Below are 55,182 nucleotides of genomic sequence, written 5' to 3'. Positions count from 1 at the left end.
GCCCGCAGCGCTCGGCGAACAGCACCCGGAACTGTTCCTCCAGCTCGCGCATCTGCCGGGTCTGACCATCCCGGACCTCGGGGAAGGCGTGCATGTACCGGACCCGCCGCGCGATGCGGCGTTCGGAATCCGGGGTGAGCAGTACACCGACCATCACCGGAACCAGCGGGCGCGCCACCGCGAGAAGCTCAGCGGGATCGAGGGTTTCGCCGTCGCCGGCCGTGCGCATCACCTCGAGGAGCTGCGGGTCCGCCTCGTCGTAGAGGACGAGCATTTCCTTGGTACCGAAGTAGCGGTAGACCGAGCTCGGCGACACCCCTGCCGCGGCGGCCACCCGCTCGACGGTCACCTCGCGATACCCGTGCGCGTCGAACAGATCCAGCGCCACCCGCTGGATCCGGCTCATCGCCTCGATCCTCCTGCGCTCCCAGACGGTGGCGGGAAGCCTGCGGTGCGTCGCCGTCACAAGCCCACCGCTCGCACCAGATCGAGCATCTCGATGTGGAAAAGTTTTGCCGGGTCCTGCGATTGGGGGCGCAGGTGGCCGTACACCTCCAGCGCGATCGGGCCGTGCATGCGACCCCACATGCGCAACGCCAAGGCCAGTGCGGCGGGCGGCAGGTCGGGGAAGTCGGCGCGCACGTGCTCGACCAGCGCCGGATCGAAGTCCGACCACGTCGAATCCCCGAGGGACTGCGTGGCGGCGGCGCGGGGCCACGCGGCGGCGGCGAGACCGACGAGTCCGTCGCAGGCGCGCAATTCCGCCTCGCGGGCCGGGCCCTCCGGCGGGGGCTGGTAACCGAGCACCGGGTCACCGTAGATCAGCCGGAATCCTTCGGGATTTCCGACGGCCCACTCGCGGACGGCTTCACCCCAGGCGACGATGCGTCCGCCGGGATCGTCCTCGGGCACGGCGTCTCTGGCGGCCTCCACCCGGTCGATCAGTTCGGTGTACACGTCGGAGATGAGGGTGGTGATCAGCTCGTCGCGGGTGGCGAAATAGCCGTACAGCGCGCCCGCGGTCATGCCCATCTCGCGCGCGATGGCGCGCAGCGAGATGGCGTCCGGACCGCCATCGGCGAGCAGGCGCAAAGCGATGGCTTTGATCTCTTCCGTCGCCTCCCGGCGCAATCGTTCCCGACGGCTCTTCACCTCGACCACGGTTGACACTCTACAGCGTTTGGCTACTATCAGCCGTGTCGTTACTAAACGGCGTGTAGTAATCGAACGGCGTATAGAGGTGGGCATCGTGAAGATCGGAATTTTCGGCGCGAGCGGCGTCATCGGCGGCCGGGTGGTCGAAGAGGCGCGGCGGCGCGGGCACGACGTCACCGCGTTCGCGCGGGACTCCGCTCGCTTCCCCGCCGACCGGGGTGAGGTGCGCTGGGTGGTGGCGGACTGGCTCGACGCCGACAGCATCGCCGCGGCCATCGCGGGGCTGGACGTGGTGATCAGCGCGGTGAACGCCGGGCACGGCATCGCCGACACCATCGCCAACGCGGACGCCTTCGTCACCGGAGCGCACGCCATGGTGGGCGCGCTGGAACGACACACGGACATCCGGCTGCTCGCGGTCGGCGGCGCGGGCAGCCTGGAAGTCGCGCCGGGACGCCAACTCGTCGACACCGGAACGGAATTCACGCGCATCCTCACCGAGAACCTCGGCGTGCCCGCGGAATACCGGGACGTGGTGGTGGCGCTGCGGGACGCGTTGAACGTCTACCGCGTCTCCAACCGCAACTGGACCTACCTCAGCCCGTCGTCGGGCCTTATCCAGCCCGGCGCCCGCACCGGCCGCTATCGCGTCGGCGGCGACCAGCTGTTGATCGCAGACACCGACATCTCGGCCGAGGACTTGGCCGTCGCCCTTCTCGACGAAACCGAGAACCCCCGCTTCGTGCAGCGCCGATTCACCGTCGCCGCGGCGGCCTGAGCGCAATCGGTTTCAGCACCGAGCGGCGCGGTGGAGAACCATTCCCGCAATAGGTCGGCCGCGGTCCAGCCGCCGCGGCCGAACCCGGAAAAGGACGAAGGCCCCGGTCCGTGGGGACCGGGGCCTTCGCATGTGCTCTACCCGAATCAGGCGTTGCCGGAGAGCTTCTCCCGCAGGGCCGCGAGCTGGGCGTCGCTGGCCAGCGAACCGCCGGCGGGCTCGGCCTGGCTGGACGAGGACTGCGAACCGCTCTCGGAGGAGTAGTTCGACGCGCCGCCGCCGTTCGCGGCCTCGGCCGCGGCGTCGGCCGCCATCTTCTCCATCTGCGCGGTGTGCATCTTGTGGCGACGCTCCGCCTCGGCGTAGCGGCCTTCCCACTCCTCGCGCTGCTTGTCGAAGCCCTCGAGCCATTCGTTGGTCTCGGGGTCGAAGCCCTCGGGGAAGATGTAGTTGCCCTGCTCGTCGTAGCTGTCGGCCATGCCGTACTTCGACGGGTCGAACTCGGCGTGGTAGTCCTCGTTCGCCTGCTTCAGCGACAGCGAGATCCGGCGACGCTCCAGGTCGATGTCGATGACCTTGACCATCGCGTCGTCGCCGACCGCGACGACCTGGTCCGGGACCTCGACGTGGCGCTCGGCCAGCTCGGAGATGTGCACCAGGCCCTCGATGCCCTCTTCGACGCGCACGAACGCACCGAACGGAACCAGCTTGGTGACCTTGCCCGGCACGATCTGGCCGATCGCGTGGGTGCGGGCGAACTGACGCCACGGGTCTTCCTGAGTCGCCTTGAGCGACAGCGAAACACGCTCGCGGTCCAGATCGACGTCGAGAACCTCGACGGTGACCTCGTTGCCGACCTCGACGACCTCGGACGGGTGGTCGATGTGCTTCCAGGACAGCTCGGAGACGTGCACCAGACCGTCCACGCCGCCCAGGTCCACGAAGGCGCCGAAGTTGACGATCGAGGAGACCACACCCTTGCGGACCTGGCCCTTCTGCAGCTGGTGCAGGAACTCGGAGCGCACCTCGGACTGGGTCTGCTCCAGCCAAGCGCGGCGGGAAAGGACCACGTTGTTGCGGTTCTTGTCCAGCTCGATGATCTTGGCCTCGATCTCCTTGCCGACGTACGGCTGGAGGTCGCGGACGCGACGCATCTCGACGAGCGAGGCGGGCAGGAAGCCGCGCAGGCCGATGTCGAGGATCAGGCCGCCCTTGACGACCTCGATGACGGTGCCCTTGACGGCCTCGTCCTTCTCCTTGAGCTCCTCGATGGTGCCCCACGCACGCTCGTACTGCGCCCGCTTCTTCGACAGGATCAGGCGGCCTTCCTTGTCCTCCTTGGTGAGAACGAGGGCCTCGACCTCATCGCCCACGGAAACGACCTCGTTCGGGTCGACATCGTGCTTGATGGAGAGTTCGCGGGAGGGGATGACGCCTTCGGTCTTGTAACCGATGTCGAGCAGAACCTCGTCGCGATCGACCTTGACGATGGTTCCTTCGACGATGTCGCCGTCGTTGAAGTACTTGATCGTGGCGTCGATGGCGGCGAGGAAGTCCTCGGCGGAGCCGATGTCGTTGACGGCTACCTGCGGCGAGGTGACGGTGGTGGGCATGTGTCGGTTTGCTCCGGACGGATTGTGGTCGGTTGCGGACATTGGAACTTTCGGTACGCTGCGAAATCACCGCGACGATGCGACGACGGACACAGAGGAACGTACCGCACTCATCCACTTGTGAAACTCAGCACGGGCGCTCTGTTATTTCAGTACGCTGATACGTCGGTAGATCGTTACTTCGGTACACCGGTACGTCGGTACAGCAGACACTCGCGCGTTCAGCGTACGCGACCTTGGTCCGCACGGGCAAACCGGTCTACACGCCACGCCGGAGCGCCTCCGGCGCGCCGCGATCGTTAAGCTCACGCGCGTGTCGGAAGATCGTCATGCCCAAGCGAACGCCCTGCTCGGAACCGCCGGAACGGCGCGAACCCGGCTGAGTTCGGCCGACAGCGAACGCGCCAGCAGGCGCTGGTGGGACGCCGACGCCGATCAGTATCACCAGACCCACGCCGATTTCCTCGGCGTCGACTCCCCCGGCGGCGAGTTCGTGTGGTGCCCGGAGGGATTGCACGAGGGCGATATGCACTTTCTCGGCGAGGACCTCGCGGGCAAGCGCGTGCTGGAGATCGGTTGCGGGTCGGCCCCGTGCGCACGCTGGCTGGCCGGACAGGGCGCGCTGCCGGTCGGTCTCGATCTCTCGATGGGCATGCTGAAGCGGGGACTGGCCGCGATGGCGCGCGGCGGGCCGCGGGTTCCGCTGGTGCAGGCCGGCGCCGAAGCGCTGCCGTTCGCCGACGCGTCCTTCGATCTGGCCTGCTCGGCGTTCGGCGCGGTGCCCTTCGTCGCCGACTCCGCGCTGGTGATGCGCGAGGTGGCCAGGGTGCTGCGGCCCGGCGGACGCTGGGTCTTCTCGGTGAATCATCCGATGCGCTGGATCTTCCCCGACGACCCCGGCCCCGCGGGGCTCACCGCGTCCATTCCTTATTTCGATCGCACGCCCTATGTGGAGGTGGACGCCGACGGCGCGGCGACCTACGTCGAGCACCACCGCACCATCGGCGACCGGGTCCGCGAGATCGTCGCCGCGGGACTGGTGCTGCGCGACATCGTCGAACCCGACTGGCCGGAGTGGCTGGACCGGGAATGGGGTCAGTGGAGCCCGCTGCGCGGCGAGCTCTTTCCCGGCACCGCCATCTTCGTCACGGAGAAGCCCGCCGAGGTCGGAAGCGCGAACTGAGATCCCGGCTCGCCGACTCGGCCCGGAGCCAGGGGATTTCGCCCTAGACTTGGCCGGTGCCAAGTGCGCGAGAGCTGCTCGATCGCGTCGAACGCCACTGCCGAGCCGATCACACGGCGACGCGGCTGCGCCAGATGGTGCTCGCCGACCTCCACGCGGCCGTCCCGTTCGACGGGCACGTCTTCACGCTCACCGACCCGGTCACCAGGATCGGGACCTCGCCGGTGGCCGATCTGCTCGGGATGCGCTTGGCTCGGCTGCCGGAGCTGATCCGCCTGCGCTACCTCACCGTGGCCACCCGCTGGAGCGATCTGCTCGATCGGGGCATTGCGGCGACTTCGCTGCGCGTCGACACCGGCGGCGATCCCGCGCGTTCTCGGGTGTGGCGCGAGGTGCTGCGCGAGCTCGACGTCTTCGACACCGCCACCGTCGTGTTCGGCGACCGCTACGGATGCTGGGGATTCCTCGAACTGTTGCGCAAGTCCCCGCGCGCCTTCGACCCCACTCAGCTCACCACCCTGGCGGCGCTGGCGGCGCCGATCACGCGGGGGCTGCGGACCGCTCTCGGTCGCACCTTCGTCGCGGAGGAGGGCGAACCCGCGCCTGCCGGTCCGGCGGCAGTCGTCCTCGGACCCGACCTGAGGATGCGCGGCCAGACCCCGGCCGCCGCGGCGGCGCTGCTCCGGCTCAACCCACCGCAGGAGGCCATGCCGCCGATCCCGAACTCGGTCTACAACGCGGGCGCCGCGCTGCTGGCCGCCGAGCACGGCGCCCCGGTGGGACCGCCGTGGTCGCGCGTCCACCTGGGCGGAGCCCGCTGGCTCACCGTGCGCGCCGACCGGCTCGGAACCGAGGACATCGCGGTCTCGCTCGCTCCGAGCACGCTGGCCGAGCGGCTGGATCTGTTCGGGCGGGCGCACACGCTGTCCACCCGCGAGGCCCAAGTGCTCGGCCTGCTCGCCGCCGGCCTCGAATCACCGCACATGGCAACCGATTTGGGTATCCCCGAGCACACGGCCGACGATCATGTGAAGGCGATACTGGCCAAGTCGGGTGTGCGCACCCGCGAGGAGCTGCTGTCACGAGCGCTGGGGATCGTCTGACCCCGCGGGGCGCTACGTGGTGGTGGCCGCCGATGCGCCTGCCACGGGCCGCGGAGCGCTACCCGGCATCGAGACCGCACTGCGCGGCGCGCAGATCACCTCCGCCTGGCGCCTACTCCCCGATCAGCAGATCGGCGTCCTCTCCCTAGCCGATCACCGGGAAGCGACGGCGCTCGAGGCACTGCGGAAACACCGCGCTCGCGCCGGCATGAGCCCGCCCTACGACGCGCTCACCGAGACACCGCAGGCACTGCATTTCGCGCGCCTCGCGCTGGCCGGGCTGGGGGAACGCCGGTTCGGCGTCGCACGGTTCGACGACAACCCCCTCGCCATGCTCGTGGCGGCCGCCCCCGCCGAAGCCGAGCGAATGGTCCGCGTGCGGCTCGGCCCGTTGCTGTACCTGCCGTACGAGGAACGCACCAGGCTCCTGGAAACCCTCGAAACCTGGTTCGGCGCGGGCGGTTCCGCTGCGGCCACCGGCGCGCGGCTGTACCTGCACGCGAACTCGATCCGCTACCGGTTGCGGCGCATCGAGGAACTCACCGGACGATCGCTGGCGGATCCGGCGGCCGTGCGCGACCTCGGTGCCGCGCTCGAAGCGTTACCGGTCTCACGCCTCGGCCGCACGGTCGGAGCATCGCGGGGAAACGCGCGTCGAAGCTACAACGACGGGTGAAGAAGACGTAGCTCGTTGCTCGATCGCCTTGGGCGGCACCGAGATCGGCGGAACAACGGAGGCACGGGTCAGCGACCCGCGGCGCCTAGCTCGGCGACCAACGCGGTCCTCGCCGCCGTGACGTGGTCGGCGAGCTCGCCGCCGGTGCGCAACCAGATCTCGAAGCCCGCGAAGAAGCAGGCCATGCCGACCTTCGCCCACAGCAGGGGCCGCACGTCTTCCGCCGGGTCGACACCCATCTGCTTGGCGAGGTGCCCGGCGAGGAGCGCTTCGACGGCGCCGCGCTTGGCGAGGTCGCGGGCTTGCAGGGCGGGGTTCGCGGCGATCAGCGCGTCGCGGATGCGCAAGTCGTCGAGCCGGTCGGCGAAATGCCCCACCATCGGACCGATCACGGCCGCCAGCGTCTCCTCGGGGGTCTCCCCTTGCGGCCGCTCGGCGAGCAGGCGGGACAGTTCGGCGCGGTGCTCGTCGTCCTCGGCGAAGAGCAGTTCGTCCTTGCCGCTGTAGTACCGGTGCAGGGTCCGGGTGCCCACCTCGGCCGCGGCGGCGATATCGGCGATGGTCACCGCCTCGAACCCGCGCTCGGCGAACAACCGCAGCGCGGCCTCGGCGATCGCGCGCCGGGTGCGCTCCTTCTTCCGATCACGCAATGACATGGAAGCATTGTCACGTATCGCAAAAAATGGCATTCTATGCCATATGACAATTAGTGACAGAACCGTGGTGATCACCGGCGGCACAAGCGGACTCGGCCGCGAATGCGCGAGGGCGCTGGCCGCGGATCCGCACTGGACCGTGGTCGTGACCGGCCGGGACGCGGCGCGCGCCGAGCGGGAAGCCGCCGAGATCGGCGCCGAAGGTATGGCCTTGGACCTCGGCTCGCTCGCCTCGGTGCGAGACTTCGCGACGGCACTGCGCGGCGCGGGGTTGCCGCCACTGCGCGGACTGGTCTGCAACGCCGGGCTGCAATTCACCCGCCGCGCGTACACGGCCGACGGCGTCGAGGCGACGTTCGGCGTCAACCATCTCGGCCACCTTGCGCTCGTGCGTGAGCTGCGCGCCGATCTGGTCGCGCCGGCGCGGATCGTGTTCGTCACCTCGGGGACGCACGACCCGAGCCGCTTCACCGGCATGCCGCACCCACTGACCGCCTCCGCGCGCGAACTCGCCCACCCGCCCGCCGCGACGGAACCGGCGCACCGCGACGGCCGCCGCCGCTACAGCACCTCGAAGCTGGCCAACCTACAGACCGCCTACGAGCTGGCGCGCAGGCTCGCCGAGGACGGCGTCACGGTGAACGCCTTCGACCCCGGACTGATGCCGGGCACCGGGTTGGCAAGGGACGCAAGTCGATTCGCGCAGGCACTGTGGGGCTCGGTGGCCAAAGCCCTGGTGCTGCTACCCGGCGTCAACACCCCTGCGCGGTCCGGCGCGGATCTGGCCCGCTTGATCACCGACCCATCCCTCGCCGCGACCACCGGCCGCCACTTCGCCGGCCGCGCCGAGCGCCCGTCCTCGGCGGCCTCCTACGATCTCGCGGCCCAGCGGGCGCTCTACGACGACAGCGTGCGCCTCATCGCCGAGCTCGCCCATTGACACCGGCGCACACCGAAAGCAGCGCCTCCCAACGGAAGGCGCTGCGTCCCAGGCGCTTCGATCTCACTTGGACTTCGGTTTGCGGCCCGCCTGTTCGAGCGCAAGGCGCAGTGCGTACTCGATCTGAGCGTTGATGCTGCGCAGGTCGTCGGCCGCCCATTTGGCCAAAGCCTCGTGAACGGCCGGGTCCAACCGCAGCAGTAGCTTCTTGCGTTCGACCATGAGCCCGGCTCAGCTGTACAGCGTTCCGGCGTTGACCACGGGCTGGGTCGCGCGATCGCCGCACAGCACAACGAGCAGGTTGGACACCATCGCGGCCCGGCGTTCCTCGTCGAGTTCGACGACGCCCTGCTGGGTCAGGCGATCCAGCGCGAGGCCGACCATGCCGACCGCGCCCTCCACGATGTGCGTGCGCGCGGCCACCACCTGCGCGGCCTGCTGGCGAACCAGCATGGCCTGGGCGATCTCCGGCGCGTAGGCGAGGTGGGTGATCCTGGCCTCGAGCACCTCGATGCCCGCCATCTCGGTGCGGTCCCGCAGTTCGACGGTCAGCTCCTCGGCGACCTCGGCGCCGTCGCGCAGGCTGGTGCGCCCGGCGTCGTGCGCGTCGTAGGGGTGCGTGGTGGCCAGGTGCCGCACCGCGGCCTCGGACTGGGTCTCCACGTACTCCTCGTAATCGTCGACGGAGAACGCGGCCTTGAAGCTGTCGACCACCCGGTAGACGACCACCGCCGCGATCTCCACCGGATTGCCGTCGGCGTCGTTGACCTTCAGCTTCTGCGTCTCGAAGTTGCGCACCCGCAGCGAGATGCTCTTGCGGTCGGTCAGCGGCACCACCGAGAAGAAGCCCGGCTCGCTCACCGAACCGATGTAGCGGCCGAAGAACTGCACCACCTTCGCCTCGTTCGGGTCGACGATCACCAATCCGGTGGCCGACAGCGCGAGCGCCACCACGACCACGGTCGCCGCGATCGCCGCGATCAGCGCGGGCGTGTTCCCGTCCTTGGCCGCCGCGACGTACCCCACGGCGGCCGCGCCGCCGAAGACGAGGGTCAGCACCAACCAGGCCAACAGCACCAGAAAGCCGTTGACGTGGAATGCGGGCCTGAGCTTCATGACATCCTCCCGGTATCAGAGTGATATCACCAAGATAGCACGCGAGCGCCCGGCGGCCAATCACCGACGGGCGCGCCGCACGCTCAGGCCGCGGGACGGATGTTGCGGTTGAAGCGAAACATGTTGTGCGGGTCGTACTTCGACTTCAGCGCCGCGAGCCGCGCGTAGGTGTCCGGCGCGTATCCCGCGCGGGTCTGCGCGTCGTCCGCCCCGTCGCCCGCGCCGTAGAGGAAGGCCAGACTGTGCCCGATCGTCCACGGCGCCAACACCTCCCGTACCGCGCCGTGCTCCGCCGGTACCCCGGCACCCGCGGCCGGCGCGGGCATGGTGATGACGCGCACGACGTAGGCGGCGTCCCGCCGATCGACCGAGACCCCGGCCTGACTGGGCCTGCCGAGCGCGCCGCCGAGGTGACGGATATCGACCACGGCCGGAATCGACCCGACCGGACCGGTGGCGGCGGCCAACGCGGCCAACGCGTCACCGGTGAGTTCGCCGAGAACAGCATTGGTCGCGGCGTAGGCGTGCGGGTGGTCGGGATCGCTGTGGATGGTGTGCGATTCGGTGTAGGGCATGTCGCGCAGATCGTCGCGCAGCCGGGCGCCGACCGCGCGCAGCGGCGCGACCAGCCGCTCACCCTCCTCGGCAGACCCATCGAACGCGACGCGGATCGAGGCGACGTACCGGCCGCGCAGCGCCTCCGGCACCTGCGGGATGTCGGGGTAGGTCAGCGTGGTGACGGTCGAGGTCAGCTGCTCGGGCACCGTCGCGGTCCACTGCCGCCAAGCCTCCAGCGCCGGTCCCGCCAGCGGCTCGTCGAACACCAGTTGCCCGCCGTAGACCGTCCGAACCGGAACCAGGCCGAGCTCGAGCGCCGTCACCACGCCGAAATTGCCGCCGCTGCCGAGCACCGCGCCGAACAGCTCGTCGCCCGGGCGCAGCGTGCGCATCCTGCCGTCCGCGGTGACCAGTTCGATCGTCCGCACGTGATCGGCCGCGTAGCCGAATTCCCTTGCCAGCAGGCCGAGTCCGCCGCCGAGCGTGTAGCCGACCACGCCGACCGACGGCGAGGAGCCGTTCAGCGGCGCCAGCCCGAACCGCGCGGCCGCCTCGACCAGCGCGCCCGCGCGCACCCCCGCGCCGACCCGCGCGGTGCGCGTGCCGGAATCGATCCGAATGTCGGTCATACGCGCGGTGCTGATCAGCACCCCGCCCTCCGCCGCCACCGAAAGCCCGTGCCCGGTCGCCTGCACGGCCACCGGAAGTCCGTGGCGCGCGGCGTATTCCACCGCGGCGCGGACATCCTCGGCGTGCGCCGCGCCGACCACCAGCGCGGGCCGGTGGGTGTAGGCGGTCTGGAACCCGGCGATCTCCGCCTCGTATCCGGGTTCGCCCGGCCGGAAGACCGGGCCGGTGAAGACCGCGAAATCGGTTGTCTGCGTTGCGTTGTCTGCCATGCCATCGACGATGCCCGGCGACGAATGATAAGTACAACAGATAGTTTCTATCGATATTAGAATCAGCAGTTATGGAACTGCGCCACCTGCGCTACTTCGTCGCCGTGGCGGAGGAAGCGAACTTCACCCGCGCCGCCGCCCGTTTGCACCTCGCCCAGCCCGGTCTGAGCGCGCAGATCCGGCAATTCGAACGAGAACTCGGGCAACCGCTGTTCGATCGCGGCGGCCGGACCGTGACGCTCACCGACGTCGGCGCTGCCGTGCTGCCACACGCCGAAGCGGCCTTGGCCGCGGCTCAGCGGATCGCCGACACGGTGGACGAGTTCACCGGCCTGCTGCGCGGCCACGTGCGCGTCGGACTGATCTCCGGCGCTGCCACCGAGGAATTCGACGTCGCCGCGGTGCTCGCCGATTTCCACGCCGACCACCCAGGGGTCGGCATCAGCCTGACCGAGGACACCTCCGAACGCATGCTCGCCGCGCTCTGTGGCGGCGAACTCGACATCGCCCTGGTCGGCCTGACCGGCGCCGAGCTCGATCCGGGACTGGGCAGCCACGTGGTACTGGACACTCCGGTGGTCGCCGCGGTCGCCGCCGACGACCACACCCACGGCGCGACCATCCCGCTCGCCGCGCTGCGCGACCATCCGCTGATCTGCCTGCCGACGGGCACCGGACTGCGCGGGGTATTCGAACGCGCCTGCGCCGCCGCGGGTTTCGAACCGCGCGTCGCCTTCGAAGCCGCCGCGCCGCCCCTGCTGCTACGACTCGCGGCCCACGGCCTCGGCGTCGCCGTGGTCCCCGCGCTGACCGAGGAGGAGGCCGCCGCGCACGGCGTGCGCGCCTTGCCGATCGTCGAGCCCGATCTGCGCGGACAGCTGGCCATCGTCTGGCGCGCCGATCACCCAGCGCCGCCCGCCACCAAGGTGCTGCTCGGCCAGCTTCGCATCGCGTTCGGCAGTCGCCGATAATCGCCGTTCCGGTGATCGGTCACCCGAAAGTCAGTCCCGACAAGACGGGCCGGGCGCCCATCGGATACCCGGCCCACCGTCGTCGCCGCTCAGAGCAACCGCGACAGAAATGCCTTGGTGCGTTCGTGTTTCGGGTTCGCGAGCACCTCGCGCGGCACACCCGCCTCCACCACCACGCCGCCGTCCATGAACGCCAGCTGGTCGGCGACCTCGCGGGCGAAGCCCATCTCGTGCGTCACCACCACCATGGTCATGCCGCTCTCGGCGAGCTCGCGCATCACCTGAAGCACCTCGCCGACCAGTTCCGGATCCAGCGCCGAGGTCGGCTCGTCGAACAGCATCAGCTTCGGATCCATGGCCAGCGCCCTGGCGATCGCGACGCGCTGCTGCTGACCGCCGGACAGCTGAGCCGGGTAGGCGTTGGCCTTGTCCGCCATGCCGACTCGATCGAGCAGTTCGTGCGCTCGGGCCACCGCGTCGGCCTTGCGCACCTTCTTCACCTGCGTCGGCGCCTCGATGATGTTCTCCAGCGCCGTGCGGTGCGGGAACAGGTTGAAGTGCTGGAACACCATGCCGATATCGCGGCGCTGCCTGGCCGCGTCGCGCGGATGCAGTTCGTAGAGCTTGTCACCCTTCTGGCGGTATCCGACGAGCTCGCCGTCCACGTACAGCCTGCCCGCGTTCACCTGCTCGAGGTGGTTGATGCAGCGCAGGAAGGTGGATTTGCCGGAGCCGGACGGGCCGATCAGACACAGCACCTCACCCCGCGACACCTCCAGCGAAATGCCCTTGAGCACTTGCAGCGCGCCGAAGTTCTTGCACACCCGGTCGGCGACGATCATCCGCGGCGCGGCCTGCTCGTCCTTGTCCTTGGAAACCGTCATTTCGCCTTCACCACGCTCTGTGCGTCGGCCAGTTCCTGTAGCTGCTTGGCGGTCAGCTGCCGGGACGCGCCGCGCGAGTAGTACCGCTCCAGGTAGAACTGGCCGACCATCAGCACGCTGGTGATGGCCAGGTACCAGGTCGCGGTGACCAGCAGCAGCGGGATCGGCTGGAAGTTCACGCCGTAGATGTCGCGGGCCCGGCCGAACAGGTCGGTGCTCAACGGGATCGCGGTGACCAGCGAGGTGGTCTTCAGCATGCCGATGAGTTCGTTGCCGGTGGGCGGGATGATCACCCGCATCGCCTGCGGGAGCACGGTGCGCCGCATGGTCTGGGTCCAGGACATGCCGAGCGCGATCGACGCCTCGCGCTGCCCCTCGCCAACGGAATTGATTCCCGCGCGGACGATTTCGGCCATGTAGGCGGCCTCGTTGAGGCCGAGGCCGATGACGGCGAAGGTGAACGCCGCCTGCAGATGCTGCACGTCGAGCTCGAAGAACTGCGGCCCGAACGGCACTCCGAGATGAATCTGCTGGTACAGCGAGGGCACCAGACCCCAGAACACCAACTGCACGAAAATCGGTGTGCCGCGGAAGATCCAGAGATACACCCAGGCGGCGGAGCGCAGCACCGGGTTCGGCGAAAGGCGCATCACCGCGAGCACGGTGCCGAGCACGATGGCGATCGCCATCGCCAGCACGGTCAGCTCGAGGGTGACGACCGCACCTGCCACGATGCGGCTGTCGAACAGGTACTTCCCGTAGGTGCCCCACTGGTAGGCGTCATTGGTGGCGGCGCCGTAGACGAACAGGCCGAGCAGCACGAGGATGACGGCCGCGGCGATCCATCGGCCCGGCCTGCGCAGCGGAACCGCTTTGATCGGCTCCGGCTCGGCAGGCGCGGGGACGCCGCCGGGCCCGGGATCGCCGGGCACGACGGTGGTGTCGGTGTCGGACATGGATCAGCTCACGGCGCCGTTGACGACCGACTGGGTGATCGCGCCTTCCTGCACGCCCCAGTTCTCGGTGATCTGCTTGTACTGGCCGTTCTGGATCAGGTGGTTGACCGCGGCCTGCAGGACCTTGGCCAGCGGCGAGCCCTTCGGCACCGCCCAGCCGTAGGGCGCGGAGTCGAACACCGGGCCCGCGGTCTCGATCTTGCCGCTGCTCTGCTTGATCGCGTAGGCGGTCACCGGCGAATCGGCCGACATCGCGTCGACCTGGCCGAGCACGAGCGCGTTGGTCGCGGCGCTCTGCTCGTCGAACGGCTTGATGTCGATGGCGGGCTTGCCCTCCGCGACGCACTTGGCGCTCTTGGCGGGCACCTCGTCGGTGTGCTCGACGGTGGTCGCCTGCACGGCGACCTTCTTGCCGCAAGCGTTGCTCGGGTCGACCGGCTTGCCGGTCTGCTGGGCCCACTGGATGCCCGCGTTGAAGTAGGTGGTGAAGTCGACCTGCTGCTCGCGTTCCTTCGAGTCGGTGATCGAGGACATGCCGACGTCGTAGGTGCCCGCCTGGATCGCCGGAATGATCTTCTCGAAGGCCGACTCCACGTACTCGGCCTCGAGGCCGAGCACGGAGGCGACCGCGTCCATCACATCCACGTCGAAGCCGACGATCTTGCCGCTCGCGTCCTTGTACTCGTTGGGCTGGTACGGCACGTTCACGCCGATGACCAGCTTGCCCGCCTGCTTGACCTTGTCGGGCAATTGATCGGCGATCGCGGTCACCTTGTCCACCTGCACCTTGGAGACCGTCGGTCCGGTTTCCTCGGTGTTGGTGGTACAGCCCGCCAGCACGAGTGCCGCGCCGGTGAGCGCGCACATCGCCCGCAGGGCCCGCCTGCCAGGCTTCGATCGATCAGACACAGCAGCCCTCCACATTTCGGTTACAAGAAACCCGGGTGTCACCACCCGTTTGGCAATCTAAGCGACCGAGACGTTTCGTGCTGGACAGTAATGGAATTCCACATCGGCTCGTTGCGGACTCCATCCCGGTACAGGCTGCCGGTGCGCCGACCGGACACCATACCCTCGGGTCCGATAGCCGCACGCTGCGGGTTGCCACCCAATTGCCGACCGGTCCCGCATGTCGCGATCGACACGTCGCCCCGTCCGCGAACGGTAGCGGTGCGACGCCCGAACCAGCGTCGAAGCAGAGATGCGAGCCGCCCCCACCGGACGCCGCGATCCACTTTCGCTGGAAGCGGCCAACGCAAGGCATCGCTGAAAATTAGCTATTCGAGGAACGTCACCGTAGCTCTTCCGCCGTACGGAGTCCGACGCGCACACACCCCGCTCGGCGGGCCGCGGATCCGAGTACATCCTCGAGATGCCGCGCGAAAAAGGCCATAGCACAGGGATATTCGCACATCTCGTCCGGGCGGCTCAGCTCGAGCCGCCCACAGAGGTGCCGAGTTCGACGGCGAACGCCGCGGGACCGCCGGTGGTTGCCGCCACGGAGGCGTCGAGCGGGGCGGACGCGGTCGTCGTCGGCGCGGGGGCCGGATCCGTGCCCGGAGCCACCCGCCGCAGGTTCGCGGCCGCGGTCTTGAAGAGCGGCTGTTTGGACACCGGATCCCAGTCGGTCGGGGTCAGCTCGTTCGCGGCCCGGTCGTGCGCAGCGTCGCCGCGATCCCAGTAGCCATAGTGGAACGGCAGGAAGAGCACGCCGGGGCGGATCCGGCCGACTCTGGCGCGGGCCCGCACCGACCCGCGCCGCGTCGAGACCTCGACCAAGTCGCCCTCGCCGATCTCCGCGCGGTCGGCGTCGGCGCGCGAGATCTCGATCCAGACCTCCGGCGCGGCCGCGTCCAGCTGCGGTACCCGCGCGGTCTTGGTCCTGGTGTGGAACTGGTACAGCGTTCGCCCGGTGACCAGCGCGAACGGATGCTCGGCGACGGGCGCCTCGCGCGGGTGGACGTAGTCGGCCGATTTGATGATCGCCTTGCCCTGCGGGTTCAGCGCGCGGTACTCGGCGGGCTCGACCGGTTTTCCGGAGATCAGGTCCTTGCCGTAGGACTCGCAGTCCTCGGGTGCGCTCCAGAAGCGCCCGTCGCTGTACAGGCGCTCGGTACCGTCCGGATGCGCGCTGTCGCAAGGCCATTGGATGCCCGAGCCGGCGCGCAGCTTCGCATAGGTCAGGCCGCTGTAGTCGCACGGTCGTCCGGCCGAACACGCCTTCCACGCATCGAACGCCGACTCCGGATCGTGCCAGTGGATCAGCGGGCCGCCGTCCCGGTCACGAAAATCCATGCGGCGGGCGTAGTCGAGGAAGATGTCGAGGTCGGACCGCGCCTCGCCGGGCGGGTCGACGGCCCGCTCCGAGAGGTGCACGGTGCGATCGGCGTTGGTGAACGCGCCGGACTTCTCGCCCCACGCCGCGGCGGGCAGCACGACATCGGCCATGGCCGCGGTCTCGGTCGGGAAGATGTCCTGCACCACGAGGAACAGGTCGTCGCGCGCGAGGATCGATCGGACGCGCGCAAGTTCCGGCAACGACACCGCGGGGTTGGTCGCGCTCACCCACAGCATCCGGATGTCGCCCTGCTCGGCGAACTGGATCATCTTCATGACGTGGGTCGGCGGCCCCGAGTGCGGGATCCGGTCCGGATCGACCCGCCACCGCTCGGCCAGCTCGGCGACGTGCGCGTCGTTGGCCCAGTTGCGGAAGCCGGCCATGTCGCCGTCGGCGCCGCATTCGCGGGTGTTCTGCGCCGTCGGCTGCCCGTTCATCTGCAACACCCCGCAGCCGGGGCGGCCGAGCATTCCGCGGATGAGGTGGACGTTGTTGACCTGGACCGCGGCCGCGGTCGCCTGATGGGACTGGTAGAAGCCCTGTAGCACCGTCGACAGCAGCCGGGTCGCGGTGCCGAGCAGCCTGGCCGCCCTGCGGATCTCCTCGGCGTCGACGTCGCAGATCCGCGCCGCCCGCTCGGGGGTGCATTCGCTTACCCGAGACCGCAATTCGTCGAAGCCGACGGTGTGCTCGTGAACGTAATCCAGATCCACCCAGCCGTTGGCGACGATCTCGTGCAGCAGCGCGTTCATCAGCGCGACATTGGTGCCGGGCAGCGGCGTGAGGTGGACGGTCGCGTGCGCGGCGACCGGGGTGTGGCGCGGGTCGACGCACAGGAGCGCGGGCGGGTTCGGTCCGGCCAGACGGTCCAGGATCCGCGTCCACAGCACCGACTGCGTCTCGGCCACGTTGTGCCCGAACAGCGCGATGACATCGGCGTGGTCGACGTCGGTGTACGAGCCCGGCTGACCGTCGCAGCCGAAGGACTCCTTCAGCGCTTCGGCGGCCGTCGCCGTGCACAGCCGGGTGTTCCCGTCGACGTGATTGGTGCCGATCCCGGCGTGGGTCAGCACGCCCAGCGTGTAGTACTCCTCCAGGAACAGCTGGCCCGAGGTATAGAACCCGATCGACTCGGGACCGTGCCGCTCGAGCAGCGCCTTGCTGTGCCGCACCACGCGGTCCATGGCCGTGTCCCAATCCGTCTCGACGAGCTCGCCGTCGCGCCGGACGAGCGGGCGCGTCAGGCGGTCGGGGGACGCGTTGGCCTGCCAGCCGAACAGGTCCTTCGGGCCGAGTCTGCCTCGGTTCACCCGGTCGACGGCGCGGCCGCGGACACCGACCATCCTGCCGTCGACGACGGCGATGTCGAACGCGTCGCCGTTGGAGCTCAATACCGAGGCGGACGGCACCCACCGCTGCACGTCCTCGGGCTCGACGCCGTCCACCAGATACATGTCGACCCGCTCGGGCCACTGCTGCCCCGCGTCGTACGGGAGGCGGTGCCCCCACGGTTCCGCTATCCGATCTCGCTTGTCCATACCGGCCGCGTACCCGTCGACCTACCCGGCAACCCGGGACAGGGCGGCGGTTTGATCCGGCGGTCCCGTGGTACGGCCGACGTACCGACAGTGAGGAGTTGCTCATGCGCGTGGTCGTAGTCGGTGCCACCGGCAATATCGGCACCTCTGTCGTTTCCGCGTTGGCAGGCGAACCGGCGGTCACTTCGGTGCTCGGAGTCGCGCGGCGCGGCCCGTCGACGCTGCCGCCCGGGGTGGAGTTCGCCGGCGCGGACGTGCGCGGGGACGATCTCGCTCCCCTCTTCCGCAATGCCGACGCGGTCGTGCACTTGGCGTGGCTGTTCCAGCCGACGCACCGGCCGGAGGTCACTTGGCGCGCCAATGTCATCGGGACCCAACGGGTCCTCACCGCGGTGGCGGCCGCGGCAGTGCCCGCCGTGGTGTGCGCGTCGTCGATCGGCGCGTATTCACCCGCTCGCGACGATCGCCCGGTCGACGAGTCGTGGCCCACCGACGGATGGCCGCTGGCCGCTTACACGCGGGAGAAGGCTTACGTCGAGCGGGTTCTCGACGCGTTCGCCACCGAACATCCGGAGATCCGGGTGGTGCGCATGCGCCCGTCGTTCGTCTTCCAGCGCGCCTCGGCCAGCGAGCAGCGGCGGCTGTTCGCCGGACCGCTGGTGCCGCATCCGCTCGTCCGGCCCGGTGTCGTCCCGGTCCTTCCGCTGCCCCGCGGCTTGCGCATGCAGGCGCTGCACAGCCACGACGCGGGCCGCGCCTTCGCCCGCGCGGTCGTCTCCGAGGTCGACGGCGCGTTCAATATCGCGGCGGACCCGGTGCTCGACCGGGAACGCCTCGGCGAGATCTTCGCCGCCAGAACCGTCGAAGTCCCGCCGAGCGCGGTCCGCGCGGCTCTCACGACGGCGTGGCGGCTGCGCTTGGCGCCGACGCCGCCGGGACTGTTCGACGCGCTGCTGCGACTGCCGATCATGGACACCAGCCGAGCGCGGACCGAGCTCGACTGGACTCCGCGCCACACCGCCACCGACACGCTGCGCGAGATGCTCGACGGGTTCAAGGCCAACGCGGGCGGCGACACTCCCCCACTGGCGCCGGACGCGGGCGGCCGGTGGCGCATCAGGGAATTCGCCTCCGGTGTGGGCGGCCGCGATCCCGTCGACCAGTGGGGCGCCGCGGCGCACTAGTCGATCCGACGCCCGCGCCCGCCAGATCTCCGCGCCGCATGCGGTCCGCACCGGGCCCGAGGCGGTGCCCGCCAGATCCCGGCGCCGCATGCCGGTCCTGCCGGACCTGCGGCGTCCAGCACACTCTCAGGCGCGGGGCGGGTCGATGCGGAGCAGTGCGCCGCAGACGATCCTGGCGGCCGCGTCGATACCCGCCGACGCGCGCAGATGCGGTGTCGCCGCGATGTCGTTGACGGCGCCGAGCGCCGCGTGCACGCGGATGCGCGCTTCCGTCGGATCCATCTCCGGGTGGTGCCCGCGCACGAGTGCCACCCATTCGGAGACGTACTCGTGCTGAGTTCCGCGCATCCGATGGCTCTCCTCCGGCCCGAGCTGAGCGGCTTCCGAGGTGATGAGCAACTGGATCAGGGCCGGATTCTCAGTACGCGGTATAGCTGCCGATCAGCCGGTGCAGCGCGTCTGCGGCGCTGGTCGCGCGGGCGAGGTCGCGTTGCAGGCCCGGGTCAGCCGTCCCGCGCCCAGCGGAAGCGAGAGCGCGAGTTCCGGTTCGTCGTCGCGGCCGAGCGCCAATTCCATCGAGCCGCCGCCGATATCGAGAACGAGCAGCGGCCCCGCACGCCACCCGTACCACCGCCGCACCGCCAGATAGGTCAGCCGGGCTTCCTGAGCGCCGGTCAGAAATTGCGGACGGACTCCCGCGGTTCGTTCGATGCCGTCGAGCACCGTCTCCCGATTCGGCGCGTCCCGGATGGCGGCCGTGACGAAGGCGTAGAAGCTGTCGATCTCGTAGCGCCTCGCAGCCTGCAGGATGCGGGACATCGCCGCCGCGGTTCGTTCGATACCGGCGTCGGTGACCTCCCCGTCCGCGTCTATGTCCTCCGCGAGCGCCACCGGCTCTTTCAACGCCCGGATCGGCAGGGGCGGCGCGCCGGACGACGCGTCCACGACCAGAAACTGCGCCGAGTTCGACCCCAGATCCAGAACACCGAGCCTCACGCGGACGCACTACCCGGTTCACCCGCGCCTACACCGGCCGCGGACATGACGCAGCGCCGGAGATGTCCGATTCCCCCTACACTGGCCCGATGCGCGTTCGACGGCTGCTCACCCTGTCCACCATGGCCCTGCTCGTTCCGCTCGGCGCGGCCGCCTGCACCGTGGAGGGGGCGGGCACCAAATCCGAATGCAATGTCGGCGGATGCACCGTGACCTTCGACCGCGGCGTGGACGCCAAGGCGAACATTCTCGGCATCGACGCGGAACTCGTCGCGGTGAACGGGAACACGGTCACCATGAAGGTCGGCGGCCAGCAGGTCGACGTCCCGGTCGGCGAGACCCAGCCCGCCGAGGGCCTGAACGTCACGGTGCAGGAGGTCACCGATCAGAAGGTCGTCGTCAAGCTCGCCACCGGACTGTCCGCGGGCAACTGAGCCACGGCCGATTCAGCGGCGGTGCACCCTGGCGCACACCTGCTCGGTGAACTCGCCGGTCGAGGCCTGACCACCCAGGTCGGCCGTCGCGATACCCGCCGCGAATGTCGCCGCCACCGCGCGCTCGATGCGGTCCGCCGCGGCCTGCAGCGCGCCATCCGCGTCGCGAGTTCCCAACCAGCGCAGCAACATCGCGGCCGACAGCTGCAACGCGACCGGATTGGCGCGATTGTGCCCGGCAAGCGTCGGCGCGGCGCCGTGCACCGCCTGCGCCATCGCGCGGGTGGCCGAACAATTCAACGAGGCGGCCATGCCGAGCGAACCGCTCAGTTCGCCCGCCAGATCGGACAAGATGTCGCCGAACAGGTTCTCGGTGACCAGCACGTCGAAATCGCCCGCGGCGCGGACCAGGTGGGCGGCTGTCGCGTCCACGTGCTCGTCGTCCACCTCGACGCCAGGGTAGGCGCGCGCCACGTCGTAGCAGACGTCGCGAAAGAGGCCCATGGTCATCGGCAGCACGTTCGCCTTGTGCACGATGGTGACCCGCTTGCGGCGCGCCGAGGCCAAGCGGAACGCCTCGTGCGCGATCAGCTCGCAAGCGCGCCGGGTCACCACGCCGACGGACATCGCCATGTCGCGGGTCGGCTGGAACTCCCCCGAACCGGCGAACATATTGCGGTCGGCGTAGAACCCTTCGCTGTTCTCCCGCACTATCACCAGGTCGATGTCCGGTGCGGCCGACCGCACGCCCGTGAAGGCGCGGGCGGGGCGAATGTTCGCGTACAGGCCGAACTGCTTGCGGATCGCGCCGCCCGGTGCGACAGCGCCGCGGTGCTCGGCCGGATAGGACGCGTTGTCGTGCGGCCCGAGGATCCAGGCGTCGAGTTCCTCGAGCCCGCGCAGCGTGTGGTCCGGCAGCGCGGCGCCGAACTCCTCGATGGCGCGATGCCCCATCGGCAACGGCACCCACTTCACCGCGGCCGCACCCGCCGCGGCCAGCGCCTCGTCGACGACCGTCTTGGTCGCCCGCACCACCTCGGGACCGATCCCGTCTCCCTCGATCAGCCCTAGTCGCACCGCTGTCCTCACCTCGTTCACCGGGCAATCCTCTCGCCGCCGCCTCGCCGCACCGGAACCGGCCCGCCATCAGCGGCCGTGCGGCTACGTTGAGAAGATCATGGTGCAGTCGGTCGAATTGCTGGTGGACGACGCGGCCGAGGCCGAGATTCGGCGGCAGTGGACGCTGCTCGTCGAGGCCGGGCTGCCCAGCGTCACGGCCAAGGCGATCGAGACCCACCGCCCGCACATCACGATCGCGGTGGCCAGGCAGATCTGGCCGCGCATCGATAGCGCCCTCGACCAGTTGATCTTCCGCCCGTTCCCGGTGCGGCTCGGCGGCGTCCTGGTGTTCGGCGCACGACACCCGATCCTGGTGCGGCTGGTCGTGCCCACCGAACAGCTGCTCACGCTGCAGAGGCGGGTCTACGACATCGTGTCGCCGTGTCCCGGCGCGCCCGCCAACCTGCGTCCCGACGCATGGACGCCGCATATCACGCTGGCCAGGCGGGTGCCGGTCCGCCAACTCGGCGACGCGGTGCACGCCGTGGCGGCCGATCGTGATTTCCCCGCCACGATCGCGGGTATCCGTCGATGGGACGGCGACCAGCGACGCGAGTGGCCGGTGGGCCGTGGAAGATAAGAGCCGAGCCCGGCGTTACAGCTGGCAACATTTCAACGAGAGGACGTCATGGCCACCCAGACGCTGACCCAGCAGAATTTCGACGAGGTAGTCACCGGAAACGACGTGGTACTCGTCGATTTCTGGGCCGATTGGTGCGGCCCGTGCAAGAGCTTCGCGCCGACCTTCGAGGCCTCTTCGACCAAGCACCCCGACGTCGTGCACGGCAAGGTCGACACCGAGGCCGAGCAGGGTCTCGCCGCCGCCGCGAACATCCGCTCCATCCCGACCATCATGGCGTTCCGCGAGGGCGTTCTGGTGTTCGCGCAGCCGGGCGCGCTGCCGCCGGCCGCACTCGAGGACCTGGTCACCCAGGTGAAGGCCCTCGACATGGACGAGGTGCGCAAGCAGCTCGCCGAGCAGCAGTCCGCTTCGGAATAAGACCCACGCACGCGTCGGGCCGGGCACCCCGCTGGGGAGCCCGGCCCGACCTTCGTTTCAGGAGCCGCGCGGCTCAGGAACCGAGCAGGTTGATCCCGGAAATCATTGCGCGAACGGTGGATTCGGCGCCGTCGTCGGCGAACGCCGCGCCCCATCCGCGCTTGCCGTCGAGCTCGCACCGGACGAAGGTCGCGGTGCCGCCGGCGGTGCGGCGCTGGTGGAACTGGAGAATCTCCACCGGGTAGCCCTCGTCGTAGAGGGCCGAGGTGAGGGCCGCGACCGGGCTGCCGGTGGTGGCCACCGTGCGCAGGTGGTCGGGGAACTCGAGGGTCGCGCTGCGCTCGGCGTTGCTGTGACCGGCGGCGAACTCGCTGAGCCGGACCGGGCCGGTGACCCCGCAGTAGTGGTCGTAGAACTCCGCCGGGCTCATGCCGGCGGCTTCCGCCCGCAGCCCCTTGGGCGCGGCGGCGATGAATGTCTGAGTATCAAAAGTGAGCATGGTCATTGTGAGGTAGGTCTTCCCGATTTGAATGTCGGCGGAGGGGACCAGCGTCAACATCAAAAGCCCGCAGCGAGGGGGCCGGTCCGAATCAGACCCCGCTACGGCGGGTTACTACGAGAAGTCGCGCCTGCGCCGCCACCGCGGTAAGCGGAATTAGCACAACGCGGTCGCGGTCTGCGACACTGAGCGCTGCGCTGTGGCGGTCGGCGGGATTCGGCACGGCATCGAGGATAGGCATTCCGAAGCCGGATAGCAACCTTTTCGCACCCATGTCTCGCCTACTCGTGGGTATCATCGCCGCAGCTCACACCGCACTCGGGACCGGTAGCGTTGTGGCATGGGTCTCCTCGCCATGACGATCCCCGGGCTCGCCCTCCTGCTCATCTTCCTCGCCTTCGCCGAGGTCCTCTGGAACCGCCTCACCGGCAGTCGTTTTCTGCCGTGGACCAAACGCCGCTCCGGCCACCCGGTCGCGGCCACCGGATTCGAAGAGGTGACCGCGGCCTTCCAAGGCTCCAAGCACTACGAGTTCGAACAGCGCCAGACCACCCTGATGCATCGGGAGACGAAGTCGGACGGCGCACCGCCGCGTGACGAGGTCGACCTGACCTCCGGCGCGGCGCGGCTGGTCCGCCGGACACCGTCGCACTGACCGTACGCTCCCCCACGCAGCCGATCCCGCCCCGCGGGAACACCTTCCAGCGACGCTGCCGTCGACGCCCCCAATTTGCCAGTGGCACAGCATATTTAGCCCCGGCTACACGCGACGGCCGCGGCCCCGATGGTCGGGGTCCGCGGCCGCTCGCTCGGTGCCTCGGTCTCAGCTCGCCGCGACGGGGATCGCGACCGGCGCCCGATCCGCAGTGACCGGCGCCGGGTCCGACGCGGCGGCGCGGTGCAGTCCGCGACGGTCGTAGAGGTGGGTGGCGACGACGCCGAGGACCACGCCGATGGCCAGGCCGAGCAGGGTCATCCAGAGGCCATGGCCGAGGCCGGCGGAGGTGCGGGCGTCGAAGAAGAGGATGGCGCGCACGGCCAGATAGATCTGGTGCATCGGTTCGAAGGCCGCCAGATGCGAGATGTAGGAGGGCGTGGCCTCCAGCGGGACTGTCGCGGCCGACGAGGGCAGGCCGAGCACCACGAACAGGATCAGGTTCACCAGCAGGCCCGCGGTGCCGAAGGTGGCGAGCACCGCGAGCGCGGTGACGCCGACGGCGATGATGGCCAGCGTGCCGTACAGCCACAGCAGCGGTCCGTTGCCGAGCGGGATGCCCAATGCCGTTGCGACGCCGAGGAACATCGCCGACAGGATGGGCGCCGCGGTGGCGAAGACGCCCCATTTGATGAGCAGGGTGCGCAGGCGCGAGACGCCCGTGGCGGGCGGCTGCACGAACCAGGGGCCGTACTCGGTGGGTGTGAAGCCGAGCACCGAATCGATGAGCGTGTGGATCATCATGGCTCCGGTGAATCCGGCGAGCAGCAGGATCAGCGTGTAGAAGAAGGCGACGAGACCCTGGCCCGCGCCGTCGTCCATCGGCCGGTAGGGAGCGGTGACGACCTGCACCGGGTCGGTCAGCAAAAGCTTTGCTGCGCCGCTCATCTCGACCGGAGTGCCGTTCGCGAGCGCGGCGTGCACCTGATCGGTGAGGTTCTTGCCGACGGTCTCGTTCACCCGCGTCAGCGCGCGGTCGGCGATGCGTTGCATGATGCCGGTGGTGTAGGGCCCGATGCGCGGATTGGTCTGTACGGTGATGACCGGCCGTTCGATCTCGCCGGGCACCACCGCGCCCGCGCCGAGGATGGCGAGGCGCTTGGTGAAGTCGGAGGGGATCACGATGGCGCCGTACACCTCGCCGTTCTGCAGCTGGTTGCGCGCCTCTGCGATGCCGAGGACGCGCAGATCCACTGACTCCGAAGGGATTCCGGCCGCCAGCGCGTCGGTGACCTGAGCGCCGACGTTGGCGGGCTTGCCGCCGAGGGTGTCGCCGACGTCCTGGTTGACCAGCGCGACGGGAAAGTCGTGCAGGTTCTTCTCGGTATTGCTTGCGTAGCCGAGGTACATGGTGGCGAGCAGCGCCGCGAACACCATCAGCACGGCGATCGGGGCGGTGAAGGTCCGAACCGTCATACGGGAAAATGTAGGCAGTGCCTACAAAGTAGTCAATGCCTACATTTTGTTATCCTGCATACACCATGCCGAGAACCCGAACCCGCGCCTACCATCACGGCGACCTGCGCGCCGAGCTGCTGCAGCGCGCCGAGACCACGCTGCGGGAGTCCGGTGTCGACGGCCTGTCGCTGCGGCAATTGGCGCGCGATGTCGGCGTCAGCCACGCGGCGCCGACCAGGCATTTCAAGGACAAGCAGGCACTGCTCGACGCCCTCGCCGTGTCCGGGTTCCAGCAGCTGGGCGCCGCGCTGGAGCAGTCAGCGGCCTGTGACTCGGTCGGCGGTCATATCCGCGACATGGCGCGGACCTATCTGCGCTTCGCCACCGAGAACTCGGCCCTGCTGGCGCTGATGTTCGCCCGCAGGCACAGCCCCGCCGCGAGCGACGCGATGTCCGAGGCGGTGGACCGGGCCTTCGCGGCGCCGGTCGCGCTCATCGCGGACGCGCAGGCGCGCGGCGAGGTGATCGCGGGCGAACCCCGGCGCATCGCCCTCTCGGCCGTCGCCATCCTGCAGGGCTTGGCCACCTTCGTCGGCTCCGGCGTGATCGCCGCCGAAGCCGCCGACGAACTACTGGACGAGATGATCAGTCACATGCTGGACGGACTGCGCCCACGCCGCTGACCTGTCGAACCCGGCTTCCCACACAATTCACACGGTCGGCGCCTCTGTGCGGCGTGCGGGAGATATTCGGGGCCGGCGATCAGTGCGCGGCGGAATCCCAGCTGCGCCCGGTGCCGACCGAAACGTCCAGCGGCACGGAGAGCTCGATCGCGGCGGACATCTGCTCGCAAGCCAGCCGCTCCAACGCCTCCCGCTCGCCCTCGGCAACCTCGAAGACGAGCTCGTCGTGGATCTGCAGCAGCATCCGCGAGCGCAGGCCCGCCTCGCGAATCGCCCTGTGCACGTTGATCATCGCGACCTTGATGATGTCGGCGGCGGTGCCCTGGATGGGCGCGTTGAGCGCCATCCGCTCGGCGGCCTCGCGGCGCTGCCTATTGCTGGAATCCAGGTCGGGCAGGTATCGACGGCGGCCGAAGAGCGTCTCGGTGTAGCCGACCTTGCGCGCCTGCTCGACGACCTCGTACAGGTAATCGCGGATGCGGCCGAAGCGGGCGAAGTAGATATCCATCTGCTCCTTCGCCTCGGTGGTGCTGATCTTCAGCTGCGCCGAGAGGCCGTAGGAACTCAGGCCGTAGGCGAGGCCGTACGACATGGCCTTGATGCGCCTGCGTAGTTCCGGGCTCACCTCGGAGATGGGGATGTCGAACGCCTTGGACGCGACGAAGCTGTGCAGATCTTCCCCGGAGTTGAACGCCTCGATCAGCCCCTCGTCGCCGGACAGGTGCGCCATGATTCGCATCTCGATCTGGCTGTAGTCGGCGGTCATCAGCTCCGCGTAGCCGGAGCCGACAACGAAGGTGTCGCGGATCTGGCGTCCGGTGTCGGTGCGAATGGGGATGTTCTGCAGGTTCGGCTCGGTCGACGAGAGGCGTCCGGTGGCCGCGATGGTCTGATTGAACGTGGTGTGGATGCGCCCGTCGTCGGCGACGGACTTGAGCAGCCCGTCGACCGTCACCTTCAGCCGGGTGGCGTCGCGGTGCGCGAGCAGGTGCTCGAGGAACGGGTGCTGGGTCTTCTCGAACAGCGATTCCAGCGCGTCGGCGTCGGTGGTGTAGCCGGTCTTGGTGCGTTTGGTCTTGGGCATGTCGAGCTCGTCGAACAGCACCACCTGCAGCTGTTTGGGCGAACCGAGGTTGATCTGCTTGCCGATCACGCCGTAGGCCGCCTCGGCCGCCTCACTCACCTTGTCGGCGAACCGGCGCTGCAGCGTCTCCAGCTGCTCGACGTCGACGGCGATGCCCGCGTCCTCCAAGGTGGAGAGCACGCCGAGCAGCGGCAGTTCCATATCGGTGAGCAGCGCGGTGGACTCGATCTGCTCGAGCTCCTGGTCGAGCGCGGCGGCCAGGTCGAGCACCGCGCGGGCGCGCAGCATCTCGGCCTGCGCCAGTTCGGCGTCGACGGTGTCCTCGTCGTCCAGCAGCGAGAGCTGCGGCGTCACGTCGGTCTCCGCGCGCAGCTCGCGGTGCAGATAGCGCAGCGAGAGGTCGTCGAGGTTGAAGCTGCGCTGGCCGGGCCGGACCAGGTACGCCGCGAGCGCGGTGTCGCTGGTCAGCCCGGCCAGGGTCCACCCGCGTCCGCGCAGCGCGTGCCCGGCCGACTTGGCCTCGTGCAGCGCCTTGAACACCGCGGCATCGGCGAACCAGGCGCCCAGCGCCGCCTCGTCCTCCGGGGCCAGCACGGTGACATCGATGTAGCCGCTCTCGCCATCGGCGGCCGCGATCGCGATCGCCTTCACGTCGCCGTTGCCGGGCGTTCCCGTGCCGACCACCGAAACACCGTGCCGTACACCGGCTTTCGCGTGCTCGGCGAGCCACTCGCCGACCGCGCCGACGGCGAGCGCGCCGCCGGAGATCTCGAAACCGGACTCCGCCTCCGGCTCCGGCGGGGCCAAGGTGTCGAACAGCCGGTCGCGCAGCACCCGGAATTCGAGGTCGTCGAAGAGCTGGTGGATCTTCTCCCGGTCCCACGGCGCCTGTGCCAGCTGGTCGGGGGTGTAGGGCAGCGGCACGTCCTTGACCATCTCGGTGAGCTGCCGGTTGAGTACCACGCTACTGAGGTTGGCGCGCAGCGCGTCGCCCACCTTTCCCTTCACTTGGTCGACCTTCTCCACCAGGGTGGCCAGGTCGCCGTATTCGCGAATCCACTTGGCGGCGGTCTTCTCTCCCACGCCGGGGATGCCGGGCAGGTTGTCGCTCGGATCGCCGCGCAGCGCCGCGTAGTCCGGGTACTGGTTCGGGGTGAGGCCGTATTTCGCCATCACCTCGTCCGGGGTGAACCGGGTCAGGTCGGAGACGCCCTTGCGCGGATACAGCACGGTGACCTCGTCGTTCACCAGCTGGATCGAGTCGCGGTCACCGGTGACGATGAGGACGCGGAAGCCCTCGGCCTGCGCCTGGGTGGTGACCGTGGCGATCACGTCGTCGGCCTCGAAGCCATCGATCGCCATCACCGGGATGCCGAGCGCGCCGAGCACGTCCTTGGTGAGCTCCACCTGGCCGCGGAACTCGTCAGGCGTCTGACTGCGATTGGCCTTGTACTCCGGATACGCCTCGGTGCGGAAGGTCTTGCGTGACACGTCGAAGGCCGCGGCGATGTGGCTCGGCTTCTCGTCGCGCAACAGGTTGATGAGCATCGCGGTGAACCCGTACACCGCGTTGGTGGTCTGCCCCGTCACCGTCTTGAAGTTCTCCGCGGGTAGCGCGAAGAAGGCGCGATAGGCGAGCGAATGCCCGTCCAGCAACAGCAGTGTCGGCTGGTCGCCGGAGGCGGCGGCGGTGGGACGCGAGGCAGTCGTGGGTGAGCTCACGCCCCAGAGTCTAGGGACCGGGACCGACAAGCCGATACGCCGACACCGGGACGCACACCGCGCCGGCGCGCGGCGGTTGCGACGAGGCCCTACCGGCTCGGACCTATTCGACGTTCTCCTGATCGGCGTACCAGGTGTTGCACTCCCAGGTGTCGCCCTTGTCGGAGCCCCACTTCCACCAGCCCCACGCGTTGTGACCCGCGCCGCGCAGCCGAGGCGCGCCTGGCCGGTCCCCTGCGGCGCGCGCCCGGTCGGCGGCCTCGTCCCAGGTCCGCTGATCGATATCGCCGCGACCGTGGTTGATGCCGAAGAACATGCCCGCGAAGCACCCGGCCTGCAGCTCGAGCCGCCTGCTCAGTTCCTGGCCCGCCGCGGTCTGCCAGCCCGCTTCGGCGCGCCGGTCGGTGTAGGCGCGCAGGACGCCGACCACCTGCTGGATGTGGTGGCCGTACTCGTGGGCGAGCAGCGCCAGCTGCGCGCCGCGGCGCGAATGCGCGGTGGCGGGTCGCGCGGCGTCGTACGGGATGACGATCGTCTCGTCGGTATCGCAGTAGGACGCGGGCCGCCCGTCCTGCGGACAGGCGCTGCGCGCCGCGTCGGCGGCGGCCGGCGCGTCCAGCCGCGGCGAGCGGAACGGCAGTCCGGCGCCGCGCAGCGTCGGCTCCCACGCCGCGTCGAGGCAGCGGACCGCCGCGCGGTAGAACACCCGCGCGGCCTCGGGCTCGCTCTGCCATTCGGGCAGTTCGCAGTCGACCCGTCCGAGCCCGACGTGCTGGGCGAACAGCGGATGGTCCGTCAGCGCGTACACCGGGCGAGTCGCCGAGGCGTTCGGCGAGCCAGCCAGCGGCAGTCCGGCCAGCGGCGCAGGCGCGATGGGCGGAGCGGCGTCGCGCGCCGGATTCGTCTCGTCGCCGACCGATCCCGCGAAACCCGGGCCGGTCGAGACCAGCGATTTCCCGGTCCGCAGCGCACCGGCGTCCGCAGGCGAGTTGCTCACCGCGGCGATACTCGCCGCCGCGCCGAACACCACCGCACCGCAGAGCAGCGCGATCAGGATCCGTTTTCGGATTCGAGTTGCCAAGAGCCGGTTCATCGTCCCCCCTGACCGTGCTTCGTCAACGCTCCCTCATGGAACCCGAGGCGGCGGCCACTCGCAACTCGAGTGTTCCGCGCCGAGCCATCACAACGTGCCGGCCAACTCCCTGAGCACCGGCAGGCTCACCGAGCCCGAGCCGAGCACCACATCGTGAAAAGCCTTGATGTCGAAGCGCTCTCCCAAACGCTCGGCGGCCAGCGCCCGCTGCTTCCTGATCTCCAGCTGGCCCACCTTGTAGGACACCGCCTGACCGGGAATCGCGATGTAGCGATCGATCTCGACGGTGATCTCGGTCAGTCCGACGGGAGCGTTGGCCACCATGAAGTCGATGGCCTGCTGCCTGCTCCAGCCCTTCGCGTGTATGCCGGTGTCCACCACCAGGCGGCAGGAGCGCCACGAATCGCCCGCCAGCATGCCGAGCCGGTCGAGATCGTCCGCGTACAAACCCATCTCGTCGGCGAGCCGCTCGGTGTAGAGCGCCCAGCCCTCCACGAACGCGGTGTTGGCGAAGGACTGCCGCTGGAAGCGCGGCAGGTGCTCGAGCTCGTTGGCGATGGTGAGCTGCAAGTGATGTCCGGGGATCGCCTCGTGATAGGCCACCGCGGCGGTCTCGAAGCGCCCGCGCCCCTGCGGCTCGTGCTGGTTGACGAAATACGTTCCAGGGCGGGAGCCGTCCGCGGCGGGCGGGAAGTAATACGCCGTCGGGGCGTCTGCGGCCAGGAAGTCCGGCACCGGCACGATGTCGCAGGACTGGCGGGGCAGCCTGCCGAACCAGTTCCCCATCTCGGCGGTCGCGGCGTCCAGGCAGTGTTTGGCGTCGACCATGATCTGCTCGCCGTCGCGGTAGCACAGGTCGGGATCGTCGCGCAGTTTGCCGAAGATCTCCGCGAGATCCGACGTGCCCCACAGCCGTGTGCCGACCCGCGCGTATTCCTCACGCAGCAAAGCCAATTCGGAGAGCCCGAGCTCGTGGATCTCCTCCGCGCCCAGATCGGGCAGCGTGGTGTGGTGGCGCAGCAGGCTGCGGTAGATCTCGGCGCCGTCGTCGCCGAGCCAGCACAGACCGCTGCGCTCGTCGGGCCTGGCCGCGGGCAGCAGCTCGTCGGCCAGCGCGTCGCGGTACCGCCGGAACGCGGGCCGGATCACGTCACCGGCGACGCGCGCCAGATCGGCCCGCCACTCCGCCTCGCCGTCCCAGTCCGGCGGTCCGGCGAAGGTGACGAACGGATCGCTCGCCGGATCAGAGGCCAGGTAGCCGTCCAGCTGATTGAGCGAGCGCCCGATGGTGATCCTGGCGGGCGCCCGGCCCGCGGCCAGACCGTCGCGGAAACGGTCCACCGCCTGGCTCAGCATGTCGCCGAGCTGTTCGTGCCGCCGCAGCAGCGCACGCGCGTGCTCCGGTTGCGGCGCATTGATTTGCGGCGCGGTGGTGAGCAACGCCGCGTGCACGCCGTCCATCTGGTCGGAGGCCATCTCCAACGGCCGCCACGCCAGATGATCCACCGCTGTGGCCAATTCCGCGCGCAACAGGCTGCGGGTCACCCGGTCGGCCGACGAGAGCCGGGCCGGGTCGAGCGCGTCGACCCGGCCGAGCAGATCACGCAAGGAGTCGAGCCGATGCCGCTCGGCGTCGAGCGAGAGATCCTCGATGCGATCGTCGAAACGGTGGTCACCCAGCAGCGTCGCCAGGCTCGGCGCCGCCGCCAACGTCTCGTCCCAGTACCGGTCGGCCAGCGCGAGCAGCTCCTCGTCCATACCAGCACTGTATCTTCGGCGCGCTGGCGCGCGCGGGGTTCGCGGCCTCTTATGTCTCGCTTCCGAGCGATCGAGATTCGCGACTTCGTCGCGTGGGCTTCGATCGCTCGGAAGCGAGACGGCCGCGAACGGCTCGTCTGGCCCGCCCTCGGGGCTGGGAGTGCGTGGATGTGCGGGCCGCCTGGACGAGTTCCGCCGGAGTTCGGAGTGCGAAGGAGCCGTACCAGTTGGCCATGGTCGCGAGCCGGCTGGTCGGCGGCGGGCCGACCAGCTGAGTGTGGGACGGCACCCTCGGAGAACCGCGGGCGCCGTCGCCGTCAATGCGCCTTATCCGACTCCGAGGTAGGCCGACTTGACCGCGGGATCGGTCAGCAGCTGACTGCCGCTTCCGGTCTTGGTGACGCCGCCGGTCTCCAGGATGTAGGCGCGGTCGCTGCGGGCCAGCGCCTGCTGGGCGTTCTGCTCCACGAGCAGCACCGTGGTGCCCTGCCGGTTGATCTCGCCGATGATCCGGAAGATCTGCTGAATCACCATGGGCGCCAAGCCCATGGACGGTTCGTCCAGCAGCAGCAGACGCGGTCGCGCCATCAGTGAGCGGCCGATGGCCAGCATCTGCTGCTCGCCGCCGGAGAGCGTGCCGCCGACCTGTTTGCGCCGCTCCAGCAGCCGGGGAAACAGCTCGAACACCCAGTCCAGAGTCCGCTGATACTCGGCCTTCTGCGCGAAAGTGCGCCCGTAGCAACCCATGTCGAGGTTCTCCTGCACCGTCATGCCGGGGAAGACACCCCGGCCCTCCGGCGCTTGGATCAGCCCGCCGACCACTCGTTCGTGCGCCTTCATCGTGGTGATGTCGCGGCCCTCGAACTTGATCCGCCCGCGCGTCAGCGGCAACAGTCCCGAGAGCGCGCGCATGGTCGTGGTCTTGCCGGCGCCGTTCGCGCCGAGCAAGGTGACCAGCTCGCCCTCCGCGACCCGCAGCGAGACGCCGTGCAGCGCTTGGATCCTGCCGTAGTTGACGACCATGTCGTCGACCTCGAGCAGCGGGGGCGCGTCGCTGAAGTCACGCTCCGGCGGCGCGGCAGGCCGCTCTCCCGGCTCGGGCTCCTTCCGCTCGCTCACCACCGGTCCGCCGGTCGGCGGCTTCCCGATCGGTTCTTCCGCGGATTCCGTTGCGCCGGAATCGGATTCGCCTTCCCCCTCGGGCTCGCTCGTGCCGGACGCACTCTCGCCCGCCGACGACGCGGACCCGGATTCCGCCTCGGCGTCCGGCACGCCGAGGTAGGCCGCGATGACCGAGGGGTCGTCACGGATCTCGCCGGGCAGCCCGTCGGCGATCTTGCGGCCGAACTCCAGCACCACGATGCGATCGGTCACGCCCATGACCAGCCGCATGTCGTGCTCGATCAGCAGCACGGTGAACCCGTCGTCACGGATCTTGCGGATCAGATCCATCAGCGCCGACTTCTCGCTGGGATTGAAGCCCGCCGCGGGCTCGTCCAGGCACAGCAGCTTCGGCTCGGTGGCCAACGCGCGCGCGATCTCCAGCCTGCGCTGGTCGCCGTAGGAGAGATTGCGCGCCTTCTCCACCGCGCGCGGCGCGATACCGACGAACTCGAGCAGCGCCATCCCGCGCTCGATGGCGTCGCGCTCCTCGCGGCGGTGCCGCGGACTGCGGAACACCGCGCCCGGCACCGAGGTCTTGTGCCTTGCGTCGGTGCCGACCACCACATTCTCCAGCGCGGTCATCTCGCCGAAGAGCCGCACGTTCTGGAAGGTGCGTGCGATACCGAGCCGGGTGATGGCGTTGCGCTTGGTCTTGGTGAGCGGCTTGCCGTCGAAATACACCAGACCGGACGCAGGCTTGTACACGCCGGTGATCGCGTTGAAGCAGGTGGTCTTGCCCGCGCCGTTGGGGCCGATGAGCCCGAGGATCTCGCCGCGGCGGATCTCGAAGCTCACCTTGTCCAGCGCGGTGAGACCGCCGAACTTGACCGTCAGGTCCTCGGTCTTCAGCAGCGGCGCACCGACCGCGGTCTCGATGTCTCGGTGCGGCGCGACCACTTCGGCGACGATCTCCTTGTCGCCGAGTTCCGGAATCACCGCGGTGACGTCGACCTCGCCCGCGCTTCTCGCCTCCGGCGGCGCGACGTAGCCGGCCGCCATGTCCTCGTTGTCGAACAGCGCGTCGCCCGCGCCTGGCCCGGTCATTTCGCCGCTCCGATCGGCTCGCCCACCGTGGGTCTGCGCACGGCCTGGTAGACCTGCCTGCCGTAGGTGAGCAGCTTCTGCCGGACCGGGAACAGACCCTGCGGCCGCAGAATCATCATCACCACCAACGCGATTCCGAAATACAGGTACTTGAGGTCGCCGAGCGACTGGGCGCCGCCCTTGCGGAACAACAGCACGCTGCCGAGCAGCAGCGCCGCCATGATGCCGGTGAACACCATGCCGGTGATCAACCCGCGGCGCGGCCAGACCCCGAACTCGCGGCCCTTGTACCGCCAGAACACCAGCAGGCCGACGAACAGCGCCACATCGATGAACAGCAGCACGTAACCGGTCGACTCGTTGTCCACCAGCTGCACCGAGGTCAACCGCTTGGGCAGGTAGGCGATGATGAACGCGCCGAAGATCACCCCGAGCTTGTTGCCCTGGCCGCCGATCACCACCGCGCAGAGGAACAGCATCGAGTTGATGATGTTGAACCCGGCCGGGTTGATGAACTGCACCTGGCCCGCGTACATCGCGCCGGACAGCCCGCCGACCGCGGCGCCGATCAGGAACGCCCACAGCTTGAACTTGAACGTCGGCACGCCCATGATCTCGGCGGCGTCCTCGTCCTCCCTGATGGCCACCCAGGCGCGGCCGACTCGGCTGCGCTCCAGGTTTCCGACGATCAGCAGCACGACGATGACGAGCGCCATACCGAGCCAGAACCAGTAGGTGCCGTAGCTGGCCCGGTCGAGCAGGTTGGCGCTGTCCGGATCGCCGGTGTTGCCCGCGGAGAACACGCCGTTCGGCTTCTCCGCCGACTCGCCGACGTGCGGGTACGCCACCCCAGACAGCCCCAGGCTGCCGTTGGTCAGCTCGTGCAGGTTGTCGGCGAGCAGGCGCACGATCTCACCGAAGCCGAGGGTCACGATCGCCAGGTAGTCCCCGCGCAGCCGCAGCGTCGGCGAGCCGAGGATCAGACCCGACATCGCGGTCACCGCGACCGCGATCGGCAGACACGCCAGCCACGCCCACTCCGGGTCGAGCCAGCCGCCGTCGGTCTGGTTCCACGGACTGTTCGGACTGGTCAGCAGGCCCACCGTGTATGCGCCGATGGCGTAGAAGCCGACGTAGCCGAGGTCGAGCAAACCCGCCTGTCCGACAACGACATTCAGGCCGATCGCGATCAGCGCGAACATGGCGAACTCGGCCATCACGAGGCCGAAGTTGTAGGCGGGGGTGTCGAGAAGCGGCGGCGGGAAGAGCGGAAGCAGCGCGAGCGCGATGATCGCGGGCACGCCGGCGGCCCACTGCGCGGGCCGCGACAATCCCTCCCACCAGGTGCGGAGCGCGTCGCCGACGCCTTGTCTCGGCGCCGTCTTGGTCAGGTCGGTCATGCGCGGGCCCTCCCGAGACTTTCACCGAGGATGCCGGTCGGCCGGACCATCAACACCACGACCAGCACGACGAACGCGACCACGTCGCGCCATTGGCTACCGAACAGGATCTGCCCGTACTGCTCCACGATTCCGAGGATCAGACCGCCCAACAGCGCGCCGCGCAGATTGCCGATGCCGCCGAGCACCGCGGCGCTGAACGCCTTGATGCCGAGGATGAAGCCACCCGAGTAGATGATCGCGGGCGGGATCTTGATCGCGTACAACGTCGCGGCAGCGCCCGCGAGGACGCCGCCGATGAGGAAGGTCAGCATGATGACCCGCTCCCGGGAGACGCCCATCAGCGTCGCGGTGTCAGGGTCCTGCGCCACGGCGCGGATGCCGCGGCCGAATTTCGTTCTGTTGATGAGCATTTCGGTGGCGATCGCGAGCACCACCGCGGCCACCACGATCAGGATGGCGATGTTGGTGACGTCGGCGCCGCCGAAGCTGAACTGCACCGTCGGCTCGACGAGCTGAACCGGCTGCTGGGCATTGGTGCCGCCGAGATCCGGATTGATCTTCGGCAGGATGAAGTGCACGAACTCCTGGATCACGAACGACATTCCGATCGCGGTGATCAGGAAGGCCAGCGGTTTGGCCCCGCGCTTGCGCAGCGGGCGATAGGCGACGCGCTCCAACCCGACCGCCGCACCGCCGGACACCAGCATGCCGACCACCATCGCCAAACCGATGTAGACGATCGTCAGCAGCACACCCTGGTTGTAGACATCGGGGCTCGCGGTGAAACCGAACAGCATCAGTCCGATCAACTGGCCGAACATGCCCAGCATGAATATTTCCGAATGGGCGAAATTGATGAGCCGAAGCACGCCGTAGACCAGGGTGTAGCCCACCGCTACCAAGGCGTAGATGGAACCGTAGGTAACTCCGTCGACGGTCAGTCGCCAGAATTGATCGATCACTCCTTGATAGTTGAAGTCGATCGAGCCGTCGGCGAGGTATGCCACGCCGGCCAGTACTGATGCTGTCATTCGAATATCGCCCTCACCCGAGCCCCTCATGAAACAGCACGTACGGGGCGTTACGGGCACCCCGTACGTGCTGGATTCGCGGTCTTACTTGACTTCGTAGATCCAGATCTGCGCGTTGGCCAATTCGCCGTTCGGGCTCCACTTGTAGGTGCGGGCCAGACCGGGCCCGTCGTAGGAGCGCACGAACCCGAGCAGATCGGGGCGGGTGACCTTGCCGCCGTCGATGCCCTTCGCCAGGATCGTGGTCAGGTCGTAGGCCTCCACCGAGTACACGCCGGGAGCCTGACCGTTGAGCGCCTCGTAATCCTTGGCGAACTTCTCGGGAGCCGGGCCACAGGGGCAGGTGAGGTTCGCGCCCTTGGCCGCACTGCCTGCCTGCGAGATGAACTGCGGGTCGTTGACGCCGTCCGGGCCGACGAACACGGCCTTCACGCCACCGGACTTCAGCTGCTGAGCCAGCGGCGCGCCCTCGGCGTAGTAACCCGAGAAGAAGACCGCGTCCGGCGCCGCCGCCGCGATCTTGGTGACGGTGGCCGAGAAGTCCTTGTCACCCTTCTTGATGCTGGCCGCGCACGCCGGATCGGCGGCCGCGCCGAGGCCCTCGGTGACGCTCTTGGCCAGGCCGACACCGTAATCGGTGTTGTCCTGCACCACGCACACCTTCTTGTAGTTCGCGGTGCCCACCAGGTACTTCGCCACCGAAGGACCCTGCACATCGTCGTTGGCGAGGCCGCGGAAGAAGGTGGTCCAGCCGTTCTGGGTCAGCGTCGCGTTGGTCGCCGACGACGTCACCGCCACCAGGCCGGCGTCGCTCAGGATCTGGCCGGTCGCCTTGGTCTCACCGGAGAACGCCGGGCCCACCAGGCCGATGATCGACCGATCGTTGACGATCTGCGGGATCACCTGGGTCGCCTTCTGCGGATCGCCCTCGGTGTCGAACTGCTTCAGCTCGATCTTGCAGCCCGGATTCGCCTTGTTGTGCTGATCCAGCGCCAGCTTCACCCCGTTGACGATGTTGATGCCGAGCGCGGCGTCGGGGCCGGTGAGGGCGCCCGCCATGGCGATGGCGGTACCGGGAGCACAGGTCGCCTTGCCGTCACCCGCCGGATCGGCCGCCTTCGCGGGATCCGTCTTCGGCACTTCCTTACCCGCGGTATCCACCTGCATGACCGGCTGGATGGACAGGCCTCCCGAACCGGTCCCGGTCGCGCCCGAGCCGCTGTCGGTGGATTTGTCGCTGCATCCGGTCAACGCGAGCGCCGCGGCAGCGCCGATCACCAATACGCCACGCGTCGAACGACTGCGCCATGTCGAACTAAGCACGTCTCACCTCTACGTCCTGTGCTCCCCCGGGGCAATCCGAGGAGGCCGACCACGTCAGCCCGGTCAGAACATAGCGTCGGCACGTTAGATCCGCATCACATTCGCATCATGCGGATGACTTCGTGTCGAATTCTTTTTGGCGATCGTGTTTCCGGTGCGTAAATCTTTCCAGCCGACACCGGCCCGAGGGGTGGCGCATCACTTCGGCGCCAGGTTCTCCAGCACCACCTCGGCAACGGCCTTCATGGTAGTCCGGCGATCCATCGCGGTCCGCTGAATCCACTTGAAAGCCTGCGGCTCGGACAGACCCTGGGTCTGCATCAGCACGCCCTTGGCCCGCTCGACCAGCTTGCGCGTCTCCAGCCGATCGGCCAGGTTCGCGACCTCGCTCTCCAGCGCGGTGATCTCGTGGAAACGGCTTGCCGCCAACTCGATCGCGGGCACCAGGTCCGACTTCGTGAACGGCTTCACCAGATACGCCATCGCGCCGGCGTCGCGTGCCCGCTCCACCAGGTCGCGCTGGCTGAACGCGGTCAGAATCACCACCGGCGCAACACGTTTCGACGCGATCTCGGCGGCCGCGTCGATGCCGTCACGGCGCGGCATCTTCACATCCATGATCACCAGATCCGGCCGGTGCTCCACCGCGAGATCCACCGCCTGCTGCCCGTCCCCCGCCTCGCCGACCACCTGATAGCCCTCTTCGGTCAGCATCTCGACCAGATCCATCCGGATGAGCGCCTCGTCCTCGGCAACGACGACCCGCTTCGCCCCGGCGTCCTTCTTCGTGCCGGCGCCCCCTGCTGCAGTATTGCTCATAGGTAAGACCCCTCTGGTTCCGATGCCTGTCCCGACACGCAGGAACAGGCCGAGGCCAACACCATCCTGGCCTCGCCCACCCCTGCACGCTGTCGAGTGATGTAAAGAGTACCTTTCAGTTCAGCCGACAACGCATATACCCTGCGTAAAGACGAAACTGTGGCGTACATGGCAACCCATTCGCGGAAAGCCACACCGACCCGCTATAGTTCACACCCGGTGCGCCGGGTTGGCGGAACTGGCAGACGCGACGGTCTCAAAAACCGTTGTCCGAAAGGACGTGTGGGTTCGAGTCCCACACTCGGCACCAAGGTAGGACGCGGTCTTGTTGGTCGCGTCCTTCTTCATCACTTCACGCAGTCCGCAGATAGTCCGCAGCTGCCCGAGCTCCAGCATCCATTCCAGCCGCGACCGTGTCCAGATCGTCCGGGAACAGGTGTCCGTACAGGTCCAGGGTCAGCGTCGCTGTCTTGTGGCCGAGCATCCGCTGGACGACCTTGATGTTCGCCCCCGCACTGATCGCCAGCGACGCCGCGGTATGCCGGAGACCGTGCGGAACGACGCCGTCGAGACCGACGTCTTTCGCCGCCTGGTTGAACACCCACCGGAACTCCGTGGAGGTCAGGTGGCCGCCCTTGTGGCTCGGGAACACCAGCGCGCCCGGCCGCCGACCACCCAGGATGTGGACCAGATTCTTGGCCAGAATCCCCGGCGCCGGCACAGCGCGTGTGGTGTGGTTCTTCGTGTCAATCTCAACGATGCCCTTGCCCGTGACCCCAGTAGCCGAACGATTGATGGGGATCCGGTTGCGGACCAAATCCACGTCCGCCGTGCGCAATGCGATCGCTTCGCCGAACCGAATTCCCGTGTACGCCAATGTGAACACCAGCGGCCGGAACCGCCCCGAGGCCATAGCGAGCTGCATCACTTCCACGTGCGTCACGTATCGCCGTGCTCCCGACATCACTGTGGGGAGATCCACGTCGTCGGCCGGATTCGCCGCCAGCCGCTTCGCCTTGATTGCGAACCTCAGAATTTGGCTGAGCACCTGGTAAGACTGGATCGTTCGCGACGCCGACAGCCCGCGCCCGACAAACCGTGAACTTCCCGATTCCGAGAGGCTCACGATCCATTCCTGAATGTCCTCGAACTCGATTTCGCGCAGCGGCACCGAGCCCCAGCGAGGCAACATAATCGTGTCGACCGGCGACCGGTAGCCAGCCACCGTTTCGGTTTGCGAATTTCTTTGTCGAGAACCACTTCTCATCCACGACCTCGAAACGCACCCCGCTACGGTCCGGGTCCACCCCACGAGCTCGGGGATCCAAGCCAACACCACTGACTTGCGCCACACCCGGTGCCGCGCGCCAAGCTTGAAGCTCACCGGCCCGTAACCCACGGGCGCCCACCACCGCGAGTGGACCTGTCCATAGGAGGGCAGGTGAGGGTGACGAACATCGAGGGCTGGAATCGGCCAGCGTATTCCCGTCCAATGGTGGTGCGAGCGACCTCGAGCCGCGGCAGGTCCGGCACATCCTGGCCGCGCCGGGTCGACCGAGTGCGGCGCTTGGCGGGCTTGTCGTCTGAGGCTGGGAAACGACCGTGCACTCCGAGTTGCCAGAGTTCGGTGTCAAGAGCGCCCGCGGCAGCGCAGGGCGCGGAAAGCAGGCGAGCGGGACTCCTACCAGCTCCCACAGCATCGACTCCGAGGCGTTGACGCGGCCCGACGAGTGCCCCGCCAGAAGTGCTGAACGGAATTCCCGAGCACGAATCGGCTTGGCCATCGGAGGCGGCAGATGCCGTGCCCCACAAAATCACTCGTCGTAGTAGTCCTCGTCATCGGAATAGAACCAGGCGCAGGAAGCCCACCGATTGGCATTCGAGAGTTCGAATGTCGAACCTGTTGTGCTGCGAGGGTTCTCGCAGGGATAGCGGGGTGCACTATGGCGTCGACACTTGGTTGCCGAGCTTGGCGTCGGCACTGGCTCGGCAGCCAGTAAGGGGGAACGACGCCCGCGAAGCGTGGCGCCTGCGTGCCAACGATCTCCTGTAATCCATCGACACGGCGGCCACTGCGCACCGGCCATCGGTGGGACTGTTCGGCGCTCGCGATCATGGCGGCCCCACACTCCTGGCTTGATGAACCGCGGGTCGGGCTCGCACGTAGTCGTAGGTGGATGCAATCGTGCGCGCCGTTGCGGAGGTTTCTGTATGCGGGTGAACAGGACGACCGTCGATCTTTCCGGTTATCCGGATCTGGTGGTCATTTACCTCGGGATGCGGGTGCGTCGGCCGCGGGGCATGCTGCGACTGCTCGGGCTGGGACCGAAGCTCTACCGCTCGCATCGAGACCGGCCGGATGGTCTGCTGCTGCACGAGGACGTGGTGTGGGGGCTCTTTCCGCCGCACTGGGGCGCCAGGCAGTACTGGCGCGATCTGGACAGCCTGGAGCGGTGGACGCGGTCGGAGCCGCACCGGGACTGGTGGGCGAAATTCCTGAAGGACTCCGGCGGGACGGGCTTCTGGCACGAGGCGTACTTCGCACGCGGCGGCATCGACGCCATGTACGACGACATGGCGCCCGCCACGGGGATGGCCCGTTTCGCGCCGGTGATCGCCTCGCGCGGCCCGATGTTCTCCACCCGGGGACGGGTGCACGGCGAAAACCCCGAAGTCGCGCCCGTGGTAGCCGAAAACAGTTATTACCGAGACGAATACGAGTGAGCGGCCACACAAGCAGACGGCGGCAAATCGATGATTGAAGCTGGAAACATCTGGGTAACTTCACCGATAAGCCCGGCGCTCGATCGTGACGTGCATCGAGAATCCGCCTGAATACCCGGGTGAGCTTTGTGTACGGCGCGCGACAGCCAGATGAATATGTGTCTGCGCACCTGTGATTCCGTGACGGCCGACTTCTGGTCCGCCACGGGCCGAATTACCGTGATGCCATGCACGTCCTGTTCGTCTGCAACGGCAATGTGTGCCGTTCGGTGATCGCCGAGCGGCTCACCCGCGCGCTCGCCGTCGAACACAACCTCACCGGTCTCACCGCCGAAAGCGCGGGTACCAGAGCGCTCGTCGGCTTCCCCATCGAACCGCTCACCGCGCAAACGATTTCCGGGCTCGGCGCGGATCCCGACGGCTTCCGTGCGCGCAAACTGAAGCCGGAACTGATCGACCGGGCCGACCTCGTGCTCGCCATGACCGAACAGATCAGGGACCAGGCCGCCGACATGGCCTTCGGCGCCGCCTCGCGCACCTTCACCCTGCTGGAAGCGCATCGGATCGCCAAGGTCACCGGCGCGCGCACGGTCGCCGACTTGCACTTGGCGCGCAACGATCTCTCCCTCGTCGGCCGGGAGAACATCGCCGACCCGGTCGGCCTGTCCGAGGTCGCCTACTGCGAGGTCGGCGACCGCATCGCCGAGGCGGTGGTGCCGCTGATGCTGACGCTGGCGCCGCACCAACAGACCCGCCCCGAGGACGACGAACGCGCCGGGCTGGTGCTGCAACCGGGCGCCGCGCCCGCGCCGCTCTCGGCATTCCTGGCGGCACACCGCATCCGGTGACCCGCCACGCGACCGGGACGCGCCGGACAAATCGCTGCGAGCTATGTCGCCCATGCCCACCGAGGCATTAAACTCCCCGCGGACAGCATTCGCCGTTGATGGTTCGACACACGACAGGAATCAGACATGCCGAAACGAATTTCGGATGTTTCGCTTCATTGACCCCTGTCTGCGCAGGTCAAACCCTGAACCAGTCCGGCTCCAACCCCCCAGATTCCAACTTTAGTGTCAGCTTGGACGGCGCCAGCGACTCCAACACCGCCTCGTTGTCCACCGCCGGATACTGATACCCCTCCCGGTCGATGTAATACTTCAACGCCGTCGACGACCCCGCCGAATGCCCCAACTGGGCACTAGCACGCTTAGGATCGCGTGTCTTCCCCGTCACATGCGTCGCCACCGTGTCCCGGCAGTTGCCGAACGTGAACCACTCCAACTCCGTCCCGGCCTTCACCACCCCCAAAGCGCGCGACATCGTCGGCGTCGACAGCCATCCACCCCGCGCCCCCTGGAACAACGGCTCCTGGACATCACGCGGCCCCACCCAGTCACGCCACGCCCACAACACCTCCGCCAGCCACTCCGGCAACAGGACGTGATAGTTCTCGCCACGCTTCCGGCGAGGCTGCCGCACCCGACCACCCTTACGGGTCACGATCGCCCCACACACGTGCATCACCACAGCCTCATCGTCGCTGTCCAGGTGCGCCAAATCGCACCACCGCAACGCCATCGCCTCCCCCGGCCGAATCCCCGTGCCCAGCAACGTCAGCCAGAACGGCTTCAGCCACTCGGCGGTAGACCGCTCCTCCAGCAGATCGAGAAACGTATCCCGCTCCGCCGACGTCAACGCGCGCTGTTTACCGCCACCCGCATCCAAGGCGGGCACCGGATGCATCGGCGACACATCGAACAACCCCGCGACCGTCAACATGTTGAACACCGCAGTCAAGATCATGTAGTGCCCAGCCGCGATCGACGGCCCAATCTCGGTGACATCCTCGAAGTAGTCGGCGAGGAACTTCGGCTTCCCCACCTCCCGAATCGTCAGATGCCCCAACTCCTTCATCAACTTCACCGAGCCGCGGCGCCCCCGCTCCTCAGCCTCATAGATCCAACGGCGATAGTTGTGCAACGACTGCTCGCGGATCTTCCCCGCTTCGTACCGCTTCACCTCACGGCGATACCAGGCATCCAGGGCTTTCGACATCTTGTCCGAGTGCTCGAACTCACGCGCGGTGTCACGGGCGGCGCGGCTACTGGACTTCTGCCGGTTCTTCTCGAACCGCGCGTTCCAGTCCGCCAAGCACTCCTTCCGAGTGCGACCGGATCCGCTGGTACGCACGTAGGTGCCGCTGAAGGTGCGGTGCCTGACCCGAGTCAGACGCCACACCCCGTCAGCGCCTTTGACGGGATTGAGTTGGGTGGCGGGCGGCAAAGCCCCCGGTTCTAACGATTCCTGCGCCATGACTTCCTCATGTGGTCTTCGGTCACGCCGCCGTCGCCTGCTGGTGTTTGACCTGCCAGGCACGAACCTCATCAGCGCGATATCGGTACCGACCGCCGTTGACCTTGAAGCAGCGCGGCCCCTTGCGAAGGTGATGCCAGTTGCTCAGGGTCTTGGTTGTGTAGCCGGTGAGTTCGGCGACCTCTTGGCGGGTGAGCCATTTCGTTTCACTGGACATGGGGAGCCTCCTGACCGGCGTAGCTCGTGTCGAGACCCGGATGGTTCGCCAAAGGTTAGCCGTTCGTATGCATTGAATGAGTTTTCATTCATGCTATGCAAATTATGGCGGGTGCCGCAAGGCTGCTGCGGGCATAAGAAAGCCGCCCCAGCCAATGAGGCTGGGGCGGCTTCAGACGTCGTCAGGCGGCGCTACGGTCGGTCGAACTCGCCGTCGCGCACACCCGCCAGGAACGCGTCCCACTCACGCGGGGTGTACACGAGCGCGGGACCGGTCGGGTTCTTGCTGTCCCGAATCGCGACCGAACCATCGTCCAAGTGGGCAGCTTCGACGCAATCGCCACCCGACTGGCTGTAGCTGGCCTTGAACCACTTAGCGCCGGAAAGATCCATGCTCATGCGGCATACTCCTTCGTTAAGGACGGTCAAACTCACCTGCGTTAACTCCTGCGGTGAAAGCATCCCACTCGCCAGCAGTGAAGACCAGCTTCGGGCCGTCGGGGTTCTTGCTGTCGCGAACCCCGACCTGCCCCCCATCGAGGAATGCGACCTCAACGCACTCCTTACTGCCGCCGCTGCGACTGCTCTTGAACCAGCGGGCTCCGGACAGGTCAACGTTCACGCTCGTACTCCCTTGCTATATCTCGTAGCAGGCTTCTGGATGCGACTTCGTCCAGTGATAGGTGCTGGATCGCCTGGTATGCCTGCGTGTACCGCAGAACGGTACTGGCCTTCTCCGAGTACATGTCGCCGGTGTAATTCTCGGCATACACGATGGTCGGTTCAACTGATTTACCGCGACCGTCGAGCCCGAAGTCCATGATGACGAACGGACCGATCTGGTCGCCTGTGGGCATCCCCGCTTCGAAGGGAAGGACCCGCAGACTGATGTTCGGCCGTGTGCCCTCGTCCGCGAGGTGGCGAAGCTGAGTCGTCATTGTCTTGCGTGTGCCGATCTTGCGGCGCAAGACTCCCTCGGAGAGGATCACTTCCATGTGAACCGGCCTGGTTTTCCTGGTCAACAACGACTGCCGCTGCACCTTCAGCCGGACACGACTGTCCAGCTCCGCTTCGGAGTCATCGGGATTCGCAGCGCGTGCCAGCACGCGCGCATAGTCGGCGGTCTGCAACAACCCCGGGACAAGGTCCGGTTGGTAGGACGTGAGCGTCTCAGCGGAGGCTTCGAGCCCGACGTAGACGCTGAAGTTGGCAGGAATGATGTCGCCGAACTCGTGCCACCACGACTTCACCGCAGCCTGACGAGCCAGACCGATCATCGCGGCCTCTTGCTCCGGCTCCATTCCGTAGATTCGACATAGCTCCTTGACGTCTACGTCTCGAACACGGTCGGACTGACCACGTTCCAGGCGTTGCAGGGTGCTTTTACCCCACTGCATCAGCCTGGCGGCATCTTCCAAAGTCATGCCTACGCTGTCACGTCCCTCACGTAAGTAGCGGCCCAACTGCCGCCGCGGCAGCGTGCTATCGGCGTTGCTTGACATCACGTCCCATCCTGACTGGTCACGCTATCCCATTCTGGGAAAAGTCTCACGCCCAGTATGGCACTCGCGCAGCACTTTTGGGCGAATCATTTTGGGATCCCACGATGGCACGTCGGACGCCCGCCGAATGGTGTGTGCTTGCTATGTGTCCGGAAGGGAGATTCCTCCCGTTCCCCTCACTCCCAGAGTCCCGCCGCGACAACGGGAGTCAGGGGCCGGGCACCCACACCAACGCGAGAAGTGTCCAGGGGCCACCATGACCGCGCCAGCAATACCCGCCGACATCGTCGGCGCATGCCACTACCTCCGAACCGTCGGCGGCCTACCCTGCCACGTCGACAACAGCAACCGAATCGCCGTCACCATCGGCGGCACCATCCGAGCACTCACAGTCCCCGACTACTGGGGTGCCCGAATCAAAGACAAGCTCGCCGAGTTCGGGCTGAAAGGCCCGACCATCTGGCACCCCTTCCACCGAATGACATTCCTCACCGGCAGCTACGACCACTCCGACCACTCCGACCGCACCGCCACCGTGATCCGCAGATCCGGATCGGTGCTCATCGAACCAGGCACACCGCTGTACCTGCCCGCACCAGGCGAGGAATCCCGCAGGTGGCAGACGCCAGTCCGAGATCTCTTCCGCCCAACGATGGCATCAGTGCTTGATGCCCTCGTCTACTGCGTAGAGGAGGAACGGAGGTGAATTTCGGGGAGCAAGTCACCCATTGCGGCGAGCAGTCCGCCCACTGGTACGTACAGGACGGTGTCATTCGTGTGCTTCGGTGGCACGACATAGACGGCAACGTCACACCAGTGCCCCACCTCTCACTCGGCGAGTGCTGCGAGGAACTTCCCCGCAACCTCTGGGAAAAGATCCGCCACGACTTCGACAACCTCCGGGCGCCGGTGCCGAAAATCCGCACGCCCAGCTTCTACGGTGATGATCAGCCGTGACACGCGCCGACGACGACTCCAGCGACGGGGACGATGTGCACATACAAGTCGACCTACAGGGCGTGATCCTCCACTACGCCGCACAGGCCGCAGCAGCATTGCGACTCATGCATGACGACCAGATGCGCCGCTACCTCAACAGCGTCATCCTCATCCCCGGCGATGCCACCGGATTGCGCAGGTTGCCGTGTGAAGCGCTGTACCTAGGCCCGTGATCTGGGACACTTCCGCTAGACCGCAGCAACCGAGAGGAGCAGGTCATGGGAAGTGTTCACCAGCTCGCACCCGCGCAACGGCGTCGATTTGAGAAGGAACAGCACGTGCCCGAATTCCAGGAATGGTTGGCGGAGATGGACCATGCGCTATCCATCTTCCTGACCGAGGATGCGCCTGCGGTCGGCGCACTAGACAAGCCGTGGTCCGCCGAGGGCCTGCGCCTGGCCAGTGAGGCGGCTCGCGCCATCTTCGGCGACCTGCATGGCGCCCAGGACCCCGCGAACGCTGCGGTCGCCGACCGCTTCATCCGGTACATCGGCCAGGTGTATTGCCGTTGCTTTAAGGCGAATTGGGTCAATGCCCCCGACGATGCCGGTGGTCTGTACCCGATGATTCGGGAGCCGTATCGACTGCTGTATATGGACGTAGGCGACCAGCTCGGGTTGGCGTTCGCCAAGGGCAGCAAGCGATTCCCGCTCCCCGACGAGAACATGCTTGCGTGGGTCTTCGGCAACTCCGACCGCGATTACAAGAAATGGGTGGCCGACAACAAGCCGTCCATAGAGGAACAGATGGATTCGCTTCGCACCGGAAGGTGACGGGGCATGAACATAGCAGGACACAGTGGGGCATCCCGACGATCTGTCGCCCGCGGAGCGGCATCAGTACCTTGAGAACTACGGACCAGGCAAGATCGCGAAGGGCGAGATCCCGAAAGGGGTCGACCGCTGGAAGGACGCGAACGCGGTCTGGCGGACGAATGGCATCTACGGCTACACGGTCGCGCGCGGCCTCGACATCGTTCTAGGGCTGAGGGAAGCCGGATGGACGCCCGAGGTGCCGCACAGGGCCGACACCGGGGAGAAGATCGTCGTCGACCGACACCTGGAGCAGGCGAAGACACCTGACGGTATCGCCGCGAACATCGAGATCAAAGCAGGTGCCATCAAGGGCGAACGCGACATGGCCCAATTACGTGGCTATGCCGACAAGCTCACCAAAGGTGAGCGAGTCATCCTGATCACCCGCGAAGCCAGAGAGGGCACCTTCAGTAAGGAAGCGCGCGAGGAGATCGCGCGGTTGTCCCAGCAGTACCCGCAACTGTTCCGCGTCATGAAAATGAACGAGCGCGTGTTTCAACGCGTCTTGGAGGCTGGCACGCGTGTGGTGCAGAAAGAGCAGCGGCAGCAACTTCGCGACAATCTTTCCCGGCTCCCCGCGGCGCAGGAGAAGGAAGCGCCAGGACGCGGCATCGGCGACATCGCTCGCGACTACCTCACTGAGATCACGAAAGCCAAGGAGCAGGGGCGCGAAGTCGGTATCGAGCAGATGCGGTTCGTCTACCACACGTTGCGCGACCTCGACCGGGCGGAGCTGCGCGTAGCACTGGACAAAGCAGACGAACGGCGCCAAGCGCTGGGGCTGCGGTTCCACGAGAACCGCGAGGTCGAGAAGTGGCTGGAGCTTCGGGCGCTGGACGCGCACGCCGAAACGTCCAGGCCAATCGACAACATCGGGCATGAACTGTTCGACCGGGAACGCGAAAGCCTGGACAAAGCAGCCCGCGAAGCACATCGGGAGATCGCGCAGGCACGCGAGCAGGGCAGAGCCCTCGACATCGAGCAGGTACGCCAACAGCACGTTGCGTTGGGCAATACTTACGCCGCGGTCCAGAAGATGGAGCGCAAGATGTTCGAGGAGTTGTCACGGGGCTTGCCAGATCCGCCACGGGACAGCCCGCTTCAGAGCCGTGAGGAATGGCTGCTCGGGATGAAGCTCATCACCGATCAACGTGACAAAGAGATGGTTTCGCGGATCGATGGCCTCGGTGAAATTGCGAAGCGGGAGCAGGAGGCGCGAGAGGCACGCGCGCAGCACCAAGCGCTGGAGAGAGACGCCATCGAGCGCGGCATGGACCCGATGGTTGCCCGCGTGCTCGGACTGAACCATCTCCTGCCCGGTGAGGAAGCGCGGCGAGTAGAGCGCGACGCGGATCCGGATCATCGCTCACGGATGGCTGCCGAGCGAGCGGCCCGTGAGCAACGGGAGCGTGACCGGCAACGCGGGATCGAACGCGGGCCGTCGTGACCTACTCTTCGATCCGCTCCCGCACGGTATAGGACGGCAGGAGCTGTTGCCGTAAGCGCAGTGTCCGGCCGTCCAAGTACTGGACGTCGTAATCCACCATCCCCATCCAGTCGCCGCGGCCCGTTGGAATCCAGTAGAAGAGGATGCCGGGCACTTCGCCGGTCATGTCGATGCCGGCCGCGTTCTGACGGATGGGGATGCCTGGGTTGCGGAGCATGACGGCGTCGAGGCGGACCCACACACGTTTCGCGGGCTCGCGGTGACCCCAAATCTCGTTTGTGACGGCAGGCCCCCACCCCTCGACCCGCTCCGTTTCCTCGTTCGCACTCATGTTCGAATGATAGCCAAGCTCACAGCCCGGCAACAGTGCAGCAGTCTTCCCCGTCAGAAGCCGTGCCCGATACGCTCTCCCTCTAAACGTGTAACAGCCCACACAATAGCGCAGATCGACACTGCGACACGGCCACTCACCCCAGGGGGAACCCTTGACCTACCAGCCGCCACCGCCACCGCTCGGGCCAGCCGGACCGCAGCAGCCCTACTACGGGCCGCCCCGCCAGCCGGGATACCCGCCACCGCCACAGAAGAAGCAATCCCCGGTGCTGTGGATCATCCTGGGCGTGGTCTTGGCACCAATCCTTCTGTGTGGCGGATGCTTCGGCATCGTCGCCATGAGCAGCAGCAACAGCGACGACCCCACGACCCCTCGCCATTCGACGTCGGCCGCACCGCTCGCCGCGCCCGCCCCTGGAGCCCAGTCCCCTGCCCCCGCGACACCCGCGCCACCGAGTAGCAAGTACGCGCCCGCTGGCACGGCCGTCCGGGATGGCAAGTTCGAATTCCAGGTCACCGCCATCGATGCGCCCGTCACGAAGATTGGCGCCGGCAGTTTCTGGGAAGCGACCGCGCGAGGCCAGTTCATCGTCGTCCACGTGAACATCACCAACGTTGGCAACGAGCCCCGCGGATTCTTCGGCGACAACCAGAAGCTCATCGACGACCAGGGCCGCGAGTTCGAGGCGAATTGGGAAGCCGGACAGGCGTTGAACGACGACATCGATGGAACGTTGAACCCTGGATTCACGGTGTCGGCGGCAATCGCGTTCGATATCCCGCCGGGGACGGTTCCTGCCGCGGCCGAGTTCCATGACTCGATGTTCTCCGGCGGCGTGAAGGTCGCGCTCCGCTAGTCAGCGGGGACAGAGATCGAGCATTCCCATCCGCGCCCTCGCCGCAACCATTGAGCGGCTGATGAGGGCGGGATACGGAATGCGTCGCAGGCCGCGCCGCGCAGGACGTCCATGTCGGTGCCGGTGATGCCGCGGTGCGGCCAGATTTGGATCCGGTTGCCGGTGACGCTGACGTGCCCGACTTCGCGCCACCACTGCCAACCAGGATCGATCCATACGGCGACTTCCCCTGCGGGACTGCGGGTTGCGATACCGAGTGCATCGAGGAGATCGGAGGCGTCAGCAGTGACGTGCGCGCAGATGAATTCGTCATAGTCCCGGACCACTACCCCTTGCCCCCTCACCTCAAACCATAATCTCGAACACATGTGCGAATCCTATCGTGTGTTTGCTGGAACGTCACGTAGCAAACCGCTCGCACCCTCGACACGACGAAAACGGCCCCTGAACCACCAAGGTTCAGGGGCCGTCCAGCTTCGTTACGTGATGGTCAAGAAGGACGTAGCGCCCGACGTCACAGTGCCCGTCGACGACGCACCGTCACAGAACATCTGGACTCCGATAGCAGTGATGCTTGCGAGGTTGACATTGTTCACCGTCACAGTGCAGGTACCGGAGTTGCCGCTGACACCCGAGCCCGCCGACCCGATCACTGTGCCGTTCTGATCGACCACGCGGATCTGATGCGTGCCGCCAAACGATCCCGTAAATGGGACTTGCGCGGCAACAGTGGCATTGGACTTGCTGCCCTGCACGACAAGACGATGCGAGCCATCCACCGAACTGCCTGGGTAGGTGCCCGTGTTCGCCGTCCAGGACGTGATCGTCGTCCAGGTGGAGTTAACCGCCCACGTCTGCGTGCCGTTCTTCGTCATACCGCTGGGAGAGAACGTCACCGCGGTCGCCGACAGCGTGCCAGCACCCGAGAAAGCTACCGTCGCAGTCGGATAGCCAGTCGCCGACAGTGTTCCAGCCCCAGAGAGAGCCGCAGTGGCAGCAGGGACACCGAGCGCAGAGAGAATGCCGGTGCCGGAGAAGGTCGCCGTGCATGAAGGTGTGGCAGAGACAGCGAGCGCACCAACGGCTTCGAACAGGGCGTCGCCCTCGTTCATTGGCACCGAGAATTCGCCAACACCGGAGAACCCAGCCGTCACAGCAGGGGCGCCGATGGCGGAAAGGTCACCGACAGCGGTGAACTGGGCTGTCGCATGCGCAACCGCGATCGCGGACAAGGTGCCAGTCCCGGTGAAGGGGATGATCGGCGGCGGCTCGTACCAGCGTATTGCGGGCAGGCGGGTACGAGAACCGCTCGGAAGAGACGCTGACGATGCCGGCGCCCCAGGCAGGCTAGCCTGCCACCGCGACGACGTCGGCAGAGATGCCATCAGCTCAGGGCGAAGGAGGGAGTGACCTTGATCGTGCCCGCGCTACCAAGGGTGATGTTGGGGCTGAGAGCCGCCTTGTCATAGAAGGTGCCCGAGCTGGACGCCGACCACAGGCCCACGTGCGTGTACGTTCCCGCGGGAGCCGTAAACGTCAACTCAGCCATGGACAGTGCGCCACCGCTGCCAGAACTCCATGTGCCCTGGACGCGGGCGTAGCCGCCACCTGTGGCCTCGTTGGCGCCGGTCGTACTCGGGTCGGCGGTGTGCAGGCTTACGTAGACGCTCGATGAGCCTGCGAGAGTTTTGTAGGCGTCGGCGAGGACTTGCCTGGTTGTTGCGACGGCGATTGCCATGAGTGCACCTCAAATACGCTGGCACCCAACGGGATACCGGCTAAAAGGAAAAGAAGACTGGGGAGGGGGAGATCACTCCCGGACGACTTGCCCGGCGTACCAGCAGAAGTCTTTGCCGTCGCTGTAGTGGACGTAGATGCGGAAGGTCGCGGGCAGGTTGATGGTGTCCGCGACAGTGGACGACACATTCCAGCTGATCGAGGTCGACGCGACGGAGGCGTCCCAATCAGCGAGCACGGCGCCTGTCAGATCGCTGATGATGAGTTCACAAGTCGTACTCGGAGGGACCGATTCCCCTGCGGGCATGAGGATTTCGTGAATGAAATCCTGACCCTTGACAAGGACGAGCGTGTCGATGAGAGGTTCGTTTCCGATGGTCACGCTGCACCCTCGATCTGTGTCACGCCGAGTTGCATGAGCGCCCACCGCCAGCCGTCATCGGGATCGTCGGGCCAGAAATAGAGAATGCCGGAACCTGGAAGCCGCTTCATCGATGGACCTTTCGGTCCGCCATTGATCGGGTTCGCAGCGAAAACCAAGGTTTCCGGTAGTTGATGGTTACGCCTACCCGGTTGAACAACAACAGCCACGTACTCGTGTGCGTTGCCGTTATCGGGATCCGGGAGCGGCGGGTCGAGTTTGTACACTCGCGTCCGTCCGGGGTAGATGCCCTCGACGAGCGGGATATGCACTGTGGCATTCCTCAAGGTCATGCTCCTGCTGATTGGATGACGAATACGCGCCCAGCGCCACCAGCGCCGAAAGTCCCCGCGGCACCGAGTTCACAGTTGCCGCCAGCGCCGCCGCCTCCACCCGGAGCACCGCCAGCGCCGCCGTTGCCGGCCGTGGAGATCAGGCCGCGGTTACCGCCGCCTGCGCCGCCTCCCCCACCGCCGCACGGAGTCAGCGAATCCGTCGGCACTGAACCGCCAGCACCGCCATGACCAGCAGTGCCACCACCGCCACCGCCAGCCGCACCGCCAGCGCCAGCGGAGCCCAGCGCGGACGAACCCCCGGAAAACCCCGCGAGGTCGAAATCGCCAGCATTGTTTCCGCCAGCGCCAGGACCAGAAGACGATGCCATCGCGCCCCGGCTCGTGTGGATCGCAGGCGAAACGCCATGCTCGCCCACAACATACGACCCGAACGACGAGATGCCGCCCGCCTGACCTGCCGAAGTTCCGGGAGCGCCAACAGTGATAGCCACGGTCGCCGGCAGGTCGGCGGCATCGAACTCCATGTACTTGTAGCCGCCATGGTTCCCGCCGAGCTTCTGGGCTTCGCTGCCGCCGCCGCTCTGTCCGGCCTGGCCCCCGCAAATGACACCCACGCCGATACGGCCACCAATATTGGTCCAGGTTGCGTTTCCGGAGTAGACGGTCATGGTGCCGCCGTCTTCCAGCGACACAATGCGTACTTCGTGGTTGTCGATCGACCCGGCGTGCGAGGTGATGGGCGCTTTGACCTCGTTGTCGTGAGTGCTGCGCGCACCGTCTATGGAAGAGACGGACCCGCTTGTCATGGCGGTTTTCGCGTCCTCTTCCGTCATCGCCTGAAAGGCTGCAAAATCGCCTACGTTGAGCGCGCCATCAGGATTGGATTGATTGGGGGCGGTCACAGGCGATCACCCCCAATACCGGGTCAAATATCGTTTGAAATTTCGGGCGGGATCGGAGGAGGCGGCGGCGACGGAACGTGCAACTGGATGAACGCCAACAGGTCCTTCACGTAGTCGACGAGCACATCGATACGGCGAACGTCCTGGTAGTGCTGCGCAACGTCCGCAACATGCTGAGCCTCAAGGGTTTTCACACGATCGCGAAGATCCTTCAACTCATCCCGAAGCGGTTCGAGGACGGCAGTGAAGTCCGCACGCTGTGAATCCAGCGAGCGCGACCGCGGGGCAAAGAACCCCGCGATCACACCAAGCAAGCCAGTGGACGCCCCGATCACGGCCGTCCAAATGGCGCTCATCCGATCGACGGAGTCTTAGCCGCGGCCACGCCCAAGCCGAGCGCAGTAGTCACAACCGCAGCGACCGCACTGGCCTGCGAGTCGGAGAAGACGCCGTAGGCGATCAGGACCGGCTGCGCGACCCCAAGGATCCCGTACAGCCAAGTCCGCCAGGTCGCAGTGGAATTCGCGCCGGCGACGCTGAAGCCGAGCACTGCGGCGACGACCGAACCCCAGAGGGCGGCGTTGGAGTCGTTCAGAAGGCCGAGGGTGACCAGAAGGACCTGAACCGGTGCGAGCAGCGCGTAGAGGCGACCGCGTACATCAGCGGAGAGGTCACGAAGGGTGTCAAAAGACATGGAGATACCTCGTTGGGTAGTCGAAATAGAGTGACGCACAGTTAGGCGGCGTCGGCGAGGGGCTTGTCCGTCTCGCCTGCGTTCAGCAGGCCGAGGGTCGGCTTAGGCATCCAGTAGATGCGGCCGTGCTCGAAGTCCTGGAACGCAGCGCCGTCGAACGGCTGCTCGTCCGAGGTCGGCCACCCGAACGGGCCGTTCTCAAAGCCTGAGCGGTTCCAGTGGTCTCGGATCGCTCCATGCACCCAGAGAGCGATCGGTTGGCCGTATCGCCGGTACAGGGCGCCGCCTTGGAAGCCCTGCACGTCGCCCCACGGTTGTCCATCCGGCCCAGTAAGCACGGTGTGGTCGGTGGTCGGGTAGCCGAGCGGGCCGACTTCCCAGCCGAGCGCTTCGAACTTGCTCCAGAGGGCGTCCGGGATCGGGTGTGCACCAGTCGAAGGCGACCAGTAGATGTAGCCGTGTTCGAAGTGCGCCCAGCGGCCGATGTTGTCGGGACACACGTTCTCGCCGGCAGTCAGCCGGGCGCCGAGCCACGGCGACACCTCCGCCTTCGCGTCGATCTCGTTCACCAGCGTTGCACCACCGGCATATTCGCTGACGAACGCGGCGAACCGGTCCCATGGGAAGCCGGGGCCGACGTCAGTATGTGTGCCGATTCCGAGTTCGTCTGTGACATATCGGTGGTCGCTTATGCCTTCGCCCTGGTAGTAGGGCGGGGCGATGACGACCGGTGCGAAGCTGTACTTGCGTGCGTCCTGGACGGCGAGCCAGGCGGCGATCCGGATGTCGTGTTCGCGGGCAAGCCACTGCTCCCGCGACCATGACGCACGGGATCCGGCGAAGCACAGGTTGATCGTGTACGAGTTGGCGTCGAGGACGGACCAGCTGGCGTAGTCGGTGTCAACGACGTCGCACACGACGCCGTCGCGCACGGTGTAGTGGTAGGAGGCACCGTTGTTCGGGTTGTTCAGATAGCTCGCCAGCGACTCGGCGGTGCCGTCGCCCTCCTGCGTGTGCAGCAGGAAGTTCGTGACGCGGCTCCCCCACCGGTTGCTGCGAGAGTTACCGAGGCGGTTGAGTTCGGTGAACTGGGGTGCAGGCATCAGACGCCCACCTCCGGATAGCGATCAAGGATTGACTTGCGCGGCTTCTTGGACAGGTAGCGCTCGACTGAAAGGACGCGGTCACGCTCTGTGTCGTCGGCGGTTTCGAGGTATTCCAGGACCGCTGCCACAGGATGCTGCGTCGGGTTGTAGCCCGGATCGCGGACGGGCATATTGCTGACCGTCGCGCCGTCACGTGACGGCAGCCCGTGCCGCTGCTGCTTCGGCGCCTCGTATCCGGCGATGATCCGTTCATCCGCGGGCAAGGCCGCGGCCGGGTCAAACCCGAGAGCTTCCGCCAGCTGCCGCTTCGCGTCCTGCGGCAGCGAGCCGACGAACTCTTTGATGTCGAACTGCGAGCGGTCCGGCGCGTCGATGTCCACCCACACGCCGGGTGAGGTCAGCCAATGCGGATCCGTCTGCCGCGGCTTCTGATACTTGATCTTCTGCTCCGGCGGGACAGTCGAACCCATTGGACGCGCGCCGCAGTCCCACAGTCGACGGCTGACCTGCTTCAGGTATTCGACCGGGAACGGGAGCGGCGCCCCTTTCATTCCGGGCAGGCCACCGAACATCCAGATGAAGGCTTCCTCTGGATTGTTGGGATTGGTGTTGTGCTGTTCGGGGAACTCGCCGCCCTTCAGCCGCGGCAGCGTATCCAGTTCCTGGTCAGGCAAGCTAATTCTCCTGCTGCTATCGGCCGTGCACCGCGAGCTGCTGCACGAGGGCACCGAGGTCAGAGATCAGGCCCAACGCTCGTTGGCCGCGATCCTTGTTCTTGTCTTTCTCGCCGATGGTGCATTTCCATTCGGGGAGGCTTCCGCGATCCCATGCGAGGGTCAGTTCACGGACACGGTCGACGTAGATTTTGTAATCATCGAAGCCGTATTGGGCGGCGAAGTCACCGAGCACTTGTGCGCCGATGCGGTCGCCGATGAAGAAGTGACCTTGACCGTTGTCGCCGATATACCAGGGTGCGCCGTCGCG

Annotated in this window: 61 protein-coding genes, 1 tRNA gene and 1 pseudogene (2 of these 63 only partly in view); 21 read left to right on the top strand and 42 right to left on the bottom strand. The window is 67.3% G+C overall.

From position 1 onward, the window contains the following. Both NX1_RS16700 and NX1_RS16695 read right to left on the bottom strand, forming a co-directional pair. Positions 1-466, bottom strand: partial view of a TetR/AcrR family transcriptional regulator gene (locus tag NX1_RS16700; RefSeq protein WP_068059550.1) — the 5' portion only. It extends 167 nt beyond the left edge of the window; the window shows 466 of its 633 coding nt (coding positions 1-466); it begins with the start codon at positions 464-466; its stop codon lies off the left edge, out of view. Further along, positions 463-1,161, bottom strand: a complete 699-nt coding sequence (locus NX1_RS16695; protein WP_068059599.1) for a TetR/AcrR family transcriptional regulator — start codon at positions 1,159-1,161, stop codon at positions 463-465. The genes NX1_RS16700 and NX1_RS16695 overlap by 4 nt, the downstream gene beginning before the upstream one ends. 88 nt (positions 1,162-1,249) lie before the next feature. Between NX1_RS16695 and NX1_RS16690 the strand changes: the two genes are divergently transcribed. Next, positions 1,250-1,933 carry an NAD(P)-dependent oxidoreductase gene (locus tag NX1_RS16690; RefSeq protein ID WP_068059597.1) on the top strand — a complete coding sequence of 228 codons (684 nt, stop codon included), beginning with the start codon at positions 1,250-1,252 and terminating at the stop codon, positions 1,931-1,933. 146 nt (positions 1,934-2,079) lie between these two features. Here the strand turns inward: NX1_RS16690 and rpsA are convergent, their stop codons facing one another. Further along, entirely contained in the window at positions 2,080-3,546 is a 1,467-nt protein-coding gene (gene rpsA, locus NX1_RS16685; protein WP_068059547.1) for a 30S ribosomal protein S1, read from the bottom strand. A gap of 313 nt (positions 3,547-3,859) precedes the next feature. On the opposite strand from rpsA, the gene NX1_RS16680 reads away from it, so the two are divergent. From NX1_RS16680 to NX1_RS16670, 3 genes are read left to right on the top strand one after another with little or no spacing between them, the layout of a single operon-like run. Next, positions 3,860-4,729 (top strand): class I SAM-dependent methyltransferase, encoded by an 870-nt coding sequence (locus NX1_RS16680; RefSeq protein WP_068059544.1) that lies wholly within the window; start codon positions 3,860-3,862, stop codon positions 4,727-4,729. A 56-nt stretch (positions 4,730-4,785) separates the two neighbouring features. Further along, positions 4,786-5,832 (top strand): helix-turn-helix transcriptional regulator, encoded by a 1,047-nt coding sequence (locus NX1_RS16675; protein WP_068059541.1) that lies wholly within the window; start codon positions 4,786-4,788, stop codon positions 5,830-5,832. After that, complete coding sequence (locus NX1_RS16670) at positions 5,783-6,508, top strand: PucR family transcriptional regulator (protein ID WP_084501490.1); 726 nt, start codon at positions 5,783-5,785, stop codon at positions 6,506-6,508. The genes NX1_RS16675 and NX1_RS16670 overlap by 50 nt, the downstream gene beginning before the upstream one ends. A gap of 68 nt (positions 6,509-6,576) precedes the next feature. Here NX1_RS16670 and NX1_RS16665 read toward each other — a convergent pair whose 3' ends face one another. After that, positions 6,577-7,164 (bottom strand): TetR family transcriptional regulator, encoded by a 588-nt coding sequence (locus NX1_RS16665; protein WP_068059535.1) that lies wholly within the window; start codon positions 7,162-7,164, stop codon positions 6,577-6,579. Between the two features lie 49 nt (positions 7,165-7,213). Between NX1_RS16665 and NX1_RS16660 the strand changes: the two genes are divergently transcribed. Then, positions 7,214-8,104, top strand: a complete 891-nt coding sequence (locus tag NX1_RS16660) for an SDR family NAD(P)-dependent oxidoreductase (RefSeq protein WP_084501494.1) — start codon at positions 7,214-7,216, stop codon at positions 8,102-8,104. A 63-nt stretch (positions 8,105-8,167) separates the two neighbouring features. On the opposite strand, the gene NX1_RS36375 is transcribed toward NX1_RS16660, so the two are convergent. The 3 genes from NX1_RS36375 to NX1_RS16650 all read right to left on the bottom strand — a co-directional run bounded on the left by NX1_RS36375 (position 8,168) and on the right by NX1_RS16650 (position 10,677). Then, a complete protein-coding gene (locus NX1_RS36375) occupies positions 8,168-8,326 on the bottom strand; it encodes a type II toxin-antitoxin system antitoxin (RefSeq protein ID WP_141812733.1) in 159 nt (52 codons plus the stop codon). Between the two features lie 9 nt (positions 8,327-8,335). Beyond that, positions 8,336-9,220, bottom strand: a complete 885-nt coding sequence (locus NX1_RS16655; RefSeq protein ID WP_068059528.1) for an SPFH domain-containing protein — start codon at positions 9,218-9,220, stop codon at positions 8,336-8,338. 83 nt (positions 9,221-9,303) lie between these two features. Further along, entirely contained in the window at positions 9,304-10,677 is a 1,374-nt protein-coding gene (locus tag NX1_RS16650) for an FAD-binding oxidoreductase (RefSeq protein WP_068059525.1), read from the bottom strand. A 71-nt stretch (positions 10,678-10,748) separates the two neighbouring features. Here NX1_RS16650 and NX1_RS16645 point away from each other — a divergent pair, with 71 nt between their 5' ends. Beyond that, positions 10,749-11,648 (top strand): LysR family transcriptional regulator, encoded by a 900-nt coding sequence (locus NX1_RS16645; protein ID WP_068059523.1) that lies wholly within the window; start codon positions 10,749-10,751, stop codon positions 11,646-11,648. An 89-nt stretch (positions 11,649-11,737) separates the two neighbouring features. Here NX1_RS16645 and NX1_RS16640 read toward each other — a convergent pair whose 3' ends face one another. The 4 genes from NX1_RS16640 to NX1_RS16625 form a co-directional block, all read right to left on the bottom strand. Next, the gene (locus tag NX1_RS16640; protein ID WP_068059594.1) at positions 11,738-12,490 is read right to left on the bottom strand and encodes an amino acid ABC transporter ATP-binding protein; all 753 of its coding nucleotides are present in this window, start codon (positions 12,488-12,490) and stop codon (positions 11,738-11,740) included. A 38-nt stretch (positions 12,491-12,528) separates the two neighbouring features. Next, positions 12,529-13,488, bottom strand: a complete 960-nt coding sequence (locus tag NX1_RS16635; RefSeq protein ID WP_084501488.1) for an amino acid ABC transporter permease — start codon at positions 13,486-13,488, stop codon at positions 12,529-12,531. A 3-nt stretch (positions 13,489-13,491) separates the two neighbouring features. Beyond that, positions 13,492-14,355 (bottom strand): ABC transporter substrate-binding protein, encoded by an 864-nt coding sequence (locus NX1_RS16630; RefSeq protein ID WP_245668535.1) that lies wholly within the window; start codon positions 14,353-14,355, stop codon positions 13,492-13,494. A gap of 561 nt (positions 14,356-14,916) precedes the next feature. Beyond that, a complete protein-coding gene (locus tag NX1_RS16625; protein WP_068059516.1) occupies positions 14,917-17,364 on the bottom strand; it encodes a molybdopterin oxidoreductase family protein in 2,448 nt (815 codons plus the stop codon). A 104-nt stretch (positions 17,365-17,468) separates the two neighbouring features. Between NX1_RS16625 and NX1_RS16620 the strand changes: the two genes are divergently transcribed. Further along, positions 17,469-18,548, top strand: a complete 1,080-nt coding sequence (locus NX1_RS16620; RefSeq protein ID WP_068059513.1) for an NAD-dependent epimerase/dehydratase family protein — start codon at positions 17,469-17,471, stop codon at positions 18,546-18,548. 126 nt (positions 18,549-18,674) lie between these two features. Here NX1_RS16620 and NX1_RS16615 read toward each other — a convergent pair whose 3' ends face one another. Both NX1_RS16615 and NX1_RS16610 read right to left on the bottom strand, forming a co-directional pair. Further along, a complete protein-coding gene (locus NX1_RS16615) occupies positions 18,675-18,896 on the bottom strand; it encodes a hypothetical protein (RefSeq protein WP_157119810.1) in 222 nt (73 codons plus the stop codon). A 93-nt stretch (positions 18,897-18,989) separates the two neighbouring features. Further along, positions 18,990-19,544 (bottom strand): Ppx/GppA phosphatase family protein, encoded by a 555-nt coding sequence (locus NX1_RS16610; protein ID WP_068059508.1) that lies wholly within the window; start codon positions 19,542-19,544, stop codon positions 18,990-18,992. Positions 19,545-19,633: 89 nt separating this feature from the next. Between NX1_RS16610 and NX1_RS16605 the strand changes: the two genes are divergently transcribed. After that, a complete protein-coding gene (locus tag NX1_RS16605; RefSeq protein ID WP_084501487.1) occupies positions 19,634-19,978 on the top strand; it encodes a hypothetical protein in 345 nt (114 codons plus the stop codon). Between the two features lie 12 nt (positions 19,979-19,990). On the opposite strand, the gene NX1_RS16600 is transcribed toward NX1_RS16605, so the two are convergent. Further along, positions 19,991-21,076 carry an isocitrate/isopropylmalate dehydrogenase family protein gene (locus tag NX1_RS16600; RefSeq protein WP_068059502.1) on the bottom strand — a complete coding sequence of 362 codons (1,086 nt, stop codon included), beginning with the start codon at positions 21,074-21,076 and terminating at the stop codon, positions 19,991-19,993. Between the two features lie 79 nt (positions 21,077-21,155). Between NX1_RS16600 and NX1_RS16595 the strand changes: the two genes are divergently transcribed. Then, a complete protein-coding gene (locus tag NX1_RS16595) occupies positions 21,156-21,677 on the top strand; it encodes a 2'-5' RNA ligase family protein (RefSeq protein WP_068059500.1) in 522 nt (173 codons plus the stop codon). Between the two features lie 48 nt (positions 21,678-21,725). Beyond that, positions 21,726-22,097: a thioredoxin gene (trxA, locus tag NX1_RS16590; protein WP_068059498.1), complete on the top strand. Its 372-nt coding sequence runs from the start codon at positions 21,726-21,728 to the stop codon at positions 22,095-22,097. Between the two features lie 73 nt (positions 22,098-22,170). On the opposite strand, the gene NX1_RS16585 is transcribed toward trxA, so the two are convergent. Then, positions 22,171-22,596 carry a 2-isopropylmalate synthase gene (locus NX1_RS16585; RefSeq protein WP_245668529.1) on the bottom strand — a complete coding sequence of 142 codons (426 nt, stop codon included), beginning with the start codon at positions 22,594-22,596 and terminating at the stop codon, positions 22,171-22,173. Positions 22,597-22,936: 340 nt separating this feature from the next. On the opposite strand from NX1_RS16585, the gene NX1_RS16580 reads away from it, so the two are divergent. After that, on the top strand, positions 22,937-23,251 hold the full coding sequence (locus NX1_RS16580; protein ID WP_068059495.1) for a DUF6191 domain-containing protein: 315 nt from the start codon (positions 22,937-22,939) through the stop codon (positions 23,249-23,251). A 168-nt stretch (positions 23,252-23,419) separates the two neighbouring features. On the opposite strand, the gene NX1_RS16575 is transcribed toward NX1_RS16580, so the two are convergent. After that, on the bottom strand, positions 23,420-24,727 hold the full coding sequence (locus NX1_RS16575; RefSeq protein ID WP_068059492.1) for a YhgE/Pip domain-containing protein: 1,308 nt from the start codon (positions 24,725-24,727) through the stop codon (positions 23,420-23,422). 65 nt (positions 24,728-24,792) lie between these two features. On the opposite strand from NX1_RS16575, the gene NX1_RS16570 reads away from it, so the two are divergent. After that, positions 24,793-25,392 carry a TetR/AcrR family transcriptional regulator gene (locus NX1_RS16570; RefSeq protein WP_068059489.1) on the top strand — a complete coding sequence of 200 codons (600 nt, stop codon included), beginning with the start codon at positions 24,793-24,795 and terminating at the stop codon, positions 25,390-25,392. A 79-nt stretch (positions 25,393-25,471) separates the two neighbouring features. On the opposite strand, the gene polA is transcribed toward NX1_RS16570, so the two are convergent. The 9 genes and pseudogenes from polA to NX1_RS16530 all read right to left on the bottom strand — a co-directional run bounded on the left by polA (position 25,472) and on the right by NX1_RS16530 (position 37,833). Then, positions 25,472-28,198 carry a DNA polymerase I gene (polA, locus tag NX1_RS16565; protein ID WP_068059486.1) on the bottom strand — a complete coding sequence of 909 codons (2,727 nt, stop codon included), beginning with the start codon at positions 28,196-28,198 and terminating at the stop codon, positions 25,472-25,474. A gap of 103 nt (positions 28,199-28,301) precedes the next feature. Beyond that, positions 28,302-29,279: a neutral zinc metallopeptidase gene (locus tag NX1_RS16560; RefSeq protein WP_169812245.1), complete on the bottom strand. Its 978-nt coding sequence runs from the start codon at positions 29,277-29,279 to the stop codon at positions 28,302-28,304. 99 nt (positions 29,280-29,378) lie between these two features. Next, positions 29,379-31,049 (bottom strand): DUF885 domain-containing protein, encoded by a 1,671-nt coding sequence (locus tag NX1_RS16555; protein WP_068059481.1) that lies wholly within the window; start codon positions 31,047-31,049, stop codon positions 29,379-29,381. A gap of 327 nt (positions 31,050-31,376) precedes the next feature. Further along, entirely contained in the window at positions 31,377-32,072 is a 696-nt protein-coding gene (locus tag NX1_RS38020; protein ID WP_245668534.1) for an ABC transporter ATP-binding protein, read from the bottom strand. A gap of 234 nt (positions 32,073-32,306) precedes the next feature. Next, positions 32,307-33,257: pseudogene (locus NX1_RS38015) on the bottom strand (ABC transporter ATP-binding protein); the annotation flags it as partial. Continuing rightward, entirely contained in the window at positions 33,254-34,657 is a 1,404-nt protein-coding gene (locus NX1_RS16545; protein ID WP_068059477.1) for a branched-chain amino acid ABC transporter permease, read from the bottom strand. The pseudogene NX1_RS38015 and the gene NX1_RS16545, both read right to left, overlap by 4 nt. After that, positions 34,654-35,691: a branched-chain amino acid ABC transporter permease gene (locus NX1_RS16540; protein ID WP_068059473.1), complete on the bottom strand. Its 1,038-nt coding sequence runs from the start codon at positions 35,689-35,691 to the stop codon at positions 34,654-34,656. Before NX1_RS16540 ends, NX1_RS16545 begins: the two co-directional genes overlap by 4 nt. An 84-nt stretch (positions 35,692-35,775) precedes the next feature. Then, on the bottom strand, positions 35,776-36,852 hold the full coding sequence (locus NX1_RS16535) for a branched-chain amino acid ABC transporter substrate-binding protein (protein WP_245668533.1): 1,077 nt from the start codon (positions 36,850-36,852) through the stop codon (positions 35,776-35,778). 360 nt (positions 36,853-37,212) lie between these two features. Continuing rightward, complete coding sequence (locus tag NX1_RS16530; protein ID WP_067846705.1) at positions 37,213-37,833, bottom strand: ANTAR domain-containing response regulator; 621 nt, start codon at positions 37,831-37,833, stop codon at positions 37,213-37,215. Positions 37,834-38,056: 223 nt separating this feature from the next. Here NX1_RS16530 and NX1_RS16525 point away from each other — a divergent pair. After that, positions 38,057-38,143: transfer RNA gene (locus NX1_RS16525), tRNA-Leu, on the top strand. Between the two features lie 42 nt (positions 38,144-38,185). Here NX1_RS16525 and NX1_RS16520 read toward each other — a convergent pair. After that, positions 38,186-39,058 (bottom strand): tyrosine-type recombinase/integrase, encoded by an 873-nt coding sequence (locus tag NX1_RS16520; protein WP_245668528.1) that lies wholly within the window; start codon positions 39,056-39,058, stop codon positions 38,186-38,188. A 986-nt stretch (positions 39,059-40,044) separates the two neighbouring features. On the opposite strand from NX1_RS16520, the gene NX1_RS16515 reads away from it, so the two are divergent. After that, on the top strand, positions 40,045-40,557 hold the full coding sequence (locus NX1_RS16515; protein ID WP_068059467.1) for a monooxygenase family protein: 513 nt from the start codon (positions 40,045-40,047) through the stop codon (positions 40,555-40,557). A gap of 227 nt (positions 40,558-40,784) precedes the next feature. Beyond that, positions 40,785-41,405, top strand: coding sequence for an arsenate reductase/protein-tyrosine-phosphatase family protein (locus NX1_RS16510; RefSeq protein WP_068059464.1), 621 nt, complete (start codon positions 40,785-40,787; stop codon positions 41,403-41,405). Between the two features lie 178 nt (positions 41,406-41,583). Here NX1_RS16510 and NX1_RS16505 read toward each other — a convergent pair whose 3' ends face one another. From NX1_RS16505 to NX1_RS16490, 5 genes are all read right to left on the bottom strand, one after another. Next, positions 41,584-42,873: a tyrosine-type recombinase/integrase gene (locus NX1_RS16505; RefSeq protein ID WP_068059461.1), complete on the bottom strand. Its 1,290-nt coding sequence runs from the start codon at positions 42,871-42,873 to the stop codon at positions 41,584-41,586. Positions 42,874-42,895: 22 nt separating this feature from the next. Next, positions 42,896-43,090 carry a helix-turn-helix transcriptional regulator gene (locus tag NX1_RS36370; RefSeq protein ID WP_068059458.1) on the bottom strand — a complete coding sequence of 65 codons (195 nt, stop codon included), beginning with the start codon at positions 43,088-43,090 and terminating at the stop codon, positions 42,896-42,898. Positions 43,091-43,281: 191 nt separating this feature from the next. Further along, positions 43,282-43,488 carry a DUF397 domain-containing protein gene (locus NX1_RS16495; RefSeq protein ID WP_068059455.1) on the bottom strand — a complete coding sequence of 69 codons (207 nt, stop codon included), beginning with the start codon at positions 43,486-43,488 and terminating at the stop codon, positions 43,282-43,284. A 16-nt stretch (positions 43,489-43,504) separates the two neighbouring features. Continuing rightward, positions 43,505-43,711: a DUF397 domain-containing protein gene (locus NX1_RS35455; protein WP_084501484.1), complete on the bottom strand. Its 207-nt coding sequence runs from the start codon at positions 43,709-43,711 to the stop codon at positions 43,505-43,507. Further along, a complete protein-coding gene (locus NX1_RS16490) occupies positions 43,701-44,591 on the bottom strand; it encodes a helix-turn-helix domain-containing protein (RefSeq protein ID WP_068059582.1) in 891 nt (296 codons plus the stop codon). The genes NX1_RS35455 and NX1_RS16490 overlap by 11 nt, the downstream gene beginning before the upstream one ends. 256 nt (positions 44,592-44,847) lie before the next feature. On the opposite strand from NX1_RS16490, the gene NX1_RS16485 reads away from it, so the two are divergent. Genes NX1_RS16485 through NX1_RS16465 form a run of 5 tightly spaced genes read left to right on the top strand, consistent with a single transcriptional unit; the run spans position 44,848 to position 47,852 of the window. Then, entirely contained in the window at positions 44,848-45,297 is a 450-nt protein-coding gene (locus NX1_RS16485) for a hypothetical protein (RefSeq protein ID WP_068059453.1), read from the top strand. Continuing rightward, the gene (locus tag NX1_RS16480; RefSeq protein WP_068059450.1) at positions 45,294-45,548 is read left to right on the top strand and encodes a hypothetical protein; all 255 of its coding nucleotides are present in this window, start codon (positions 45,294-45,296) and stop codon (positions 45,546-45,548) included. Before NX1_RS16485 ends, NX1_RS16480 begins: the two co-directional genes overlap by 4 nt. Continuing rightward, a complete protein-coding gene (locus NX1_RS16475) occupies positions 45,545-45,763 on the top strand; it encodes a hypothetical protein (protein WP_068059446.1) in 219 nt (72 codons plus the stop codon). The genes NX1_RS16480 and NX1_RS16475 overlap by 4 nt, the downstream gene beginning before the upstream one ends. Positions 45,764-45,808: 45 nt before the next feature. Next, positions 45,809-46,363 carry a hypothetical protein gene (locus NX1_RS16470; protein WP_157119809.1) on the top strand — a complete coding sequence of 185 codons (555 nt, stop codon included), beginning with the start codon at positions 45,809-45,811 and terminating at the stop codon, positions 46,361-46,363. A 25-nt stretch (positions 46,364-46,388) separates the two neighbouring features. Next, positions 46,389-47,852, top strand: coding sequence for a hypothetical protein (locus NX1_RS16465; RefSeq protein ID WP_068059441.1), 1,464 nt, complete (start codon positions 46,389-46,391; stop codon positions 47,850-47,852). 1 nt (position 47,853) lies between these two features. Here the strand turns inward: NX1_RS16465 and NX1_RS16460 are convergent, their stop codons facing one another. Then, positions 47,854-48,183, bottom strand: a complete 330-nt coding sequence (locus NX1_RS16460; RefSeq protein ID WP_068059438.1) for a hypothetical protein — start codon at positions 48,181-48,183, stop codon at positions 47,854-47,856. Between the two features lie 268 nt (positions 48,184-48,451). Between NX1_RS16460 and NX1_RS16455 the strand changes: the two genes are divergently transcribed. Next, the gene (locus tag NX1_RS16455; protein ID WP_245668527.1) at positions 48,452-49,042 is read left to right on the top strand and encodes a DUF4352 domain-containing protein; all 591 of its coding nucleotides are present in this window, start codon (positions 48,452-48,454) and stop codon (positions 49,040-49,042) included. Between the two features lie 479 nt (positions 49,043-49,521). Here the strand turns inward: NX1_RS16455 and NX1_RS36365 are convergent, their stop codons facing one another. The 10 genes from NX1_RS36365 to NX1_RS16410 all read right to left on the bottom strand — a co-directional run. Continuing rightward, positions 49,522-50,274 carry a hypothetical protein gene (locus NX1_RS36365; RefSeq protein WP_157119808.1) on the bottom strand — a complete coding sequence of 251 codons (753 nt, stop codon included), beginning with the start codon at positions 50,272-50,274 and terminating at the stop codon, positions 49,522-49,524. A gap of 152 nt (positions 50,275-50,426) precedes the next feature. Then, complete coding sequence (locus NX1_RS16440) at positions 50,427-50,780, bottom strand: phage tail fiber protein (RefSeq protein ID WP_068059426.1); 354 nt, start codon at positions 50,778-50,780, stop codon at positions 50,427-50,429. Between the two features lie 72 nt (positions 50,781-50,852). Next, complete coding sequence (locus NX1_RS16435) at positions 50,853-51,161, bottom strand: LtfC-like domain-containing protein (RefSeq protein ID WP_068059423.1); 309 nt, start codon at positions 51,159-51,161, stop codon at positions 50,853-50,855. After that, positions 51,158-51,472: a hypothetical protein gene (locus tag NX1_RS36360; RefSeq protein WP_157119807.1), complete on the bottom strand. Its 315-nt coding sequence runs from the start codon at positions 51,470-51,472 to the stop codon at positions 51,158-51,160. The genes NX1_RS16435 and NX1_RS36360 overlap by 4 nt, the downstream gene beginning before the upstream one ends. A gap of 17 nt (positions 51,473-51,489) precedes the next feature. Continuing rightward, on the bottom strand, positions 51,490-52,398 hold the full coding sequence (locus tag NX1_RS37225) for a hypothetical protein (RefSeq protein ID WP_157119806.1): 909 nt from the start codon (positions 52,396-52,398) through the stop codon (positions 51,490-51,492). 23 nt (positions 52,399-52,421) lie between these two features. Continuing rightward, positions 52,422-52,754, bottom strand: a complete 333-nt coding sequence (locus NX1_RS36350) for a hypothetical protein (protein WP_157119805.1) — start codon at positions 52,752-52,754, stop codon at positions 52,422-52,424. Further along, entirely contained in the window at positions 52,751-53,092 is a 342-nt protein-coding gene (locus NX1_RS16425) for a phage holin (protein WP_084501483.1), read from the bottom strand. Before NX1_RS16425 ends, NX1_RS36350 begins: the two co-directional genes overlap by 4 nt. 41 nt (positions 53,093-53,133) lie before the next feature. Continuing rightward, entirely contained in the window at positions 53,134-54,195 is a 1,062-nt protein-coding gene (locus tag NX1_RS16420) for an N-acetylmuramoyl-L-alanine amidase (RefSeq protein WP_068059417.1), read from the bottom strand. Further along, positions 54,195-54,872 carry a phage gene 29 protein family protein gene (locus NX1_RS16415; RefSeq protein ID WP_068059414.1) on the bottom strand — a complete coding sequence of 226 codons (678 nt, stop codon included), beginning with the start codon at positions 54,870-54,872 and terminating at the stop codon, positions 54,195-54,197. Before NX1_RS16415 ends, NX1_RS16420 begins: the two co-directional genes overlap by 1 nt. A gap of 16 nt (positions 54,873-54,888) precedes the next feature. Next, positions 54,889-55,182: the 3' portion of a Gp37-like protein gene (locus NX1_RS16410; protein WP_068059412.1), read on the bottom strand. It continues 1,884 nt past the right edge of the window; the window shows 294 of its 2,178 coding nt (coding positions 1,885-2,178); its start codon lies off the right edge, out of view; it ends in the stop codon at positions 54,889-54,891.

Source organism: Nocardia xishanensis NBRC 101358 (assembly GCF_001613365.1).
Classification (GTDB): Bacteria; Actinomycetota; Actinomycetes; order Mycobacteriales; family Mycobacteriaceae; genus Nocardia; species Nocardia xishanensis.
The sequence above is the reverse complement of the archived record's forward strand: the minus strand, read 5'-3'. Positions and strand labels throughout refer to the sequence as shown.

Bases quoted from the DNA above. Each gene is read 5' to 3' on its own strand.
- NX1_RS16635 (WP_084501488.1), bottom strand. From the start codon at position 13,488: ATGTCCGACACCGACACCACCGTCGTGCCCGGCGATCCCGGGCCCGGC.
- NX1_RS16495 (WP_068059455.1), bottom strand. From the start codon at position 43,488: ATGAGCATGGATCTTTCCGGCGCTAAGTGGTTCAAGGCCAGCTACAGC.
- NX1_RS16545 (WP_068059477.1), bottom strand. From the start codon at position 34,657: ATGACCGACCTGACCAAGACGGCGCCGAGACAAGGCGTCGGCGACGCG.
- NX1_RS36375 (WP_141812733.1), bottom strand. From the start codon at position 8,326: ATGGTCGAACGCAAGAAGCTACTGCTGCGGTTGGACCCGGCCGTTCAC.
- NX1_RS16440 (WP_068059426.1), bottom strand. From the start codon at position 50,780: ATGGCAATCGCCGTCGCAACAACCAGGCAAGTCCTCGCCGACGCCTAC.
- NX1_RS36350 (WP_157119805.1), bottom strand. From the start codon at position 52,754: ATGAGCGCCATTTGGACGGCCGTGATCGGGGCGTCCACTGGCTTGCTT.
- trxA (WP_068059498.1), top strand. From the start codon at position 21,726: ATGGCCACCCAGACGCTGACCCAGCAGAATTTCGACGAGGTAGTCACC.
- NX1_RS16585 (WP_245668529.1), bottom strand. From the start codon at position 22,596: ATGCTCACTTTTGATACTCAGACATTCATCGCCGCCGCGCCCAAGGGG.
- NX1_RS16540 (WP_068059473.1), bottom strand. From the start codon at position 35,691: ATGACAGCATCAGTACTGGCCGGCGTGGCATACCTCGCCGACGGCTCG.
- NX1_RS16470 (WP_157119809.1), top strand. From the start codon at position 45,809: ATGGGAAGTGTTCACCAGCTCGCACCCGCGCAACGGCGTCGATTTGAG.
- NX1_RS16630 (WP_245668535.1), bottom strand. From the start codon at position 14,355: ATGTGCGCGCTCACCGGCGCGGCACTCGTGCTGGCGGGCTGTACCACC.
- NX1_RS16640 (WP_068059594.1), bottom strand. From the start codon at position 12,490: ATGATCGTCGCCGACCGGGTGTGCAAGAACTTCGGCGCGCTGCAAGTG.
- NX1_RS16650 (WP_068059525.1), bottom strand. From the start codon at position 10,677: ATGGCAGACAACGCAACGCAGACAACCGATTTCGCGGTCTTCACCGGC.
- NX1_RS16625 (WP_068059516.1), bottom strand. From the start codon at position 17,364: ATGGACAAGCGAGATCGGATAGCGGAACCGTGGGGGCACCGCCTCCCG.
- NX1_RS16555 (WP_068059481.1), bottom strand. From the start codon at position 31,049: ATGGACGAGGAGCTGCTCGCGCTGGCCGACCGGTACTGGGACGAGACG.
- NX1_RS16505 (WP_068059461.1), bottom strand. From the start codon at position 42,873: ATGGCGCAGGAATCGTTAGAACCGGGGGCTTTGCCGCCCGCCACCCAA.
- NX1_RS16580 (WP_068059495.1), top strand. From the start codon at position 22,937: ATGGGTCTCCTCGCCATGACGATCCCCGGGCTCGCCCTCCTGCTCATC.
- NX1_RS16595 (WP_068059500.1), top strand. From the start codon at position 21,156: ATGGTGCAGTCGGTCGAATTGCTGGTGGACGACGCGGCCGAGGCCGAG.
- NX1_RS16645 (WP_068059523.1), top strand. From the start codon at position 10,749: ATGGAACTGCGCCACCTGCGCTACTTCGTCGCCGTGGCGGAGGAAGCG.
- NX1_RS16620 (WP_068059513.1), top strand. From the start codon at position 17,469: ATGCGCGTGGTCGTAGTCGGTGCCACCGGCAATATCGGCACCTCTGTC.
- NX1_RS16605 (WP_084501487.1), top strand. From the start codon at position 19,634: ATGCGCGTTCGACGGCTGCTCACCCTGTCCACCATGGCCCTGCTCGTT.
- NX1_RS16485 (WP_068059453.1), top strand. From the start codon at position 44,848: ATGACCGCGCCAGCAATACCCGCCGACATCGTCGGCGCATGCCACTAC.
- NX1_RS16575 (WP_068059492.1), bottom strand. From the start codon at position 24,727: ATGACGGTTCGGACCTTCACCGCCCCGATCGCCGTGCTGATGGTGTTC.
- NX1_RS16665 (WP_068059535.1), bottom strand. From the start codon at position 7,164: ATGTCATTGCGTGATCGGAAGAAGGAGCGCACCCGGCGCGCGATCGCC.
- NX1_RS16510 (WP_068059464.1), top strand. From the start codon at position 40,785: ATGCACGTCCTGTTCGTCTGCAACGGCAATGTGTGCCGTTCGGTGATC.
- NX1_RS16655 (WP_068059528.1), bottom strand. From the start codon at position 9,220: ATGAAGCTCAGGCCCGCATTCCACGTCAACGGCTTTCTGGTGCTGTTG.
- rpsA (WP_068059547.1), bottom strand. From the start codon at position 3,546: ATGCCCACCACCGTCACCTCGCCGCAGGTAGCCGTCAACGACATCGGC.
- NX1_RS36370 (WP_068059458.1), bottom strand. From the start codon at position 43,090: ATGTCCAGTGAAACGAAATGGCTCACCCGCCAAGAGGTCGCCGAACTC.
- NX1_RS38020 (WP_245668534.1), bottom strand. From the start codon at position 32,072: ATGGTCGTCAACTACGGCAGGATCCAAGCGCTGCACGGCGTCTCGCTG.
- NX1_RS16490 (WP_068059582.1), bottom strand. From the start codon at position 44,591: ATGTCAAGCAACGCCGATAGCACGCTGCCGCGGCGGCAGTTGGGCCGC.
- NX1_RS16425 (WP_084501483.1), bottom strand. From the start codon at position 53,092: ATGTCTTTTGACACCCTTCGTGACCTCTCCGCTGATGTACGCGGTCGC.
- NX1_RS16420 (WP_068059417.1), bottom strand. From the start codon at position 54,195: ATGCCTGCACCCCAGTTCACCGAACTCAACCGCCTCGGTAACTCTCGC.
- NX1_RS16460 (WP_068059438.1), bottom strand. From the start codon at position 48,183: ATGAGTGCGAACGAGGAAACGGAGCGGGTCGAGGGGTGGGGGCCTGCC.
- NX1_RS16570 (WP_068059489.1), top strand. From the start codon at position 24,793: ATGCCGAGAACCCGAACCCGCGCCTACCATCACGGCGACCTGCGCGCC.
- NX1_RS16530 (WP_067846705.1), bottom strand. From the start codon at position 37,833: ATGAGCAATACTGCAGCAGGGGGCGCCGGCACGAAGAAGGACGCCGGG.
- NX1_RS16615 (WP_157119810.1), bottom strand. From the start codon at position 18,896: ATGCGCGGAACTCAGCACGAGTACGTCTCCGAATGGGTGGCACTCGTG.
- NX1_RS16515 (WP_068059467.1), top strand. From the start codon at position 40,045: ATGCGGGTGAACAGGACGACCGTCGATCTTTCCGGTTATCCGGATCTG.